Annotated in this window: 61 protein-coding genes, 11 tRNA genes and 4 pseudogenes (1 of these 76 only partly in view); 37 read left to right on the top strand and 39 right to left on the bottom strand. The window is 41.7% G+C overall.

From position 1 onward, the window contains the following. A pseudogene (locus QYT14_RS05200) lies at positions 1-842 on the top strand (site-specific integrase); its annotated part reaches 208 nt to the left of the window's first position; the annotation flags it as partial. Positions 843-1135: 293 nt separating this feature from the next. On the opposite strand, the gene QYT14_RS05195 reads toward QYT14_RS05200, so the two are convergent. The 12 genes and pseudogenes from QYT14_RS05195 to QYT14_RS05140 form a co-directional block, all read right to left on the bottom strand. Then, positions 1136-2053 (bottom strand): HNH endonuclease signature motif containing protein, encoded by a 918-nt coding sequence (locus QYT14_RS05195; RefSeq protein WP_057329346.1) that lies wholly within the window; start codon positions 2051-2053, stop codon positions 1136-1138. Beyond that, positions 2050-2751, bottom strand: a complete 702-nt coding sequence (locus QYT14_RS05190; protein WP_007481963.1) for an OmpA family protein — start codon at positions 2749-2751, stop codon at positions 2050-2052. The genes QYT14_RS05195 and QYT14_RS05190 overlap by 4 nt, the downstream gene beginning before the upstream one ends. A 2-nt stretch (positions 2752-2753) precedes the next feature. Further along, positions 2754-4343: a MotA/TolQ/ExbB proton channel family protein gene (locus QYT14_RS05185; protein WP_118220579.1), complete on the bottom strand. Its 1590-nt coding sequence runs from the start codon at positions 4341-4343 to the stop codon at positions 2754-2756. A gap of 447 nt (positions 4344-4790) precedes the next feature. Beyond that, positions 4791-5999 (bottom strand): site-specific integrase, encoded by a 1209-nt coding sequence (locus QYT14_RS05180; protein ID WP_288324353.1) that lies wholly within the window; start codon positions 5997-5999, stop codon positions 4791-4793. Position 6000: 1 nt separating this feature from the next. Further along, entirely contained in the window at positions 6001-6423 is a 423-nt protein-coding gene (mobA, locus tag QYT14_RS05175; protein WP_288324352.1) for a conjugal transfer protein MobA, read from the bottom strand. Between the two features lie 71 nt (positions 6424-6494). Beyond that, positions 6495-7811: a group II intron reverse transcriptase/maturase gene (ltrA, locus tag QYT14_RS05170; RefSeq protein ID WP_288324351.1), complete on the bottom strand. Its 1317-nt coding sequence runs from the start codon at positions 7809-7811 to the stop codon at positions 6495-6497. A 786-nt stretch (positions 7812-8597) separates the two neighbouring features. Continuing rightward, positions 8598-9065, bottom strand: coding sequence for a DUF3408 domain-containing protein (locus tag QYT14_RS05165; RefSeq protein WP_288324350.1), 468 nt, complete (start codon positions 9063-9065; stop codon positions 8598-8600). Between the two features lie 215 nt (positions 9066-9280). After that, a pseudogene (locus QYT14_RS05160) lies at positions 9281-9533 on the bottom strand (CorA family divalent cation transporter); the annotation flags it as partial. Beyond that, positions 9530-9813: pseudogene (locus QYT14_RS18845) on the bottom strand (hypothetical protein); the annotation flags it as partial. The pseudogenes QYT14_RS05160 and QYT14_RS18845, both read right to left, overlap by 4 nt. A gap of 743 nt (positions 9814-10556) precedes the next feature. Beyond that, on the bottom strand, positions 10557-11870 hold the full coding sequence (locus QYT14_RS05150; RefSeq protein ID WP_288324348.1) for a VWA domain-containing protein: 1314 nt from the start codon (positions 11868-11870) through the stop codon (positions 10557-10559). Beyond that, positions 11848-13464, bottom strand: a complete 1617-nt coding sequence (locus tag QYT14_RS05145) for an AAA family ATPase (RefSeq protein WP_288324347.1) — start codon at positions 13462-13464, stop codon at positions 11848-11850. The genes QYT14_RS05150 and QYT14_RS05145 overlap by 23 nt, the downstream gene beginning before the upstream one ends. 8 nt (positions 13465-13472) lie before the next feature. After that, the gene (locus QYT14_RS05140) at positions 13473-14273 is read right to left on the bottom strand and encodes a DUF6624 domain-containing protein (protein ID WP_288324346.1); all 801 of its coding nucleotides are present in this window, start codon (positions 14271-14273) and stop codon (positions 13473-13475) included. 122 nt (positions 14274-14395) lie between these two features. Between QYT14_RS05140 and QYT14_RS05135 the strand changes: the two genes are divergently transcribed. Further along, complete coding sequence (locus QYT14_RS05135) at positions 14396-14668, top strand: crosslink repair DNA glycosylase YcaQ family protein (RefSeq protein ID WP_288324345.1); 273 nt, start codon at positions 14396-14398, stop codon at positions 14666-14668. Positions 14669-14730: 62 nt separating this feature from the next. Continuing rightward, positions 14731-14928 (top strand): annotated as a pseudogene (locus tag QYT14_RS05130) (SAM-dependent methyltransferase); the annotation flags it as partial. A gap of 52 nt (positions 14929-14980) precedes the next feature. Here the strand turns inward: QYT14_RS05130 and QYT14_RS05125 are convergent. The 17 genes from QYT14_RS05125 to QYT14_RS05045 all read right to left on the bottom strand — a co-directional run bounded on the left by QYT14_RS05125 (position 14981) and on the right by QYT14_RS05045 (position 32135). Continuing rightward, positions 14981-15847, bottom strand: coding sequence for a F0F1 ATP synthase subunit gamma (locus tag QYT14_RS05125; RefSeq protein ID WP_288324344.1), 867 nt, complete (start codon positions 15845-15847; stop codon positions 14981-14983). 5 nt (positions 15848-15852) lie between these two features. After that, positions 15853-17442 (bottom strand): F0F1 ATP synthase subunit alpha, encoded by a 1590-nt coding sequence (gene atpA, locus QYT14_RS05120; RefSeq protein ID WP_237037896.1) that lies wholly within the window; start codon positions 17440-17442, stop codon positions 15853-15855. A gap of 19 nt (positions 17443-17461) precedes the next feature. Further along, on the bottom strand, positions 17462-18016 hold the full coding sequence (locus QYT14_RS05115) for a F0F1 ATP synthase subunit delta (protein ID WP_288324343.1): 555 nt from the start codon (positions 18014-18016) through the stop codon (positions 17462-17464). A 6-nt stretch (positions 18017-18022) separates the two neighbouring features. Further along, the gene (gene atpF / locus QYT14_RS05110) at positions 18023-18523 is read right to left on the bottom strand and encodes a F0F1 ATP synthase subunit B (protein WP_237037898.1); all 501 of its coding nucleotides are present in this window, start codon (positions 18521-18523) and stop codon (positions 18023-18025) included. 15 nt (positions 18524-18538) lie between these two features. Then, a complete protein-coding gene (gene atpE, locus QYT14_RS05105; protein ID WP_005937691.1) occupies positions 18539-18790 on the bottom strand; it encodes an ATP synthase F0 subunit C in 252 nt (83 codons plus the stop codon). Positions 18791-18817: 27 nt separating this feature from the next. Continuing rightward, on the bottom strand, positions 18818-19861 hold the full coding sequence (gene atpB / locus QYT14_RS05100; protein ID WP_237038408.1) for a F0F1 ATP synthase subunit A: 1044 nt from the start codon (positions 19859-19861) through the stop codon (positions 18818-18820). Positions 19862-19898: 37 nt separating this feature from the next. Then, on the bottom strand, positions 19899-20324 hold the full coding sequence (locus QYT14_RS05095) for a hypothetical protein (protein WP_237037899.1): 426 nt from the start codon (positions 20322-20324) through the stop codon (positions 19899-19901). Between the two features lie 19 nt (positions 20325-20343). Further along, positions 20344-20592 (bottom strand): F0F1 ATP synthase subunit epsilon, encoded by a 249-nt coding sequence (locus QYT14_RS05090; protein ID WP_237037900.1) that lies wholly within the window; start codon positions 20590-20592, stop codon positions 20344-20346. A gap of 6 nt (positions 20593-20598) precedes the next feature. Then, the gene (atpD, locus tag QYT14_RS05085; protein ID WP_237037901.1) at positions 20599-22134 is read right to left on the bottom strand and encodes a F0F1 ATP synthase subunit beta; all 1536 of its coding nucleotides are present in this window, start codon (positions 22132-22134) and stop codon (positions 20599-20601) included. Positions 22135-22513: 379 nt separating this feature from the next. Further along, the gene (locus QYT14_RS05080; protein WP_288324342.1) at positions 22514-24064 is read right to left on the bottom strand and encodes a M28 family peptidase; all 1551 of its coding nucleotides are present in this window, start codon (positions 24062-24064) and stop codon (positions 22514-22516) included. A 403-nt stretch (positions 24065-24467) separates the two neighbouring features. Then, positions 24468-24905, bottom strand: coding sequence for a PepSY-like domain-containing protein (locus tag QYT14_RS05075; RefSeq protein ID WP_237037902.1), 438 nt, complete (start codon positions 24903-24905; stop codon positions 24468-24470). Positions 24906-25063: 158 nt separating this feature from the next. Then, positions 25064-26650, bottom strand: coding sequence for an ATP-binding protein (locus QYT14_RS05070; protein WP_288324513.1), 1587 nt, complete (start codon positions 26648-26650; stop codon positions 25064-25066). Between the two features lie 88 nt (positions 26651-26738). Continuing rightward, positions 26739-28010 carry a HAMP domain-containing sensor histidine kinase gene (locus QYT14_RS05065; RefSeq protein WP_288324341.1) on the bottom strand — a complete coding sequence of 424 codons (1272 nt, stop codon included), beginning with the start codon at positions 28008-28010 and terminating at the stop codon, positions 26739-26741. Further along, positions 28010-28687, bottom strand: a complete 678-nt coding sequence (locus tag QYT14_RS05060) for a response regulator transcription factor (protein ID WP_237037904.1) — start codon at positions 28685-28687, stop codon at positions 28010-28012. Before QYT14_RS05060 ends, QYT14_RS05065 begins: the two co-directional genes overlap by 1 nt. 188 nt (positions 28688-28875) lie before the next feature. After that, on the bottom strand, positions 28876-29607 hold the full coding sequence (locus QYT14_RS05055) for a NigD-like protein (RefSeq protein WP_288324340.1): 732 nt from the start codon (positions 29605-29607) through the stop codon (positions 28876-28878). 475 nt (positions 29608-30082) lie between these two features. Further along, positions 30083-30685, bottom strand: a complete 603-nt coding sequence (yihA, locus tag QYT14_RS05050; RefSeq protein WP_237037906.1) for a ribosome biogenesis GTP-binding protein YihA/YsxC — start codon at positions 30683-30685, stop codon at positions 30083-30085. Continuing rightward, positions 30651-32135 carry a sodium:solute symporter gene (locus QYT14_RS05045; protein ID WP_288324339.1) on the bottom strand — a complete coding sequence of 495 codons (1485 nt, stop codon included), beginning with the start codon at positions 32133-32135 and terminating at the stop codon, positions 30651-30653. The genes yihA and QYT14_RS05045 overlap by 35 nt, the downstream gene beginning before the upstream one ends. A 78-nt stretch (positions 32136-32213) precedes the next feature. Here QYT14_RS05045 and recR point away from each other — a divergent pair, with 78 nt between their 5' ends. The 3 genes from recR to QYT14_RS05030 are packed head-to-tail and all read left to right on the top strand — an operon-like array spanning position 32214 to position 33842. Continuing rightward, positions 32214-32831, top strand: a complete 618-nt coding sequence (recR, locus tag QYT14_RS05040; protein ID WP_237037908.1) for a recombination mediator RecR — start codon at positions 32214-32216, stop codon at positions 32829-32831. Between the two features lie 22 nt (positions 32832-32853). Continuing rightward, on the top strand, positions 32854-33318 hold the full coding sequence (locus QYT14_RS05035; RefSeq protein ID WP_288324338.1) for a hypothetical protein: 465 nt from the start codon (positions 32854-32856) through the stop codon (positions 33316-33318). Then, the gene (locus QYT14_RS05030) at positions 33315-33842 is read left to right on the top strand and encodes a GNAT family protein (protein ID WP_237038411.1); all 528 of its coding nucleotides are present in this window, start codon (positions 33315-33317) and stop codon (positions 33840-33842) included. Before QYT14_RS05035 ends, QYT14_RS05030 begins: the two co-directional genes overlap by 4 nt. On the opposite strand, the gene QYT14_RS05025 is transcribed toward QYT14_RS05030, so the two are convergent. After that, entirely contained in the window at positions 33839-34429 is a 591-nt protein-coding gene (locus tag QYT14_RS05025) for a YqgE/AlgH family protein (protein WP_237037910.1), read from the bottom strand. The two genes, QYT14_RS05030 and QYT14_RS05025, sit on opposite strands and share 4 nt — an antisense overlap. Before the next feature lie 244 nt (positions 34430-34673). On the opposite strand from QYT14_RS05025, the gene QYT14_RS05020 reads away from it, so the two are divergent. The 4 genes from QYT14_RS05020 (at position 34674) to QYT14_RS05005 (ending at position 36304) form a co-directional block, all read left to right on the top strand. After that, a tRNA-Asp gene (locus QYT14_RS05020) sits at positions 34674-34747 on the top strand. A 26-nt stretch (positions 34748-34773) separates the two neighbouring features. Further along, positions 34774-34847, top strand: a tRNA-Asp gene (locus tag QYT14_RS05015). 26 nt (positions 34848-34873) lie between these two features. Next, positions 34874-34947 (top strand) — tRNA-Asp (locus tag QYT14_RS05010). 217 nt (positions 34948-35164) lie between these two features. Further along, entirely contained in the window at positions 35165-36304 is a 1140-nt protein-coding gene (locus tag QYT14_RS05005) for a site-specific integrase (protein WP_195257497.1), read from the top strand. 51 nt (positions 36305-36355) lie between these two features. Here the strand turns inward: QYT14_RS05005 and QYT14_RS05000 are convergent, their stop codons facing one another. The 7 genes from QYT14_RS05000 to QYT14_RS04970 all read right to left on the bottom strand — a co-directional run bounded on the left by QYT14_RS05000 (position 36356) and on the right by QYT14_RS04970 (position 41720). Then, positions 36356-37174 (bottom strand): site-specific integrase, encoded by an 819-nt coding sequence (locus QYT14_RS05000; protein ID WP_004326975.1) that lies wholly within the window; start codon positions 37172-37174, stop codon positions 36356-36358. A gap of 64 nt (positions 37175-37238) precedes the next feature. Further along, on the bottom strand, positions 37239-37667 hold the full coding sequence (locus QYT14_RS04995) for a hypothetical protein (RefSeq protein WP_289307025.1): 429 nt from the start codon (positions 37665-37667) through the stop codon (positions 37239-37241). Then, positions 37660-37842: a hypothetical protein gene (locus tag QYT14_RS04990; protein WP_007846556.1), complete on the bottom strand. Its 183-nt coding sequence runs from the start codon at positions 37840-37842 to the stop codon at positions 37660-37662. Before QYT14_RS04990 ends, QYT14_RS04995 begins: the two co-directional genes overlap by 8 nt. A gap of 39 nt (positions 37843-37881) precedes the next feature. Next, complete coding sequence (locus QYT14_RS04985) at positions 37882-39579, bottom strand: hypothetical protein (RefSeq protein WP_289307026.1); 1698 nt, start codon at positions 39577-39579, stop codon at positions 37882-37884. 650 nt (positions 39580-40229) lie between these two features. Beyond that, positions 40230-40442, bottom strand: a complete 213-nt coding sequence (locus tag QYT14_RS04980) for a hypothetical protein (RefSeq protein ID WP_100263447.1) — start codon at positions 40440-40442, stop codon at positions 40230-40232. A gap of 2 nt (positions 40443-40444) precedes the next feature. After that, the gene (locus QYT14_RS04975; protein WP_178678941.1) at positions 40445-41338 is read right to left on the bottom strand and encodes a hypothetical protein; all 894 of its coding nucleotides are present in this window, start codon (positions 41336-41338) and stop codon (positions 40445-40447) included. 142 nt (positions 41339-41480) lie between these two features. Then, positions 41481-41720, bottom strand: a complete 240-nt coding sequence (locus QYT14_RS04970) for a hypothetical protein (RefSeq protein WP_289307027.1) — start codon at positions 41718-41720, stop codon at positions 41481-41483. A gap of 372 nt (positions 41721-42092) precedes the next feature. On the opposite strand from QYT14_RS04970, the gene QYT14_RS04965 reads away from it, so the two are divergent. The 9 genes from QYT14_RS04965 (at position 42093) to QYT14_RS04925 (ending at position 47579) form a co-directional block, all read left to right on the top strand. Further along, positions 42093-42659 (top strand): hypothetical protein, encoded by a 567-nt coding sequence (locus QYT14_RS04965; RefSeq protein WP_032933887.1) that lies wholly within the window; start codon positions 42093-42095, stop codon positions 42657-42659. A 759-nt stretch (positions 42660-43418) separates the two neighbouring features. After that, entirely contained in the window at positions 43419-43682 is a 264-nt protein-coding gene (locus QYT14_RS04960; protein ID WP_005794441.1) for a hypothetical protein, read from the top strand. A 7-nt stretch (positions 43683-43689) separates the two neighbouring features. Beyond that, positions 43690-45327 (top strand): phage/plasmid primase, P4 family, encoded by a 1638-nt coding sequence (locus tag QYT14_RS04955; protein WP_007854258.1) that lies wholly within the window; start codon positions 43690-43692, stop codon positions 45325-45327. Position 45328: 1 nt separating this feature from the next. Then, positions 45329-45511, top strand: coding sequence for a hypothetical protein (locus QYT14_RS04950; RefSeq protein WP_005794436.1), 183 nt, complete (start codon positions 45329-45331; stop codon positions 45509-45511). Positions 45512-45513: 2 nt separating this feature from the next. Beyond that, positions 45514-45735, top strand: a complete 222-nt coding sequence (locus QYT14_RS04945) for a hypothetical protein (RefSeq protein WP_032535098.1) — start codon at positions 45514-45516, stop codon at positions 45733-45735. Positions 45736-45740: 5 nt separating this feature from the next. Continuing rightward, complete coding sequence (locus tag QYT14_RS04940) at positions 45741-46118, top strand: hypothetical protein (RefSeq protein ID WP_005794434.1); 378 nt, start codon at positions 45741-45743, stop codon at positions 46116-46118. After that, complete coding sequence (locus QYT14_RS04935; protein ID WP_130056652.1) at positions 46115-46522, top strand: hypothetical protein; 408 nt, start codon at positions 46115-46117, stop codon at positions 46520-46522. Before QYT14_RS04940 ends, QYT14_RS04935 begins: the two co-directional genes overlap by 4 nt. Next, positions 46506-47294 (top strand): hypothetical protein, encoded by a 789-nt coding sequence (locus QYT14_RS04930; protein WP_008775840.1) that lies wholly within the window; start codon positions 46506-46508, stop codon positions 47292-47294. The genes QYT14_RS04935 and QYT14_RS04930 overlap by 17 nt, the downstream gene beginning before the upstream one ends. A 30-nt stretch (positions 47295-47324) precedes the next feature. Continuing rightward, entirely contained in the window at positions 47325-47579 is a 255-nt protein-coding gene (locus tag QYT14_RS04925; protein WP_008775839.1) for a hypothetical protein, read from the top strand. Between the two features lie 200 nt (positions 47580-47779). On the opposite strand, the gene QYT14_RS04920 is transcribed toward QYT14_RS04925, so the two are convergent. Continuing rightward, on the bottom strand, positions 47780-49276 hold the full coding sequence (locus QYT14_RS04920; protein WP_130056653.1) for a phage portal protein: 1497 nt from the start codon (positions 49274-49276) through the stop codon (positions 47780-47782). Then, a complete protein-coding gene (locus QYT14_RS04915; protein WP_347280223.1) occupies positions 49273-50907 on the bottom strand; it encodes a terminase family protein in 1635 nt (544 codons plus the stop codon). The genes QYT14_RS04920 and QYT14_RS04915 overlap by 4 nt, the downstream gene beginning before the upstream one ends. A 348-nt stretch (positions 50908-51255) precedes the next feature. On the opposite strand from QYT14_RS04915, the gene QYT14_RS04910 reads away from it, so the two are divergent. The 18 genes from QYT14_RS04910 to QYT14_RS04825 all read left to right on the top strand — a co-directional run bounded on the left by QYT14_RS04910 (position 51256) and on the right by QYT14_RS04825 (position 57557). Beyond that, positions 51256-51328: transfer RNA gene (locus QYT14_RS04910), tRNA-Met, on the top strand. Positions 51329-51393: 65 nt separating this feature from the next. Then, a tRNA-Phe gene (locus QYT14_RS04905) sits at positions 51394-51466 on the top strand. Between the two features lie 79 nt (positions 51467-51545). Beyond that, a tRNA-Asn gene (locus tag QYT14_RS04900) sits at positions 51546-51618 on the top strand. A gap of 7 nt (positions 51619-51625) precedes the next feature. Continuing rightward, positions 51626-51698, top strand: a tRNA-Trp gene (locus QYT14_RS04895). Positions 51699-51703: 5 nt separating this feature from the next. Continuing rightward, positions 51704-51774: transfer RNA gene (locus QYT14_RS04890), tRNA-Gln, on the top strand. Between the two features lie 5 nt (positions 51775-51779). After that, a tRNA-Glu gene (locus QYT14_RS04885) sits at positions 51780-51851 on the top strand. A 73-nt stretch (positions 51852-51924) separates the two neighbouring features. Then, positions 51925-52009: transfer RNA gene (locus QYT14_RS04880), tRNA-Ser, on the top strand. Between the two features lie 6 nt (positions 52010-52015). Next, positions 52016-52097 (top strand) — tRNA-Tyr (locus QYT14_RS04875). A 93-nt stretch (positions 52098-52190) separates the two neighbouring features. Next, positions 52191-52814 (top strand): hypothetical protein, encoded by a 624-nt coding sequence (locus QYT14_RS04870; protein ID WP_130056654.1) that lies wholly within the window; start codon positions 52191-52193, stop codon positions 52812-52814. Positions 52815-52841: 27 nt separating this feature from the next. Continuing rightward, positions 52842-53249, top strand: a complete 408-nt coding sequence (locus tag QYT14_RS04865; RefSeq protein WP_004327383.1) for a hypothetical protein — start codon at positions 52842-52844, stop codon at positions 53247-53249. A gap of 37 nt (positions 53250-53286) precedes the next feature. Then, positions 53287-54480: a hypothetical protein gene (locus QYT14_RS04860; RefSeq protein WP_278704497.1), complete on the top strand. Its 1194-nt coding sequence runs from the start codon at positions 53287-53289 to the stop codon at positions 54478-54480. Between the two features lie 19 nt (positions 54481-54499). Next, entirely contained in the window at positions 54500-54874 is a 375-nt protein-coding gene (locus QYT14_RS04855; protein WP_005794411.1) for a hypothetical protein, read from the top strand. A gap of 2 nt (positions 54875-54876) precedes the next feature. Next, entirely contained in the window at positions 54877-55200 is a 324-nt protein-coding gene (locus QYT14_RS04850; RefSeq protein WP_004326777.1) for a hypothetical protein, read from the top strand. A gap of 3 nt (positions 55201-55203) precedes the next feature. After that, positions 55204-55734, top strand: coding sequence for a hypothetical protein (locus QYT14_RS04845; RefSeq protein ID WP_130056655.1), 531 nt, complete (start codon positions 55204-55206; stop codon positions 55732-55734). A gap of 23 nt (positions 55735-55757) precedes the next feature. Then, entirely contained in the window at positions 55758-56126 is a 369-nt protein-coding gene (locus QYT14_RS04840; RefSeq protein ID WP_224205391.1) for a hypothetical protein, read from the top strand. A gap of 23 nt (positions 56127-56149) precedes the next feature. Continuing rightward, entirely contained in the window at positions 56150-56713 is a 564-nt protein-coding gene (locus QYT14_RS04835) for a hypothetical protein (protein WP_004326773.1), read from the top strand. Positions 56714-56814: 101 nt separating this feature from the next. Next, entirely contained in the window at positions 56815-57273 is a 459-nt protein-coding gene (locus QYT14_RS04830) for a hypothetical protein (protein ID WP_286084439.1), read from the top strand. 62 nt (positions 57274-57335) lie between these two features. Then, complete coding sequence (locus QYT14_RS04825) at positions 57336-57557, top strand: hypothetical protein (RefSeq protein ID WP_032950964.1); 222 nt, start codon at positions 57336-57338, stop codon at positions 57555-57557. Positions 57558-57671: the final 114 nt, after the last annotated feature.

Raw genomic sequence — 57671 nt, 5'->3', positions numbered from 1 at the left:
ACAAGATGCGTGTGCGCATCAACAGGCACTATCAGGAAATCATGGAGCGTGACAACTTCGTCACGGCAGAGAAGGTCAAGAACGCTTTTCTCGGACTGGAGCACCGCTACCACACGCTGATGCAGGTGTTCCGCCAGCACAACGAGGACTATGAAAAACAGGTGGAGGCAGGCATGAAAGCCAAAGGCACGCTTGCCAAATACCGCACCGTTTACAGGCATCTGCAAGAGTTCCTCACCATCCGCTACCATGTGAAGGACATCGCCTTGAAGGAGCTTACCCCCGCTTTCATCTCCGACTTCGAGATGTTCCTGCGCACGGACAAGCACTGCTGCACCAACACCGTGTGGCTATATATCTGCCCGCTTCGGACGATGGTGTTCATCGCCATCAACAACGAGTGGCTGACACGCGACCCGTTCCGCGAATATGAAATCAAGAAGGAGGAAACAACACGCAGTTTCCTGACCAAAGAGGAAATCCGCCTGCTGATGGACGGGAAACTGAAAAACGCCAAACAGGAATTGTACCGTGACCTCTACCTGTTTTGCGCCTTCACTGGCTTGTCATTCGCGGATATGCGCAACCTCACGGAAGAGAATATCCGCACCTACTTTGACGATCACGAGTGGATAAACATCAACCGCCAGAAAACGGGCGTGGTGTCAAACATCCGCCTGCTTGACATCGCCAAGCGGATCATAGACAAGTATCGTGGGCTGTGCGAGGACGGCAGGATATTCCCTGTACCGCATTATATGACCTGTCTGTACGGCATCCGTGCCGTGGCTAAAAGATGCGGCATAACCAAGCATATCACTTGGCACCAATCAAGACATAGTAGATTTTCTTTCTTGCTAAAATTCAAGTACTTGCAAACTTTTGTGGCTTAATAGGTAACGATTTGGAAACCAGCGAAATTCTGTATTTCACCTCGTTTTGCAGTAATTCAAAAGAACGCTTTATCTATTGGCAAAGGTAACAAAATTTATTTGATTAACAGTTTGCATTTGTGAGTTATTTCTCTGCCAAATTATAAAAAATATATAGAATCAATTACCACCAGTAGTTTTCATAGATTTCATTAATCACTATAATTTTGACAAAGTACAGAAACGATAATTTAATCGTATACTCAAAAAGGCAGTTCATCATCTATTATTGTTGGCGGCTCTTGCCGATTACGCACCGCTTTCATAAGACGAGAAATTAGCGAATCAGATTCTTTCCCATGATACTTGCGCATATAATCTTCTATTAAAACCTTTTGAGCAGCAGAAGAAAAATTACGGCGATGGGTATCATCCACTTCCGAATGACATTTGATACATAGGCATTCAAGATTACCTTCTCGATTATCTGTTTTTACACCGTTCTTATGGTGTGTTTGCATATAAAAATGGTCGAAACCGTCCTCAACATGGGTTCCACAGCGTTCACAAGTAAAACTCTTTTTGGTGCGATAGTTGAGAGATATTTCTTCCCAATTTTTAACATAACCAAAAATATCTACATCGTACTCAGCAGGTTCTTCTACATCCCCTGCTTCTTTTAGAATTTCTACAAAATCGGTGGAATCATTCACTCGCATTGCTTCTTCATCCATCAACAAACGCTTGCAGTAACCACATAGTTCCATTCCCTCAACTTCCACTTCTTTATGAGCATTTCGAGAATACACTTTTATTGGTTCTGCATTGGCAAAACGGTAAGCTTCCCGTCCAAAGTTTTCGATAGCTGTGCATTTACAAACGTGAAACTTAGGTTGGCTGACATGTCCCTGCCATTCAAAATAAAAACGAGCCTTATACATAAAACCACGGCGTTTAACTCCTTCATCATCAATATAAAAAATTCCACCATCTTCAAAGAGAATGCGCTCACCGATGTCTTCAGGCAGTACATCAACTGTACCGACTGAACGCCAAGCACCAGCAGTTCCAATCTGTATTCCCATATCAGTAAGGCTTTTCTTAAAATTAGGAAAGTCACAAATCGGGTCAGTATTGAAGAACCAATCTTCCTCTGCGTCTATGTCAAAATCGAAGCTCATTTGGTATTCTCTTTTACAAAATTCTCAAGAATTTCATCACCGGAAGTAACTATTCGAAACTCCACACGTCGTGAAGAAGTACGGTCTATAGGTTTACCAGAACGAATAATAAAATCTCCATCTGCATCAAGAGCTTTTCCATAAGAAAGCCCATTGGCAGTAAACCAATATTCAAGTAATTGTTTCTGTTTATCCGAATACATTTCAAACTGTGACATAGAGCGAAAGTATTTAACCACCGCCAATGCTCTATCTTGGGAAAGCATGGCATTGGCTATATAGGGGTCTGGATGTCGACTTGGCATCGGTACATCATCTGTATGTCCCTCAATACGAATTTCTTGGATATTAGAACGTAAACTGTCATTTAACAGAATATTGAAATAGCGGGGTAAAAACTCTTCTAGAATTTCCTTGAAACGAGGTGTCAATTCTGATGACCCTGTAGCAAAAAGAACTGTCGGTTCTTTAAATTTCATAGTAAGGTCCTTGCCTATTGTCATTTGCCATTTGAGAGTGTCACCTTCAAACTCTTTAACAAGTTTATTGTGCAACTCATTCTTGGTTTCCACATAATCAGTAAGGACGGATTGATTCTTTTGTACACGGCTAATGTAGGCGATTGCAACAAAAAGAAAAATCACCATCAATCCTGTCATAAGGTCTGAAACTGACAACCATACATTCGTTTTAGCCATATCTATCTGCGTTTACCTATTTGTTCTACCATCTTAGTAATACAGTTATCAAGTTCGGCAAGAGTAGCACTTAGGCGACCATAGAATTGACGGTCAAGCGAAGTAAGCTGCGAATTGAGTGTTTGTGACCCCTTTGTTATGATACCAACTCCTTCTTCCATTTTATCTTTTGTGCCTTGCCAAAATTGTTCCCCATAATCACGTATTTTGTTAAGTTCTTCAAGTTTCGCAATGAGAAGTTGTACTCCATCCACGAAATTACGTTGTTTGCGTACCCATTCGTTAAGTTTTTGAGTAGATTCGTTAAACGATTCCATATTAGATTTGGAAAGATTGGCAGTTTCATGCAGTTCCTTGGTGACTTCAATGAACCTCTTGTCCTCAATAATAACTTGGTTAAGCGCATCAACAAGCTGGTGTAATTTACCACCTTCACTAACAAGAATAGACGTATCATCCTTTACGCGGGTAAGTGAAGAAGAAGTAGCCTCGAAATTATCAGACATATCTTTGTACTGACGAGTAAGCGAGGTTATCATTTCTTTATTCTCCTGTTGCCAAAGATTGAGTTTCTCCACTGATTTATTAAGCTGGTCAAAATTTTCTTGAATGAGTTTGTTAATAAGCGCGTTCATTTGTTTTTGAAATTCTTCGGTCACTTTTTTCATTACATCGACAAGAGCTTCGGTATTACTCTTCTTGAGGAGTTCGGTGAATTCATTGAATTTCCTTTCTAATAACTCATTTGTTTTGGTCATATTATCTTCTATCTCAATGACCTCGCCGTGTATTATTTCCTTTAGTTTTCCAACCTTTTCATTAATTTCGTCTTCTGTACCACTTATACCAGAGATTACATCAAGGATTTCTCCAAGATGATGCGTATACTCGCTAACTTCTTGTGTATATTTCAATACAGAATTAATAGACACAGTTTGTTCATTCGTGGCTTCTTCAAGGTTCCCAAATGAAACAAGCATAGAAGAGTTTACTTCCTTTATATCAGCAAGAGTGTTCTCTTGGCTACGTTGTAAAACAACCAACGAGTCAATGGCGGAGGTCATAGTTTTTTGTGTTTCCGACATCTTAGACATTACCTCACCAACTGTTCGGTAAAAAGCCTTGCGGTCAGCCTCTTGTTCTGTCAGTTGTTTCTGAATAGAGTGTATCGTTTCTGTATTGGCATCGCTCATCGCTTTTACCGCTTTGGTTATTTCACCAGCGGCTTGATTTATGTCGGAAACACCTCCGTCTTTTTCATCTTGTTTCCTACTAATAAAAGCAGATAGAATCATAGAACCAACCATACCTGCCAAAGATGTAAAGAAGGCTGTTTTCAAGCCATCAAGTAAATCAGGGATAGAGCGATCAAGGTCTGTGGTGTCGAAAGCCATCAAACCTTTGGTTATTCCCCAAAATGTACCCAATACACCAAGGGTGGAAACCAAAGAGGGAAAAAATTCCACCATCCGGCGATTAGCCACTAATTTCTCACTATTTCTATATCTAAATACAATAATGGAACAGAAAATAAAAACAATAAAAATGCTACATAAGCAAACCCATGTATCAATTGAAATGGACAAGTTCATAACGAAATCTTATTTGAGTTGAAAATTCAATGCTTTACAATTAAATATATAAGTAATGCCTGATTACATCATACATACTCATAGGTTCACCGAAAGTCGCATATAAGGTCTTATGTGACATTACATTTAACTTGTCTAAGTCTGGTGCGTTAAGTTCGTTTCTTTTCAATATGTCGAATAATCTCATTATTACAGATATTTTATTATTTCCTTATTCATCTCTTGCCAAGAGACGGTTACTAAGAATTATTTTGTTGAAACAGAGTGGTTTGTGAATTTTTAAAGTGGAATTTCGGTAAACATACAGTATTTTTTGCAAAACAAAAACTTGGCAATAGGTTAGATTTTCAGCGTTTTATGAGCTAAGAATCATTATTTTGCGTAACTTTGCATTATAATATCCGTCTCTTGGCAAGCGTTGGACTGATTCGCAAAACATTCACGGTTTTACAGCAAATCCAATATCTTCTTATTAGCTCTGTCCACCACAGAAGTATCCAGCGAAGCAAGATAAATCTGCGTGGTGTTCTCTGAATCATGCCCCATACCTTTGCTGATGACAGAGATAGGTACATTGCGGCTTTTGGCAATACTTGCCCATGAGTGCCGCCCGACATACATTGTCAAGGGTATCGACAAGTCCAACTGTTTTCCGATTTTCTTCAACAGATGGTTCACCCTATGCAGTTCGTTGGTGTATTGCTTCCGATAATCCTTGTTCCTTTTTGTGATGATAGGTAAAAGATATTCCGTTTCATTTATCGGGTATTTGTCAACAATCTCCTGCATACATCTTTCCCATTTGATGAAAAGTTGCTGCCCCGTCTTTCGTCTGCGGTAGGAAAGGATACCGTTCTGCAAATCCTTCTTTCTCAGATAAGCCATATCTATGAAAGACATTCCCCTTGTGTAGAAACAGAACAGGAACATGTCACGGGCAAAGTCAAGATTGGGCTTCAACGACAAGTCCAGCCCTTTGATGCGTTTAAGATCGTTAAGTGATATGGCTCGCTTCAAGGTTTTTTCCACTCCTGTATAAACAGATTTGAATGGATGCCGCTGCCCTGTCAGCCCGTCTTCCACCGCACGGTTATAGACCGCTTTCAGAACGCGCATATAGAACGATATTGTATTGGGTGAGTTGCCTCTGCCTTTCAAATAAGCCTCATATTCCGCAATCAAGTCAGCGCTAATCTGGTTAAACAAGACCTCCTTGTCATTCATAAAACCGTTGAAACTTCGGAATGCCGCCGTATAGGTTTCCGATGTGCGTATCTTACCCAAGCGTTTCAGCCTTGCTATCTGCTGACAGATGTAGGCATTGAACGATTGCTCCTGTCTGTTATCCTGAAAACGCATGACTATATCATCCGCCACAAATGTGCCGGATTGGGATAAGGCTTGTATAATCTTGTTCAACCTATCTTTGTCCCATATGATACGTGAACTTATCGAAAGCAAATGATTGTTCCGCTCTTGTTCATTTGGAACACGGTGCAGGATGACCGCTTCGGAATGGCAGTCCCATTCCGAAGCGAAAAGTTTATAGTCGGTATATATCTGCCTGACCACACGGTTGTGAATCACCTGATAGTAGAGTGTGCCCTCCTTGCCGCCTATGGTGGATGGGCGAAACTTGACCTTGACCGATGCCATATCAGTCCGATTTGGATTGGTAACACTTCTCTAACGCCCTTGAAAGTTCCACAATCTCCCGGCTCAGTTTCACAAGGTCGATGGTACACTTCTCCAGCTTGTAGAGCAACGCCATCGCCTTCTTCTCCGAGAAGTGGATGCGCAGTTCCTTGACAACCTGATTGTAGTTCGTGCCGATGGCACGGAACTGGGCATGGAAATCCGACAGCTTGGTGTAGTAGTCCACCAGCGTCTTGTCCACCTTCAGCACCTTGAACTTCTGCCCGAAGAAGTACGCCTTGAGAAAGACGGCTTTCGCGTACACGTTCGATTCCTCGTACATTGTCAGGAACCTGTTCCATTCCACATCATCGAAGCGCACCATCACGCAGTGCGTCTTCGGGTTCAACTTGGGATTTCTCCCGTACTTGCTCTTCTTTTTCATACTTCTTATTTTTTCAATTTTATGGCTTGTCCATTGTTTAATCTTTGATTAATCGAGTAGGAGAAACGGGATTATTTCCCGTTTCGACCTCTCACACCACCGTGCGTACCGTTCGGTACACGGCGGTTCATTAAACATGATGTTCTAACATAATAATATTCGGACATGGGTATAAAGCCAAGTCCTTTCAGATATTCACTCGTCATGATTGTACTCAACGCTGTGGAAGCGATACGTACAGCTCCTTTCCGAGTTTTGGCTACCGTCAGTGCAACCCATTCGGGTATATCAAACTGTTTCAGTTTCTTGATGCGTGTACGGATAAACTGCCATTGTTTCCAAATGTAGGTTCGCAATCGAATCCGTATCCATCCGTCCAACCTTGCAAGGAAGGTCTTGCATCCGGCTATACGGAAGTAGTTTATCCATCCCCGTGTAACCATGTTCAACTCTTCCAGCACCTGCTGTATGCTGATACCACGGTTGCGTTTGGTTATCGCACGAATCTTCTCTTTCAGACGTTCTTTCGGACGTTCAGATACACGTGGTATGCAACCGCCTTTCTTGTAACGGAAACCGAAGCCAAGCAGATGACATTGGTCGGGACGGCTGATTTTACATTTCTCACGGTTTACGCGTAAGAGGAGTTTATCCTCCAGAAATCGTGTAACGCTCTGCAATACCCTTTCCGCTGCACGCTGGCTTCCGACATAGATACTGCAATCATCCGCATACCGGACAAAGCTCAGTTTCCGTTTCTCCAGCTCTTTGTCCAGCTTGTCAAGCAGGATGTTGGAAAGTATGGGACTTAGCGGACTGCCTTGTGGAGTTCCCTCCGTGCGCAGGCTGACCAAACCACCCTCCATTATACCTGCTTGCAGGTATCGCCGGATAAGTTTCAGTAATGGCTTGTCCGTAATACGTTCACAGAGGATGGACATCAGTCTGTCGTGATTCACACAGTCAAAGAACTTTTCCAAATCCATCTCTACCACCTTACGCTTTCCGTTTTCAAAGTATTCCAGCGCACGTTCCACAGCTTGGTGGGCAGAGCGTCCCGGACGAAAACCGAAACTGCTCTCACTGAAGCTTCCGTCATACAGCAAGTTCAACCTTTGGGCTATTGCCTGTTGTATCAGGCGGTCGGTAACGGTAGGTATGCCCAGCATACGTTTACCCCCGTTCGGTTTCGGTATCTCCACCTTACGGACTGCACAGGGAATATACGTGCCATGCTGTATCTGCGACTTGATGGCAGACCAGTTCTTCCATAAGTGGGCATGGAGTTCATCCACACCCATACCGTCAATGCCTGCCGCTCCCTTGTTGGAAACGACCTGCCTGTAGGCGGCTCTCATGTTCTCGGCACTCAATATTTCTTCGAGCATACTGTTTCTGTTTATTTATTATGTTATACACTTGGTCATATTCTTCTATATATGCAAGAGAATGCTATGCACTTGTCTGTCGCCCTTTCTGTTTCCAACATACTCTTTCGACAGGAAGCCCCCTTTCGGGGTTGGCTGCTTTCGACGCATCCCTCTTAATACATAGTTGTCAGACCGTTTAATGTTCATCCCTTCACTCCGGCAGTCGGGAGCTACTATGGAATCTGCTGACTTCTTCCGGCAAATCTTGTTTCAACCACGCCTGTTACGAATACGTGTCCGGAAGACCTCCCCCGTTAAGAACAACAACTTTCATCTCATCCATCTGCCGGATTTACAACCGCAAGTTTCGGATAGCTATCGGACTTTGCCTTGACATGCAGACTGGTCCACTTGCGACTGCCTTATATCCGGTTTCTGTTCGTCAGACCGAGAATTTGCCTCCGGCTTCCTTCGGATTCCCCTCACGGTGGACACCCTCGCCCTTGGCTAACGATTCCCACTATCAAGGCTCGTTCGGGACTTACACCCTATAGTTGTTGCCCATGCAGGGCAAACATGAACCCCGAAATTATCCGACTGCGGAGGATAATTCTGCCCACGGCGGTGAAGGCATTTTCAGTTACTTAGAATTATTCGGGTAACTGAAAATATATCTTGCTGTGTCTTTGAGGACACAAAAATCCTCCGCCTGTCGGATTTGTCTCTGAGTGCAGTCATTCATCTTGGGTATCGGTTAAGCCGATGAAGTGTATTCACCAGCCTGACCGACTTTCTGTAATCCCATCAGAGTTTGCGCCACTGCTCGATGTCATTCCGATAGGTGTCGAGGTGCAGACGGACGAGATTCTCAATCAGCCCCGATGCGCTCATGCCCTTTCCTCCGAGGAAGCGGACAACCCTGTCAAGTTCGTCACGCACCGTCTCGCTGACGAACACGGGCTTGCGGTTGACAATCTTGGGAACTTGGAGGTAGGTGGTGCGGTACTCCTCCAACGACAGCCTGCGCTGCTTACTGCTGACACGCTTCTGCGGCATTGCCGTTTCCCCGACCGCCTCACTTGACGGTTCATCCGCCATAGCGGTCTCCGTTTCTTCCGTGACGGTCTTGCCGGGCTGTTCCGGCTCATCCGGCTCCAGACCGATACGCCTGTAGATGTCATTCATCGACTTGGGAACGTAGGATTCTCTGCGTCCCATCTTTTCCACGATTTCACGAGCCTGATGCTCTGTAATGCTTGGTTCTCTCTTCATTGTAAAAAAACAAATTGATTAAGTTATTAACTGTGGTCTTGGTAAGCACCTCGACCGATTATCGGAAGCAAAGTAAGGTGCTTTAATGCAGTCAGTCAAGCACTTGGATTCTCTTAGACAATTTTGTATGGTTTTGCTTTATGGCGGTTGACAAAGCGGTGCGGACTTCACCGTTTTGCCAGATGTGGATATCATCATCTTTACATCCCCTCTGCTCAATACCATTTTTTGCGTTTAAAGAAAAAGTAAATGATAGTGACCAATGCCAACATCAGTGCCCATGCAAAGATATAACCATATCTCCATCCCAGTTCAGGCATCCACTGGAAATTCATTCCCCAGATACCTGCCAAAAAAGTCAATGGAATAAAAATACATAATGGCATTCATACGCTGGTCATTGTTAGAAAGGTAAAGGTCTACCAAAGCTGAAATCATGTCGCGGCAACCATCTGATGATGATATTACAAGGCAAGAATCCTTTTTTCTATTTCCAAATCATCTTCATTCAGTTGAGGGGACGGTATCATGCAAGTACGGATACAGTCCCCCTCCCGACAAGTATAATCATAATATTTCTTTTGCAGTTCCGTCAAGTCTTCAAGTGCCACAAGCTCCCCTTTCAATTCCAGGAACTCCTCCATGTCCGTACTGATGGTTATTAAACAACCCGCCCCCGATGAATCGTGTTATAAGCACTCATGTGAGTCACCTGCACATACGTGTTATCTTCAGAAGACTTTAAAAGCTATATACCTCTACTGGTTATGTTGTTTTTTTGCCAATCAGCCGGCTGATTGATGCCATAAAAAGCACAATAAAGACCTAAAATCTTCTCGCATAAAAGTGGTAATTGTTTCTCGCCATACCAAAAGAGCAAAACTGTTGATTATCAAAGAATTAATATTTTATTTAGGACCACAGGACCAGGGCTCACCTATATGATATTCTGGTCCTAATAGAAACCATTTACAAACTGATAATCAAACCAATAAAGCAGACAAGCCTATTAAATGAAATTCAGCACTGTAATCAATGAGATTATAAGTCATTCAAGAGCATATTCACGAAGCAATAAACTCATTGCCAACAGATATTCTCCATGTAATAATAATTCGTAATTCATAAAATCAGCTTGTCCGTTTTATAAATTAATAACGTACTGATATACAACAATATATATATTCATATCAGTATAAAGTTGGGACCAGAATCTCATATAGGTGAGCCCTGGTCCTGTGGTCCTAAAAAAAGAAGAAACATAACTGATAATCAACTACTTAACAACAGTCCACATCACAAATCCGCAGTCCATTCTATAAAGACATAAAAACGGAAAATAAAACATGAAAAAGTACTTCCGAAAAACTCCACTGTCTTTTTGCAAAACTCCACTGTCTTTTCGCAAAAGCTCTAAGTCTTTTTTTAAAAGCTGAAAGAGTTTTTTCAAGAACCTTGGAATTTTAAAATGCAGCGTCCTTTTCGTCTCCGTCACATCTCCCAATATCTATCACAAAGATTCAGATATTCCATTTCGGGCTGATTGCCAAAAGAGAGTGCAAAAAAAGAAGTCTTCCGACGTTTTATCACCCTTATTTGTTCTTTTAAATCTTTAGATAGCGGAGGCATCTCAAAGTCTGAAATCAGGACAATATCCGACTCCCTGAAATCATTCCCATTAATGATATGCGCCGCTTCGCGAAGGGCAGGCTCGATATCCGTTCCCCCATCAAAAGATTTATTGAGGAACTCGGCCAGTTTGGGCATGTCACGCGACAACTCTTCGACCAACAGAGATACAGCCTCATCGGAAAAGTTGATGACATAGCATTTGCGATGAGTCTTTTCCGTCAACTGGGCAATGGCAAGGATAGCAGACTTGGACAGGATTTCCCGGTCGCCCTGCATAGAGCCGGACGTATCCACACAAATAATATAAGGCCCTTGTCCCGAAACTTTCTGCTTGTCATTCTTCACCGAATCTGTTTCTTTCGATTTATAATCAAACAGTTGCAACCGCTTCTCGGCATACCGCTCCATGAACACGGCACGCAGCGAATCGTCCGCCAGATAACAATATTCTATCGGCAACAGACTGTTCAGGTCATTGCCCAAAGTGACGCCCGTTATATCGCTGTGCGGAGAATGGCGAATCAACATCTTCTTATCCACTCCCGAAAGGGAATCATACTTCAGGGGTTCCCGATGCTTTCTCCCCAAAAGATGTGCCAGTTGCCGGATGGCAGGATTACGTTTCATCACTTGCTCAAAAGGAAGCATTTTGCGATACAAGTCCGGGTAGTTGTGAAGCAGCCACTCCATGCGCGACCCGAGCAGGTGATTGCCCGACTGCTGTCCATGTTTCTTTACCAACAGGTCGAAACTCTCGCAAAGGCTGTCAATATGCATATACTGATAGTCGTACTCCTTGCGGGTGAGCAACTGATGCCATTTATCCAGGAAAAACTCCTTTGTCTGCGCCGCTTCTCCCTTCAACAGAGAGCAACCTTCCATGCATGAGATGTAGTAATCAATATTGAGTTCGGAAAGCTCATAACGCTTCTTAAACGCACCACGCATCTGTCTCAGAAATTGCAGGAATGCCAGGTCCGGCAAGTACTCCGAGGAATAAAAAGCATCCCATTCGGGAGTGTAGCGCGAATAATATTCCTGTAGAGAGGGAGTCGTGCGACGATAGTAGGCAAGCACTTTTTCCTCCAGTTCGTGCCGGCGCACCACTCCGTTGCCGATATCTTCCTCGTAAGCTTTGAACGTCCTGTCCTTAAGCTCCTGTGAATAAATCATCTTCAGGTCTCTCAACCTTATATTCCTGGTTCTCTTTGCGGTACGCATCAGCCATTTCGTTCAATTCGTTCTTATATCTTTCTATATTGTTCTTTTGATGGGTAAGCATCCTCCGCATCAGGAGGCGTTGCTTTGCACTCAGGAAAAGATGGTTTTCGTAATACTCCGTTTCGGCAGCAAGCAACTCGTTCCAGTCTTTCTCCATTCTTCCCAAAGCTTCGGTCACCGAACGGTATTTCATCCCCAAGTCTTCCGGTTCCGGTTCGGGCGGCGGAGGCGGACAGTTTTCATAACACATCAGGTGATATTCATAATTATTTATATAAACGGAACGAGTCCCCCGCTTCAACGTATATATCTTGCTACGGGGAACTTTGGCATGAAGCACCGAATCATATTTTTTCAGAATGCAACAATTTGCCTTATATTTATCTTTATGCAGATAGAACAGCTTTCCTGTTTTGTCAAGATGCTGGTAGTCGGAAGCAAAAATCAACAAACGCTCTTTCATGCGGACACCCTCTATCTGATAATAATAAGTATCCACCACCTGAATACCGGGGTCGTTGAGTTCGCGCAGACTGTGTTCCGAAGACTGGCGGTCCTTTAGCTCTTCTATATCCTGTTCCAGACCTTTTATGTTGAGCAGATAACCCTCGGCACTCTTCTGTATGGCAGCAGCAACCATTTCCTCTATGGCTTCCATGTGCTCTGTTTCACTCCACAGACAATATGATAAAAGTGTACAGTCCGACAAGCGGATGGTATCCGATTCGTTCAGAAAGGCCGATGTCTTAAGCAACTTTACCATCTTCTTCCAGCGACGGTCGGACACATAGAGAGGAGCTGAAATGCCTCCATCGTTCTGCACTTGCAAGTTATATTGTTCGATACCGTCTTTCAGGGCATGAATCACTTCAAAAATGGAATAATGAATCTTTACGGCAGCTATTTCTTTTTCCCAATGGGCATATTCTTCATCGGCTATTTGGAGCCGTTCGTCTATCACCGGTTCCGTTTCGTCGGTAGACGAAATCATACGGTCGAACTCACCCATATCTTCTATTCCTCCCACCAGACAGCGAATAAGGAAACGGTCCCAAAGTGCTTCAAGCCCCTGCCCTTGTGCCGGAAGCTCATTGGATGCCGCAATCAGACCTTTCAGGGGAACACGGATGGAAAACTGTCCGTTGCGATAAATCTTTTCATTGATAATAGTCAGCAAAGCATTCTGAATGGCAGGCCCTGCCTTCCATATTTCATCCAGAAAGGCAATGGTAGCCGAAGGCAGATAGCCATCGACAATACGTTCGTAGGTATCCGAATCCTTCAGTTTGGAGATAGATACCGGTCCGAATATTTCATCGGGCGTACTAAAGCGGGACATGAGGTACTCAAAAGCAGAGGCATCCCGAAAAGCCAGTTTCAGACGGCGCGCCACCATACTCTTGGCGACCCCCGGAGGGCCGAGCAAGAAGATGCTCTCTCCTGCCACTGCCGACAGCAGGGAAAGTGCCACTACATGCTCCTTCTCGAAAACACGTTCGTTAAGTTGTTGTAACAGGGATTCTATGCGAGTCTTTAATTCGTTCATTTTACTTTCTACTTTAAAATTTCATTGTGCTGTTGCCGATTCTTTTCAAACCATTGCCGATAAGACTTTTCCATTTCGGGCAGTTTTTTCCGGTAATTTTCCAATGACCAGTCAAAGCCGGTATCTTCCATATATTCTTTCATCGGCTCCAAACCTATCTCTTTACGCAGAGTATCCACTTTATCCGGATTTTCAATGGGCACAGGAAACTGCTTTCCATTCATCCGCAATGTCTGAGTTCCATAAACCTGCTTCTCACCCCTGTTCATTTTTATCCTGTCAGTCAGAAAAGCATACTGCCATCCATCCGCATTTCCGTCTTCCATTGCTTTCTTCAAGATAGGAAGATACTTGGTCTGTATAATTAAATCATCCGTATGCTGAATGCACAGAAAAAGCGTTTCATTGGCATCTTCACCTAGTTCATCACTGCCCAACCATCCATAAATATCAACAATCTGTTGTACCCGCAACGCGTTCTTGGAATCAATCCTTTTCATCATCCGGTGTATCTCCACAGTACGTTTATCTCTATCACCGTATCTCTTTGACGCATCTATCAACAACAAGCGGATACCCTGATCTTCGTTCCGCATCTGTTTCAGCTCTTCTACCAAAGAAGAGACTTCAGAATTCATCTCCTTTTCCAATGCATCGGGCAATTGAATATAGGTAGCATTAAACGAAGCAGTATCTTGAATGGCAAGATAATGGTAACAACTGTCTTTCAAACTCTGCAAGGTTTGTGCATGGCCGATGGGAATGGCTGTTGCAAGAGCAAACCCCATGCATAATAACATCTTTCTCATGTGCTCTGTCTCTTTTTGCAGTCACAAAAGTAGTGCATTTTATTCAGATAAAAGATAAAATCCAGCTCTTATCTTGTTTCTCACACCGAATTGCCTATCTTTGAGCCCAACATTGACAAACCATGAAAACATTAAAAGATATTGCAACGACAAGGTTGCTGAACCAACATCTGCTTCGCCCGCTACTCACTACCCCACAAGAGGTAGTGTCGTGGATGGGAGCAATGCAGGCACAGGATCTCTCCATGTGCCGGTGGCCCGTTGGAGTAAGGATGCGGAAGCCCTCGGAGACCGGCGTTATTGAAGCACTCAACAAGGGCGACATCATCCGCTCACACTTGAACCGTTCCACCTGGCAACTGGTCAAGGAAAGAATTAAGCGTTACTTTTTTTGAAAATGATAAGCCGGATGCAGCGTGTTTGGAAAAGGCAAAAAAACAATACGAGAAATTTGTAAATAGACCTTGCAGGAGATTACTATGGCGAAATTGATTTCCAGATGCAATATAAGAATATCAAAGGGGACCGTTTTGACTGGCTCTATGTGGATTTTCAAACACTCAGTCTCTATGCTGCCGAGTATGGCTTTGAAGCAGAGCTGATAAAGGAAGGAAAACACTATGATTACCTGGCTTGTCGTCTGCGGATGAAATAAAACCGCGAATGTCCGAAATCAAATTCCGAATATTCGCAGTTTCCTCATTACATTATGCCATCGAGCCACCCACAATATCGAGTAACTCGTTAGTAATTGCCTGCTGACGGCTCTTGTTATACATTACCGTCAGTTCTTGCAACAACTCATTGGCATTGTCCGTCGCAATCTGCATGGCCATGGTTCGTGCCGCATGCTCGGCAGCATTTGAATCGAGCAACACAGTAAACATCTTCATGCGCAATACTTTGGGCAGCATATCCTGCATCAACTCTTCGGCAGAAGGCTCAAGAATATAATCAATCGTTTTTTCCTTTTCTTCCTTCTTTTCATTGTTTAAATCAATGGGAAGATAAGTCTCGCGAGTCAATATCTGCGAAGCAGTGGACTTGAAATGATTATAGAGCAGTTCCACCTTATCCATATCGCCATGCAGGAAGCGCTTCATCAAATCAGTAGCAAGGTCGGCCGCCTCCTGATAAGAAGGTTTGTCTGCCATGTGCTGGAAATCGCCTTCAATGCGAAACCCCAACTTCCTGATAGCATCCGCCACCTTCTTCCCTACCGGGAAAACCAGAATATTCTCCAATCCCAACGGCTTGTATTCCGCCAATAAATCGACCAAGTGCCTGATGACATTGGCATTGAAACCGCCGCATAGACTGGTATTGGAAGCAAACACCACAACGGCCACCCTTTTTACTTCACGTTTCACGATGAAAGGAGACGTCACCTCAGTACAGTTGCTCATAAAATCGGTCAGTATGTGGTGCAGCCTGCGTTCGTAAGGAAGCATGCTTTCTATGGCGGCCTGAGCCTTATGCAGTTTGGCTGAAGCCACCATTTTCATAGCCGAAGTAATCTTTCGGGTATTGTTTACCGAGGCTATTCTTCCTTTTACTTCTTTCAGTGATGCCATGATAATTAGTTTTCTTTATAAGATTGGGCTGTCTCGGCAGCCACTTTTTCTATGATTCCGGTTACTTCCTCATTGATGACACCGCTTGCCAGCACATCAATAACATCCTGCTGATGGTTGGCGCGCATCGTTTCCAGGAACGTATTCTGGAAATCAATCACTTTATTCAAAGGCACATCATGCAACAAGCTATGTACCCCACAATAAAGGATGGCAATCTGCTCGCCTACCGGCATCGGACTGTACTGGGGCTGAATCAATAACCGGTTGTTCTTACGTCCACGGTCGATGGCCATGGCGGTCACGGCATCCATATCACTACTGAACTTTGAGAATGCTTCCAGCTCACGATACTGTGCTTGGTCTATCTTCAACGTACCGGCTACTTTCTTCATACTCTTGATTTGTGCACTACCTCCTACACGGGATACAGAGATACCCACATTAATGGCAGGGCGGAATCCTTGGTTGAAGAGGTCGGTTTCGAGGAATATCTGACCATCGGTAATGGAAATTACATTGGTCGGGATGTAGGCCGAAACGTCGCCTGCCTGTGTCTCGATGATGGGAAGGGCTGTCAACGAACCGCCTCCTTTTACCTTTCCCTTCAGGCTTGCCGGAAGGTCGTTCATCTGTTCTGCCACCTCCTGCTGGTTGATGATCTTCGCAGCACGCTCCAACAAACGGGAGTGCAAATAGAAGATATCTCCCGGATAAGCCTCACGGCCCGAAGGACGGCGGAGAATCAACGATACTTCACGATAGGCAACGGCCTGCTTGGACAAGTCATCGTAAACGACTAACGCATCCCGGCCGGTGTCACGGAAATACTCGCCGATGGCAGCTCCCGCAAACGGAGCAAAATATTGTAAGGCGGCAGGGTCTGCAGCAGTAGCGGCAACTACGATTGTGTAGTCCAATGCTCCGCGCTCTTTCAACACGTTCACGATATTGGCAACAGTAGAACCTTTCTGTCCCACAGCTACATAAATACAGTAAACAGGTTTCCCTGCTTCATAATTCGCTTTCTGGTTCAAGATGGTGTCGATGGCAATGGCGGTCTTTCCCGTCTGACGGTCGCCGATAATCAATTCACGCTGTCCACGACCGATAGGAATCATGGCATCGACAGACTTCAAACCGGTTTGCAACGGCTGATTGACGGGCTGACGGAAAATCACTCCCGGAGCCTTGCGCTCCAAAGGCATTTCGCAAAGCTCACCGCCTATCTGTCCGCGTCCGTCAAGAGGTTCGCCCAACGGATCAATGACGCGTCCCAACATACTTTCGCCCACTTTGATAGAGGCGATACGTTTGGTGCGCTTTACAATCATACCTTCCTTAATCTGGTCGGTAGGCCCTAACAACACGGCACCCACATTGTCCTCTTCCAAATTCATCACAATGGCTTTGATACCATTCTCAAACTCCAGCAACTCATTCGCCTCGGCATTGAGCAGGCCGTAGATACGAACCACGCCATCGCTCACCTGAAGCACCGTACCCACTTCGTCAAACTGAAGTGAGGTATCGATATCCTTGAGCTGCCGAAGCAATACTTCGGATACTTCGCTGGGTCTTATATTTTCAGACATAGTCTTTACTTTTCTTTTTTTATACTATTCTTCTGTTCTTCTCAATAAACTGCTGCTTCACTCGGCGTATCTGGCTGGCAATGCCTGCATCCAGACGGTAAGTACCGATTTCGAAAATGAAACCACCCTCTAATGAGGTATCTACCTTTGTAGCAAATTCAGCAGTTCCTTTCGTGCGGCTGACTACTATCTTGCGGATGCGCTCCACTACTTCGGGAGCTACCGGATAAGCCGTGGTCAGCTTGCCTATGCTGATATTTTTCTGTTTCCTGTACAGGTCGATATACGAATTAACCATGAACTGGAGAAATTTTTCACGCTTTTCCTTCAACACCAGTCGCACAAAGCGTTCCAGTTCCTTTGTCACTTTCCCTCCGGCAGCTTCCACTATCAGCTTCAGCTTTACATCGGGCGCCAGCACAGGATTGTCCATAGCCTGCCGCAACTCGGGAACTTGCGCATAGCTGTCTTTCAGCAGCAACGCTTCCCGATAAACGGCATCTTCCACCTTCGCGTCATCGGCATACGCCAACAATGCTTTGGCATACCGCATAGAGACTACTCCTATATACATGGCAAATTAGTTTTTAGAAACAGTTAATTCGTCCAGCAGCCGGTCAATCATTTCCGTCTGCTTGTTCTCGTCGTCGAGGTTCTTACGCAACACTTTCTCGGCAATATCAACGGACAGAACCGCTACCTGACGGCGTATGTCGCGGATAGCATCTTCTTTTTCTGCCTGGATTTGGCGCTTCACCTCTTCCATCATTTTATCTCCTTCTATCCGTGCCTGTTCTTTGGCTTCCTTGATAATACGGTCTCGTGTCGCCGCTGCTTCGTTCAGTATGCGTGCCTGTTCCTCGTGAGCTTTAGCCATGATGGTTTCACCTTCAGCTTTCAGGTTAGCCAACTGTTCGTTTGCTTCTTTTGCCACCACCAACGAACGGTCAATGTACTCCTTACGCTCATTCACCATCTTGATAATGACGGGGAAGCCATACTTGGCAAGCACAAAGAACACGATGCCGAAGGAAAGCAACATCCAAAACAACAAACCACTATCGGGCACTAATAATGACATAACTTCTTTTTATTTTTATAATGCAAGGAAACAAACAACAATGGCAAACAAGGCTACACCTTCTACCAAAGCGGCGATGATAATCATATTCATACGAATATCACCTGAAACTTCCGGCTGACGTGCAATAGCCTCCATAGCCGAACCACCAATCTTACCAATACCCAAACCTGCACCGATTACCGCTAAACCTGCGCCCAGTGCTGCACCTACTTTACTCAAGCCGACTCCGGCTGCTGCTTGTAATAATACTGTTGATAGTAACATAACTTTTCTATTTTTTAATGATTTATTTTATGCTTTTTCTTTCTCTGTTTCTTCTACACGAGACAGTCCGATAAAGACTGCCGACAACATGGTGAACACATACGCCTGAATAAAGGCTACCAGCAGTTCCACAAAGTTCATAAAGATGCAGAACAGGACGGATACCACTGTCATTGTGCCGTTTATGGCAGGCCCCATGCTCACTGTAACGAATATCAGGCTGGTGAGCGCCAAGATAACCGAGTGACCTGCCATGATATTGGCAAACAAACGTATCATCAAGGCAAAAGGCTTTGTGAAGATACCGAACAACTCTACTACCGGCATCAACGGGACGGGACACTTCAACCATGTGGGCACATCCGGCCAAAGTATTTCTTTCCAATATGCCTTGTTTCCCCACACGTTGACAGCTATGAACGTACACAATGCCAATACCAGTGTAATGGCAATATTTCCCGTCACATTTGCCCCACCGGGAAAAATAGGAATCAATCCCATGAGGTTATTGATGAACACAAAGAAGAATGCCGTCAGCAGAAAGTGGGAATAACGCTTGTAATCTTTTCCCACACAACTCTTGATTACGTCATCTTCTATCATCATCACAAACATTTCCATGAAACCTACAAAACCTTTCGGCGCAGGAGAATCGGGCGTGCGCTTCTTATACCAACGGGCAGTGCCCAAAATGATAGCAACCAGCAACACACTATTTATCAGCAGAGCAAGTACTGTTTTTGTAATAGAGATATCGAACGGACGCACCTCCTGCCCGGCAGCATTCACCTCTACAATCTTTCCCTTATGGTCTCCATCAGTGGCTATGCGCAGTCCTTCGTGCTCACTGCCTTCGTGAGCGATACGGGAAGAAAGAAAGGTATGCCATCCCGTCTCCTTACTGTATACTATCACCGGAAGAGGAATCACAATGTCCTTGTCACCCCACTTAGTGATATGCCATTCGTAAGAATCCTGAATATGGCCGAACACGATGTCCTTCGCATCCACATTTTCCTGCTGCTGGCTCACATTGATATCTTCGGCCTTCACCGTACCGACACCCATCATCAGCAAACAGAAAACAATACCTATCAAATACCTTGCCTTATCCATTTTTTTCTTTTTTGTCTTTTAGTTTAATCTTCAAATTATTCTCGAACAAGAAGAAGAATATACTTTCATACAGCATGCTGAAAAGGTAAAACAAAAAGAAGGTCAATACGAAATCTTCCTTATGCACTTTGACGTGCAATACATAGAACAACAGGATTATCATCGAGAACACCATTTTCACAAACTTCATTCCCATATAGATGGAAAGCAATTTATGCGGCGTATACTTCCGACAGTAGTCGAACATAAAAATGTAATACCATCCGAAGATATAAAAATACAGAGGAATAAAGGGAAACCAGGCAAAATAATGCTCCGGCCAAAATAACTTGATTGCTCCTCCTACTACCAGTCCGGCGACCACTGTCATGATGGTCTTCCAGATTAAAAATCGCTTTTTCGTCAGTGTAAATCCCATAGTTTAGACTCTTTAAATGTTATTGTTCTACGCAAACTGATACTATATCCTGTTTCACCTCAACAAAACCACCCTTGATAGCGACTTCTTCCGGTTTCCCATCTTTCACATAAACGATTTTTCCCCCGGTCAGGGAAGAAATCAGAGCTGCGTGCAACGGCAGAAGAGTGAACGCACCCAACGTACCGGGAAACTCCGCACTCTCAACCTCTCCTTCAAAAACAACTCCTTCGGGAGTGGCGATTGTCATATTCAGAAACCGTTTCATAAAGCACTAATTCTTTTTATTGGCTGTTTCCAGCAATTTCTTACCTTTTTCTATTGCTTCTTCTATTGTTCCTACATTCAGGAATGCCTGTTCGGGCAAGTAATCCACCTCCCCATCCATAATCATATTGAATCCTTTGATGGTGTCTTCGATGGAAACCATCACACCCGGCACACCGGTAAACTGCTCGGCCACGGCAAAGGGCTGTGACAGGAAACGCTGTACACGACGTGCACGGTTTACGGTCTGGCGGTCTTCGTCCGAAAGTTCGTCCATACCCAGAATAGAGATGATATCCTGCAACTCTTTGTTGCGCTGAAGGATTTGTTTCACACGCTGTGCGGTGTCGTAATGTTCCTGTCCCACAACATTCGGGTCAAGAATACGCGAAGTGGATTCCAACGGGTCTACCGCAGGATAAATACCCAACTCGGTAATCTTACGGCTCAATACCGTTGTAGCATCCAAGTGGCTGAATGTAGTGGCAGGCGCCGGGTCTGTCAAGTCATCGGCAGGCACATATACCGCCTGTACGGAAGTGATAGAACCATTCTTAGTAGAAGTGATTCGCTCCTGCATCTGTCCCATTTCGGTAGCCAATGTCGGCTGATAACCCACGGCGGACGGCATACGTCCCAACAAGGCAGATACTTCTGAACCGGCTTGTGTGAAACGGAAAATATTATCGATAAAGAAAAGAATATCACGCGGGCCATTGGCATCCCCACCTTTACGGTCGCGGAACGACTCGGCAACGGTCAATCCGGAAAGGGCAATGGAAGAACGTGCACCGGGAGGTTCATTCATCTGTCCGTACACCAAGGTGGCCTGTGATTTCTCTACTTCATTGTAGTCTACTTTAGAGAGATCCCAATTTCCCTCTTCCATGCTTTTCTTAAACTCTTCGCCATAACGGATAACGCCTGATTCAATCATTTCGCGCAACAGGTCATTACCTTCACGAGTACGTTCACCTACTCCCGCAAACACGGAGAAACCGTTGTGCTTCTTGGCAATGTTGTTAATCAACTCCATGATAAGCACAGTCTTTCCTACACCGGCACCACCGAACAAACCGATTTTACCACCTTTTGAATAAGGTTCCAACAGGTCGATTACCTTGATTCCGGTAAACAACACTTCCTGTGTGGTAGACAAGTCTTCAAACTTGGGAGGTTCACGATGAATGGGGTATGCACCCTCTTTACTCAACGGCTTCATTCCGTCTACGGCATCGCCCACTACGTTCATCAAACGACCTTTAATCTGGTCGCCCACAGGCATGGTGATAGGATGTCCTGTCGGTATTACTTCCATGCCGCGTTGCAGTCCGTCCGTGCTATCCATAGCTACGGTACGCACAGTGTCCTCGCCAATGTGTTGCTGAACTTCGACAACCAGCGTTCTGCCGTCCGGTCGTTTAATGGTTAAAGCGTCGTGAATACTTGGAAGAAGAAGGTCGGTATCGATATCTTTGCCTTCGAAATACACATCGACCACCGGTCCGATTACTTGTGATATATGTCCAACGATTTGTGACATAAGCTTCTGTTTAGTTTTATTTTATAATTTATCTTTGCTATATAAACAATCTTTTCGCCGAATTGTTTAGGTCGGTTATGCACTAACGTGCGCAGCAAAGGTAGAAATTATCTTCAGCCATTATTCCTCAACTAACATTTTTTACACCTAAAAACGACATTTATCCATTAAAAGGGGAGAAAAAGAACAATTTTGTTAGAAAGAGAAGAGAGTGTGCCGAATTTCTCATACCTAAAAGTCACCCTCGCCACAGATAGTTGTAGCGAGGGCGATTTCGAAAAAAGGGGAGTTTCGACACATCTCCCCCGAAGCGATGTGTAAGCAGCAGCCTGACACATCCCCCCCCGGGGAGACTAAGAATTAAAAAGAAGTGTTAATATTATTCCTTATACATACCCTCTCTGGATAATTGCTTGTCCAGATTGGCTACTCCAAGTGCCACTACCGCAGTCACAACAGCCGTGTGTTCCTGGTATTCGGGGATATTCTTTGTATAAAGGTCGCGCTCGGTATGCCAGATTTCTCCGTAAGAAAAATTATATCCTTTGATATCATCTGTTATGAAACCATAAGTTGGGACACCTTCCACGGCGAATACACTGGCATCGGTACCTCCTGTTGAAGTCGGGCGTTTACGAGGTTTGGCAACTTTCACCTCAAACGGAAAATCCGGATTGATATTCTTCACCGGCTTACAAATTTCTACAAAGTCATCGTACATGGCTTGCGGAACAGAAATACCGACCGGAGGAGTAGGCCCGCCATCCCGGTTAAACAGATTCGCTATCTTTCCCAACTCTTTCCGATGTTGATGTGCATAAGCTTTTGCACCCAGTAAACCAAATTCTTCTCCGGCAAAAGCTACAAATAGAATAGTACGTTTGGGCTGCGCTCCCGAAAGGGCGATAAGTCGCGCTGCTTCCATCATGGGACCGATGCCCGTACCGCAATCAATGCCTCCCGTTGCCACATCAAAAGCGTCAAGATGTCCACTGATAATTACATATTCGTCCGGATATTTTGTTCCTTTTATGGAAGCTACCACATTGTGGTATTTCACAGGACCAAGCTTAAAATGATTACGGATATCAAACTCCAGCCAAAACTCCCGGCGTTCTTTTGCCATTTGCTCTATAACGGCATACTGATGCTCATCCAATTTGATATCACACACTTCAGGTAAATTATCAAAAGTAGTGTTCTTATCATTCACTAACGAACGATCATAGAGTGCACGTAAGGGCACGGAGGCAGACTGTATAAAACCGAGCACGCCAGCTTCACACATCTCTTTATAGAACAATCCCGGCATCCGACGCAAAGGAAGCATTTGATGATGTGTACCCTTTGCCCAATTTTCCTCCATCAATGAATCATTCTTCTGTGCTATTTTCAGATTTTCCGCCTTTACCACACTACGCAGCGAATCTGCTTTAGCAGAATGGTCGATGGGCCAGCCTGCATTCTTTCCTGATATTAATACCCACGCACCTTTCAACTGATGTTTCATGCGCTTCAATTCAGCTTCCGTTGCGGGCTCAATCAACACATGACCACGTTGCAACCCTTTGGTTCCCGAAGTATAAGAAGGAGTGACAAAATGCAAGTTCATCGGTTGGTCACCACCGATAAGCCGCCCGAACCACGGCCCGCGATTAAAGCCGACAGGCAGCTCGCCGGCTTCTTCCAAATGTGCTTCGATACCCCAACTTCTAAATTCGCGAAGCATCCATTCGGCGGCATTATCATAAGCATCAGAGCCAATGGGACGACCGCCAAAACGGTTAGTCAAAACATCCAGTTGATGCATTACACGATTATCGGTCGTTCCTATTTCTATAATTTTCTTGACGGCAGCAGGCTGGGCATATACATTTCCGGTATACAGGGAGGCCGCCAAAAGGGTGACGGCACAAAGTTTTTTCATCATAATAGTTTTGTTTTATTTGTAATTAATGACTGCAAATATAAAATCTTTTATGAAACCTTATCCCCTCGGGAGCTATAAATTTCTAATAACAACTTTATATTACGTTACAAAAAGACACGTCTGCATCACCACGCAGCCATAACTTTAAAAGAGAGTTCTATGAATTCATATAAAGAAATAACAGTTAAATGAATTCCTCCACAAGATACATTTCATTGGTCAGTGTTTGCAAGCAACCTGTAAAGAACTTCAGCAATGCCACATTCATGTTATCTTTTAAAACTATGCAAATATCCATGTTGTTCATTACAAGATGGTGTCAAGGAAGTTACTATATAGTTAAATTACACTTTTCCCTGTATGGAGACACAACATGTATGCTCAATACAGGGAAAAGCAATCATCAATTATCAATATCAATCACATTAAATTTTAAGTCGAACTTGATTTCCCACCCATTAGACAGCTTTATTTCATAATCCTTTTTGTCTTTTTCGATTTTCAAGACCTTAGCGTCAGGATAGTTGGTTGACACATACTTCTGAATTTGAGCAGGCATCACATTACCCGGAACGGAGCTGTATTTACAGTTCACTTCCGTCCATGCCCCCCGTTTATCAAACTCCAACTTATCACCGTTCGTAAAAATTACATCGTAACTTTTATCAAAGAGGTCAGTCTCCATTTTAGCCATAGCCACTTTAGCAGTCGGGAAATACTGTTTGATGAACGTTTGGGCCGGTTGCGGTAATTGGTTAACTTGTATAGGCTTGTCATCATCAGCCATTACTACAGTTTGCAACGTAAATAGACACACTAAAAATAAAAATACCTTTTTCATAATCTTGTTGTTTTATGAGTTATACATCATTGTCTTTTCTCTGATGCAAAGATTAGAAGAGATTCTGAAAAGAATTTGAAAAGGACATAGAAAAGTTCTTTTTTACAAACTTTTCATGAATCTCATCCGCATAAAACAAATAGATTAATCTTCTCCTCTTAAATTGTTGACGTAGAACAGTGTTCCTTTCCGGTCTCTTCCACTATCCATTTTTCTATATTCCGAGTTTTTATGCTAAAGTTCACGCCTATCTTAAACAGTTTACGGCTATCTGCTTCAAAAGGCCGGGCATAATGCTTATCGTTGATTTGCTGCATGGCTTCTTCAGCCGTACCATCCAATTTAAATTCCATGACATAAATATAGCTATCGGTTTGCAGCACCAGGTCAATACGGCCTTCACTTGTGTGATACTCCACTTTCACATAAAATCCCATTAATTTGAAAACGATAAAAAGGACATTCTGATAATGTAACTCCAGGTCACGAACCATCTCATAAGGAGTATCAGCACAAAAACCTTGCAGACGGCGGAAGAAAGAATCATAATCACCGGACTCAACTTCACGTACAAACTTTTGTATCTCAAACGGTGCCTCAACCTTAGTAGTCTTTGCATAAAAAGGAAGAAGAAAGCGCATAAAGCCTTCTTCCACTTCACGGTTTGGAAAACCTAAACGATAAATACCAAAACGGCGCTCATATCCTTTGATAGTAAGGTAACCACTTTGATAAATCACAGGAATCGGGTTGGTGGAAGAAGCATCGATACTATTGAGAACATCCGCATCTGTTTCAACATGAGCCATACGATGAAGGTCATAATGGTGCATTTGAAGCAGTTCTACCAAATAGGTGGGAGTCCCCGTTTCAAACCAATAGTTTCCGAACTTCATTTTAAAAAAAGTATTCAACAAACTGAATGGGTTATATATTCCAACAGAATCTTCCACAAAATGATATCCATCATAACACTCCCTTAATTCATTACAAACTTCATCATAAGTCATGTGTTGTTTATCGGCAAGGGCATACAATTCATCCTCAAAATCCCGATGGATTTCTTCCTCAGTTATGCCACACAATGCCGCATACCGCTCATCCATGGACACATCTATTAAATTATTCAAAGCACTGAATACACTTATTTTTCCAAATTTGGTAACCCCTGTGAGCATTCCAAATTTGATACAGGCATCTTTACTTTTCAGTGCGCCGTAGAATGCCTGCAGTGTTTCACGAAAACTTTTTTGGAGTGCTTCATTGCCAATGGCCTGCAACATAGGTTTATCATATTCATCAACGAGAATCACCACCCGTTGTCCGGTCTTCCGGTAAGCACGTTCGATAACTCCTTCAAAACGCATCGACAAAGACTTCTCTGCAGCACGAGTGCCATAAAGACTTTCCCAATCATCCAAAACTCCATTCAGTTTATTTTCCAAGCTCTCGGGAGTATCGTATTTTTGAGTATTAAGGTCAATATGCAAAATAGGATATGTTATCCAGTCTTTCTCCAACTGCTCCATGGCGAGCCCTTCAAAAAGCTCTTTTTTACCCTGAAAATAAGCCTCAAGGGTGGATATCAGTAAACTCTTTCCGAAACGGCGAGGACGGCTCAAAAAGTAATAACTGCCTGTTTTGACAAGTTGATAAACCAATGCCGTCTTATCAACGTAAAAATAGCCATCCTTACGAATTTTCTCAAAATTCTGAATACCAATAGGATAAAGTTTATTGTTCATCATGCGTTGCTTTTTGAATGATAATGTACAAAGATACTTATTTACTTGTTATCCTCAACATTTTATTCCGAATAAATGTTCCGTTTCATCATACTCTTACTTCGAAACAATGCTTCCCTTCCCGATAATAATAATGTAAATACATGCCTTGCATTTTACAAATAGAATCGGCTAGAGCAAGCCCCAAGCCGGTAGAACCTTCCTTCTTTTCTCCTTGATAGAAACGTTCAAAAATATGACGACTATCCAGTGCTGTCTCCACCCCCCGATTGCAGAATATGATGCTGTGTTCTGTAATGACAATCCGAATATGTCCACCCTCTATGTTATGCACAAAAGCATTTTTCAGCAGATTGGTAAATAACACCACAGCCAACATTTCATTCATAGTAACAGAAAACGTTCCTTCTTCTTCTACCTGTACTTCGATATGACGATAGGCATACACCTCTTTATAATCAGTCAGATATTGCTTAACCAAGTGATTAACCTCTACCTGAGAAGAGTCCGAAAACTGTCCATTCTCAATCTTGGAAAGTAGCAATAAAGTTTTATTCAATTTCGTGATATGTTCCAAGGTCTGATGAGTCTTCATCAGTTCCGTCAGTTGAATTTCAGAAAGAGCCTCATCCTCCATCAGCATTTCCAGACGATTGAGGCAAATGGAAAGGGGCGTTTGCATCTCATGAGAAGCGTTGCCAATAAATTGCTTTTGTTGCTCAAACAGCCTTTCGTTGCGCTCCGCATAACGAATAGCCGCTTCGTTCAACTTCTTAAACTCCGAAACATGAGTAGGATTCTGCAAAGGTTCATTCTTCGCTCCAATCTTATATTTATCCAACCAATGCAACAGCACATAAAGCGGACGCATATTACGATAAACCACCCACACGCTTATCACAATGATAATAAGCAACATAATGACATACAGAAATATAATCCACCCCGTAATGGCTTCTTTTAAGTCATCCTTTTCGATAGAAGGAGTTGCAACCGTCAATTCAAAGAAACGGTCTCCATCATCTTTGAAAAGTGTAGTCAAGATACGTGCCGGTTCGGTTTCCCCTTTTTCAGGAATATATACCATCGAGTCTTTATAAAGTATATCTTCACGGCTGTCGGCATATTCTTCTGTCACTTCCTTCAAGAAGTATTGATTATTGGAAGCTGTATTCTTGGACGGCAACTCCTCCCCTGCCAACGCACGGATAATTATAGTTTCCGAATAGTCCTCGAGTGCATCATCCACCTCGTCATTGACTTCATCCATGACGGTGATATAAAAAAAGACAGCCCACCCGGTCAAGATGACAGTCAGGGCAAGCGAAATGCGAATCAGTATGTAATATATCAACTTCATCAGCTCATAACCATTTTATAACCCAGTCCGTATACGGCTTTCAGCTCAGGAGTCGCCCCGGCTTCCTTCAAACGTTTTCTTAGGTTCTTTATCTGAGCATAGATAAAATCAAAGTTATCCACTTGGTCTATATGGTCTCCCCAAACAGATTCAGCCATCGTATTTTTGTCAACCAAACGTCCCGGGCGATTCATGAAGTAGACTAAAATGTCATACTCTTTACGACTCAACTCCAGCTCTTCACCACCCACCTTCACACAGTATTTATCAGGAAAGACTTCTATATTTCCATATTTTATGGTGATTTCACCGTTCTGCTGATTCCGTCGGATTACACTTTTGATACGTGCATTAAGTTCTGCCAAATGAAAAGGTTTCGGCAAATAATCATCCGCCCCCAGCTCTAATCCCAAAACCTTATCTTCCAAAGAATCTTTTGCCGAAATAATAATCACATTCTCACGTTTACGCATCTCTTTGAGCTGCTCAAGCAAATCCAATCCATTACCATCGGGCAACATGATATCCAGCAGGATACAATCATAATTATAATCCTCTATTTTTTGGATACCTGTCCGAAAATCAGGAGCCACCTCTACTATATAGCGTTCTTGCTCTAATGAACGTTGAACAATTTCACGCAAATTGACATCATCTTCAACTAATAATATCTTCATAATCCTTGATATTTATGACAGGCAAAGAAACAAGATAATTCTGAAATAATACTGAAATGGAGAAAAAAGATTCAGTTAGAGTGTGTAGACAGCTTAAAAAAAGTGTGCCAAGAGCTCGAAATATCCCTCGTATTCCAAAGTCATTTCGCTCTTGACACACGGTCACAAACTCTCTCTTTAAACCCTGATTATTTGATTTCCATTTTTGAAAAATCCATCTGCTTTGCTTCATTCGGAATCGGCTCATTCATTAGCTCGAAAGGAACTGTCACTTCACCGTTTACAGCCGAATTCAATTTTATCTTAATACCTTTCATCCCGGGAAGCGCCTCGATAGAATTGAGGTTAAATGAAACAGCTCCATTCCCGTAAAAGCCGGTCATATCATCGTATGTATTGTAGCGCAATTCCAGTGTAAGATAGCCTTCGGAATCCAGAGCAAGAGGAGCTGTATGCACCAAGCTGATGCGGTGCTTTTCCCGTGCAGGCAGATTCTGTATAAAAACAATATTCATATACCCGCCGCCTATCCACATATTCTTCTTCTCAATATAAATAGGGTCATTCCCAAATTCCGCATCGTTTTCTTCTGTAAGCTCCTCGATATCTTTAGTCAGGATGGAGCGAATCCCCTCTATCTTGACAGCACAATCATATCCTTGAAAATCATCATACAACGGATTGAATACGACAACGACACGTTCTCCATCTTCCGGCGACCAAGGAAAAGCCGATGCAGCAGGCCACATAGTCCCCCACGTATCACCTGTCAGTGAATAAGTGTGACTGTCTTTAGCTTCCACTGTAGCCCAATCAACAGCAATATCACCGATTGAATATCCATCACTATCGTCACATGACTGAAACATAAAAGAAGTAACAGCCAGCATGATTCCACAAAAATAAGTTAACTTTTTCATAATATCCTCGTTTTTTTATATTCTATCCTTTAAAGAAAGAGAATGAGGGATTACTGCATATTCGCTTTTGTTATTTAACGTATTTTCAGTAAAAAGTTACAGATGGGGGGCTTCCCGGAAGTAAGAATTCCTATCGTGCAATTTTACCTTCATTGACAAGTTCCGACAAGGCTCTAGCCAATGAAGGACGAGTTACCCCAAGTTTTCTGGTCCACATCAGTAGAAGACGACTTGAAAAGAATCGGACTTTCTGAGAAATAAAGCCAACCTATGTTTCCATTTGCCACGAGGATGTGTCGAAACGTGGATAATGCTGTCGTTTAGTTCGTAGGGGCGAGATTCGCTCGCCCGAAAACAGTTTACTTTGTGTCTTCGGGCAGGCAAACCCTGCCCCTACAGCTGACGATGGGATAGGCCGGTTTAGTTTTGATACACTCCTATGGTGAATGGAGACTATAGTTCAAATAGAAAAACCCTACCCCTTCATACTCTGATTAATACTTTCTATATAATCCAGTATTTCTTTGCGTCCCAGTTTCTTTTCGGAAGAAGACAAGAAATAAGGAGGCAGTTCTTCCCATTGTTCACTCAGTTTCTTCAGATATTTATTCACATTATCCTTCGCCTTTCCTCCCGTCAATTTATCTGCTTTAGTAAATATGATAGCAAAAGGAACTCCGTTTTCTCCCAACCATTCCATAAATTCCAAATCGATTTTCTGCGGTTCCAGACGACAGTCTATCAATACAAACAGATTTGTCATTTGCTCGCGTTCCAGAATATAATCTTCTATAATTTTCTGAATCTTATCTACCTGCCTCTTACCTCTTAAAGCAAATCCATAACCCGGTAAGTCCACCAAATACCATTCTTTATTCACCAAAAAGTGATTGATAAGCAACGTTTTTCCCGGAGTAGATGAAGTCATCGCCAGCTTGGGACGTTTGGTCAGCATATTTATCAAACTAGACTTGCCCACATTGGAACGGCCTATAAAAGCATATTCCGGCAAATTGTCCTGCGGACACTTATCTACTTTTGTATTACTTATTACAAATTCTGCACTGAGTATTTCCATATCTTTTTTTGTTTTTAATACTTAAACAAGTCAGCCCCATAAAAGTCAAAAAGCCATTGAACATTAACATCTCGTAGCCAAACTGATAACCGGTGTAACAAAACACCACCCTGTCGATAATATAACATACCAGCGGAGATGCTATCGCCACATAAGGCACAAAGCGGTCACGCGGTTGCAACTTGGTAAACAGTCCGAACACAAACAGTCCCAGCAACGGCCCGTAAGTATAGGAGGCTATAACATATATCGCATCTATTACACTCTTATTATTCACCGCCTTAAATAGCAGAATGAACCCGATAAAAACTACTGAAATGCAGAAATGAACTATCTTCCTGCGTTTTTCCGCTTCCGGTTCAGACAAATGACCGATACCCATAATATCGATGCAAAAGCTGGTGGTCAAAGCAGTCAATGCAGAATCAGCACTCGAAAAAGCCGCTGCAATAATCCCAATGGTAAAGAAAATCAGGACTGCATATCCCAAATGCCCCTCTGCTGCAAACAAGGGAAGAATATCGTCTCCTCCTGCCGGCAGCGCTATTCCCATCCGGTTTGCCAACAACAATAGCAAAACGCCCAATGACAAAAACAGGAGATTAACAGGCACAAAAGAAATGCCGTAGCAATACATATTCTTTTGCGCTTCACGCAAACTCTTGCATGACAGGTTCTTCTGCATCATATCCTGATCCAGTCCTGTCATGACAATCGTGATAAAGATGCCGCTAAAAAACTGTTTATAAAAGTTCTGCTTGGAGTGCCAATCATCGAAAACGAAGATACGGCTATGCCCATTGTCTTTAATAGCCTGTACCACTCCCGAAAAATCAAGATTGAGCTGCCCCGCCACATTATACAATATAAGCCCCAATGCCAGCAAAAGACATAGAGTTTGCAAACTGTCGGTCCATACAATCGTGCGTATACCACTTCTACGTGTATACAGCCAGATGAGTAGCACAATGCCTATCACCGTCACAGCAAATGGCACACCGAATGCCCCGAACACATAATGCTGAAGAATCAGACAAACCAAATAAAGACGCGCCGCCGCTCCTATTATCTTCGAAAGAAGAAAAAAAGAAGCGCCTGTCTTATAGGAATGTCTCCCAATCCTATCACCCAAATAAGAATAAATCGAGGTAAGATTTAGTTTATAATAAAGCGGCAACAATATATGGGCTATAATGAGATAACCGACAAAAAAGCCCATACAGGTCTGCATATAAGTCATATCAATGCCACGCACCATGCCCGGGACAGAGACAAAAGTAACTCCCGACAACGAAGCACCAATCATACCAAAAGAAACAATATACCAAGGAGAACGGCGGTTGCCACGGAAGAAAGCATCGTTATCGGAATCCTTGCCGGTGAGACGAGCCACAAGCAGTAACATTCCGAAATAAAGAAATATAGTCAGCAGAATATAAATTCCGTTCATGTTATTTTTTTGACTGCAAATGTACGCAAAATCACTTAAATTCCGTAAGTTTGCAGCCATTATATAGGAATTTAACCGATGAATCAACAATATCCTTCTATATTATTAGAAAAAGCAGTAGGAGAATTTGCCAAACTGCCGGGCGTGGGACGGAAAACGGCCATGCGCCTCGTCCTTCATCTTCTGCGGCAGGATACGGCTACTGTAGAAGCGTTTGGCAATGCCATCATTACCTTAAAACACGAGGTGAAATATTGCAAAGTCTGCCATAACATATCAGATACCGAGACATGCCGTATTTGTTCAAATCCGGTACGTGACGCCTCCACCATCTGTGTGGTTGAGACCATCCGTGACGTAATGGCTGTAGAGGCTACACAACAATACAAAGGACTGTATCATGTACTGGGCGGGGTAATCTCACCAATGGACGGCATAGGGCCTTCCGACTTACAAATAGAAAGTCTGGTGGAACGCGTCAAAAACACCGAAGTGAAAGAGGTGATTCTGGCACTTAGCTCCACCATGGAAGGAGACACAACCAACTTCTATATTTTCCGCAAATTAGCAGATACCAATGTCAAACTCAGCGTCATCGCACGTGGCATTTCCATTGGCGATGAGTTGGAATATACAGATGAGGTTACTTTGGGGCGTTCCATTGCAAACCGTACACTATTTACAGGAACAGTATAATTATTCAAATTAAAGAGACACAATGAAAGAAAGAATAAATAAAACAGTGAAATACCTTCAGGCAGAATATATCATGATGTGGATATTACCTGTAGTTTTAGTCATCCTCTACGAAACGGGCATAATGACGGAAGGAAATTATGCCGGAGATACCCGCATGGACTATATACTACAAACAATCGGTATCCTGCTGACTGTAGGATTAATCCCTTTATCACTTCGATTATTCAGTCTGTCGTTGGTAAAACGTGTCAAACAACTCTCACTACCCTATGCCCTGAGCAGCTATCGTCGCTGGAGTGAAATCAGATTAGGACTATTGGTAGTACCTGTATTGACAAACTTGTCGTTCTACTACCTCACACTCAATACCACCGGCCTTTTTTGTGCTGCCATGTCTCTCATAGCTTCCTTGTTCTGTGTTCCCACCCGCAAACGTGTATGGGATGAACTCGACTTATGGAAAGAGGAAAAGGAGGAAAAATAATGGCACAGAAATTAGAACAAAACGGTGTTAAGCTCCGTGCTCCCGAGCCGGAAGACCTGGACTGTATGTTCCGTTTCGAAAACATAGTGGATTTATGGGATATCAGTAATACCACAGGGCCTTATTCCCGTTTTCATTTAAAACAATACATTGAGCAAACACAAAATGATTTGTTTACAGACCGTCAACTCCGACTGATGATTGAAAATCGTGACAGACAGGTGGTAGGAATTGTAGATATTTGCAATTTCGACCCACTGCACAGTCGTGCGGAAGTAGGCATCGTCATAGACGAGACACAACGAAGAAAAGGAATAGGCAGACAGGCACTATTTCTCCTTGAAGACCACTGTTTTCATTACTTAGGCATCCATCAGCTGTTTGCGTATGTAGAGAGTGCAAACACCCCCTGCCGCAAACTATTTACCACTTGCGGCTATCAGGAATGTGCACTATTAAAAGACTGGATGCATACCGGCAAAGGCTATCGCGATGTGATAATGTTCCAAAAACTAAACTCCTAATTAAGCATCGGGAATTGAGGATAACGTGCCCAAACAGCATATTTACCTCCCAATTTAGTAAGCATAGTATGCCATAAATCGCAGGAATCCAAGTCCAACAATACCTCCTTGCTACTGTCCACTATCAGCCATGATTTCTCCTCTATCTCCTGCATCAGTTGACCTTTCTCCCATCCGACATATCCCAAAAAGAACCGGAATACACCTTCTACCTGTTTACCTTCACGAATATATTTCTCCACTTTTTTAAAATTACCATTCACATACAGTCCATTAGACAAAGGAATCGCCCCCTTCAATTTTTCCAACGTATGCAGGAAAAAAATAGTATCTCTACTAACCAACCCTCCTTTATATATAGGCACAGGTTGTGCAAATTCCAGTGAAGGCAACAAGTCATTCAACGATAAAGGGTTACGAAAATTTTTATTCACCATTAATCCCATACTACCTTGCTCATTATGATCCAGCAGCAACACTACCGACCGAGTCAATTCATGGTCTTGAAAAAAAGGAGATGAAATCAGTATATCTCCTCTCTTCGGCAATACCCTACTAGACTCTATCTGAAAAACACGCATATCCATAGTAAACTTTTTCTCTTTTTTAAAATTGTAATACTAATATACGGAATAAAATCCAATAAAGAAGTATCTCCTCACTCTTTTTTTTGAAAAAATATTTTTCTTAAAATGTAAATGATTCACTATCAGGCCTAATCGAAAAAAGTTCAGAAAAAAAACATCCAAACATTTGCAGGTTTCAAATTATTGCGTACCTTTGCACCCGCAATCGAGAGAGAAAGCATTGAAAGAAACAGATTGAGAAATTGGTGCGTTAGTTCAGTTGGTTAGAATACATGCCTGTCACGCATGGGGTCACGGGTTCGAGTCCCGTACGCACCGCTTCTTTTTCAGTTATAAAACATATTGGTGCGTTAGTTCAGTTGGTTAGAATACATGCCTGTCACGCATGGGGTCACGGGTTCGAGTCCCGTACGCACCGCAACTTTTTCAGTCATAAAATATATTGGTGCGTTAGTTCAGTTGGTTAGAATACATGCCTGTCACGCATGGGGTCACGGGTTCGAGTCCCGTACGCACCGCGAAAGGGAGTAACATTAGTTACTCCCTTTTTTGTTGTGTATCAGACAATTAAGGCATTGGAAGTAGATGGAGAATATATAAAAATTGGGTGCATATTTACCGGAAACTTACCAGTATTTCCCGATTTTTACCGATATTTTCACCTATAATGATACCGCCTTTGATACCATTTTTAAATTGTAGCGATAATCAGTAGATACCAAAACTCAAAAGAATATGAAATATCCGACAATGAGATTCGTCTTTGACCGTAAAAAGGTTGCGACAAAGACACACAAGGGACTCGTTCAAATTGAAGTTTTGAGCGAAGGTAAGAGAAAATGGATCGGAACCGGCGTTAAAGTCTATTCCGACCAATGGAATGATCGAAAGAAGATAATCAATTCGGTTGAAATGATTCAATTGAACCAGTGTCTTGATGAACAACTCCGGGTTATCCAAAATTGGATTAATGAACTTATCAGCAAAAAGGAAGTTTTTGATTTTGATAAGCTGGATAGATTTTTGAGATATACCAATAAATCAGAAAGTTTTGTTGACTTTGTAGAAAGAAGAATTGAAGAGCGTGGAGATATAACGGAAAGTACCAAAGCTTCCCATCGGACATTTGCGGCCTCATTACGTGAATTTGACAGAATAATATATTTTTCTGATCTCACAAAAGCCAATATCACATTGTATGATGATTGGTTACATGCTAAGGGCTATTCACAGCCGACAATATATAACTATCATAAACGTAACAAACGTTATATCCACGAGGCCATAAAGTTTGATTTGCTAAAAAATGATCCGTATAAGGGTGAGCGTTTTTCCCGTGGCAAACATGCCATCAGGAAATATTTGACTGCCGAAGAATTGAAGAAAGTGAAAGATGCTCAAATAGACTCGGAAACGATCTGTAGAGTCCGTGACCTTTTTATTTTTCAGGCATATACTGGAATATCCTATGCTGATCTTGCTAAATTCAATTTCAAACGTGACGTACAAAAACGCGGCAATAAGTATGTTATATTGGATATTCGTTTAAAGACAGAAGAAAACTATTTTATCGTATTACTGTCTCCTGCAATGGAAATATTGAAAAAATATGATTATGTGCTTCCGATTATCAGTAATCAACAATACAATTTGCGGCTTAAAATAGTTGCTGATTATGCAGGGCTTGATAGAAATTTGACCGTTCACATGAGCAGGCACACATTTGCGACAATGTGCCTGAACAATGGGGTTAAAATGGAAAATGTGAGTAAAATGCTCGGTCATACAAATGTACGCACCACACAACAATATGCTAAAGTTCTGAATGCCGAAGTGGAAAAAGACTTTGAGATGCTGGAACGGATTTTGTCATAGTATAAGAAAGCCACGCTAAAATAGTTCTACCGATATTTAGCGTGGCTTGTTTCATTTAAAATACTCCATAACTTGTGCCGATTGTTCACGGAGACCACAGCAAAGATAATTTTGAGTCATTTCCACGCTTGCATGTCCCATCATTTGGCTTATTGAGTATAAATCGGCACCGCGTAAATACAAATTGGTTGCAAAACTCCGGCGTGCCGTGTGGCTTGAAACAAATTCCCATTTTTCACCTTCCACTTCCTTTCCGGCCTTGAATACTTTAACCGCCTCTGTGATTCCGGCTTTCCGGCAAATATTACGGATATTATTGTTGAATGTCGGATCACTAACTTCTTCTTTAGGTAAATTTGTTAGTAGCTCTTTCACGATTGGCTTCAATGGCACCGTGGCATGAGTTTTAGTTTTTAGGCTGACATAAGAGATCATTCCACCCACTATATTACGGTTGTTCAACCGTGTATAGTCACTATGACGGCAACCGGTAAAGGCGCCTATTAAAAATTGTGTGCGTACCAATTGTTCGTTGGTATTCTTGGGAGCATAGGTGATAATTCGTTCAAGTTCTTCATCAGTAAGCCAAACATTAGTGCTTCTCACATTTTTTACTGAAAGGATTTTATTATAGTCTTTAGGTAGCTCAACCTCTTCATTATACAAGTTCAATACAGCTTTTAATTTGGCGGCATATTGGCGAACAGAGTTTGGTGCCAGCCGTTCTTCCATATAATCAACAAAAGTCTGCAATCGGACTTTTGAAAGATTCTCCCATGTTGCCGGGCAATCATTTGCCCGACTATACATGTTGAGTATAATTTCATATTTGGGGTATTTTGCCAAGAATGCTATACGTAAGTCTTTCATTTTTATTTCATTTCTTTATTCCAACCATCATAAATATCTTCCCAATTATCACCTAAGCCAACCCTTATGCCGAAAGCGTTGTAACATTGTTGTACCGCTTCTTTCGGTGGTAAGTATCTCCCGTCACCCTATAACGTTTCTCATTATCCCGGTACATTGCCCCTTTGCATAACCTTCTGCCTTTGGAGTCTATGAAGGGTTTAATATTGCAGAATGCTTCATAGCTTTGGCAGGCTGAAATATTTCCCGAAGTAACAGCTTTCCGATAGAAATTTTCACCATAGCCCTTACCGTTGGCGTTGACTCCAAACCAGTAACCACCGCTGAATTTTGAAAATATATTCTGAAAATCCTCTTTATTGAATTTCATTTGAGATATTATAGCCAACTTTACTGCTTCATACATGGCTATGTTGACTCGTAAATAAGAATCAGTCTTTTCATTGTTCCAAACAAATTCTATCAGTTCAAAAGCTTTTGATTTTTCATTCATACTTTTGGGTATTTTCCTTCTCCTTTCGGATCAGTTCATTAATAAATTTACTCATGTTTGGTTGCTCTCTGACAAAATCAACCAAATCAATATCCAGTCTAATAGCATAGACCTTACTTTTCGTAACCGGTTTGTTTCGGCGATAACTTCTTTTGGCTTGTTTATTCTCTTCCATAATGATTCATTGATATATGTAATAATTCGTTTGAAATGGCTATAATTTAGGTTTGTTTGCCTCTTTTGTTCCGTCTCTGATTCGATGATTACCTTTGGTGTGAAAACGTCTGAAATCGCCCCAAAATAGTTCATCTGCATTTGCCTTTGGTCGGATTGTTCCCCAAACATATCGCCGTAATAGTTCGGGTAACATCATGGAAACAAACAGTAACGCTATACATTGGTGATTCAATAGTTCGGGCACAACGATTCGGCTGATAGTTCGTTCATGTTTATGTATGAAGATAGGCACCGGGAAAACCAAAGGCCGATCAATATACAATAGTTCGGGTGTGTATGCGCGTACTGGTTCATCCTCTGTTATTGGTTCGGGTACATTTGCGTTTGTTTCTTCGCTTACTGGTTCGGTTAATAGTTCAGGCAAAGAAATGCCGGATAGTTCGGTTAACATTGTTAGCCTCTGTAATGCTTTGTTTATTTGATCCTGATAAAACCAACGGGAAATAAAATCTATCAGAGCTACCAAAGCAAAGACAAACGCCGGTGTTTTCGTTTGTGCATCCACATATAAGGCCGGTAAATGTGTTCCCGGTTCTCTTACCGGTTCTTTTTCCGGGATGATCGGAGCTTTGGCGCGATCTAAAGCCTTTATATTACATTTTAAGTTCGGGCAAATAGAATCATTTATAAATGCAGGCATAACCACACCTATACGCGCCGTCTTATCATCAAAGACCGCCGCCCGATCAGGTGCAACCAGCCACACGCCACCAGTCCAGCCGGAAAGCAAGGGGATAACGTTTGATGCAAAGAAACCTAACTTTATATCAATTAAAGCGGCTTTTTCCAATGTTGCACAAAGTTCTTTGTGTCCGTTACTGTCTGCATCATTATAAGATAAATAAACTTTATTATCTCCGGCAATAGTACGAAGTGAAAAACCGCTTTTTTTGTTTCGTTTGGCTATTTCTTTTACAAAACCGGCAACCGCTTTTAATTCGCTTTTCTGAATCTTTATAAATCCGTCTTTTGAAAGATGGGGGTACACAAGCCGGTAATTAGAGAAATATCCGGCAAAATCACAAACAAAGGTTTGTTTCTTGTCGTTGGTTATTTCTGTAATATTGCCGCCGTCCTGATTACAAACACAAACAGAACACCGGCCAACCATTTCTTTTAAATGTTTGGGATTGATAAATAATTTTAGACCGTCAGGTAAAAGCCCGGATGTTTCAATAATTACGGGGTATTCTTTTAATGTACGCCCGTCAGAAGCAACTAAAGCCGATTTGTAAGGATCAAGATAAATATAATTAAATGCCGGTCTTAAAGGATCTTTTGTTACTAATTTAGTGATATTTAGATGTTCCTTTATAATCCACATATCAAAGGAGCAAACAATATTTTCGCGCTCTTCTATTTTGGTAAACCTTGTTTTATTGGCTTGTTTGGTGCTTATCAGCTTTTCAAATTGCCAAACAAGATTAAAAACCTGATCCACTGGAAAGGAACATTTAAAGCTGTTTATTTGTACAGTCCTAAAATCCGTTATATTTAGTTTGGCATCAACGCAAAGATATTTTATATTTATCTCGTTCCCGTTGGCATCTTTCAGTTTTGCAAGCTCCGCGGCGGTATAGGTACCGGGAGCTATTTCTATTTCATTTGTAAAAACGTCGTTTGCTATTTTAACCAATTCGGCCAAAATGAGGCCGTTAAATTCTTTTTCATTCATAACATTAAATAGTTAGATATTTTACACCAAAGTAAAAGCCTAAAGCAAGGCAAAAAAGCAAGTAAATAGGAAGCAGCCAAAGACCGCCAAACACGCTAAAGCAGATTAATAAAACTACTATTAGCCAAATAATTACGCCCACCATGTTAGAAAGTAGGGTTTTCAAGCTCTTGCAAAAAATCTTCCTCCGTTATACTCTCACATATATTTGAGCCATCAACATAAACACTAAATCCGGTTGCGGTACGGAATACTTCTAATTTGTGCGTTTCTCCGTTTGGGGATTCTATTATATAAGTAGTCATAATATAAAAGTTTAAAGGAATGCCGGAAAACCGTCCGGCGCGGTGGAATATTTGTATTATTCGTTTATGTTATGCAAATTACAGTTCCAAACGTGTTTAGGAAATGAACCGTCTTTGTTAAGGCTAACAATAGATGTATTATCCCCGTTATCCTTAATTACATAAACTATAAGTTTTCTAAATCCATATAACCCAATATGATATAATATCTTTTTCTCCATAAATTTAAAATTTGTCTGATTGATCGTTTTTATTTATGAAGTCTTTTAATTTCTTGGGATCGGTGCCGGAGATAAACACCACGGCACCGAATAAAAGCAGCATAAAACAAAACATAGCTTATTATTAATAAAGTGTTGCACGTTGGTATAAACTTTGCGATATAATACCATCTTTACAAAGTCCGTCTTTATATTCTCCGAAAGCTATATTAAAATCCAGTTTAAAAGAATGTTTCTTTTTGTTGGCTTCTCTTTCAAATTCGCCTCCGAACTCTTTGCAGAACTCCCAAAAAGACCGGCGCAATTCTTTTTGATTGGTTATCGTGTATTTTGCCATGGCTATTTCATTTTAAAAGTTATGCCAGCAGGCAACAAAGAACGGTTAACACTGGAAACGAATTTATTAAAATCGTTCTCCGTTACTTTTGTTTCGTAGTCTTTCCAATTAAAAACAAGCTCGTTACTATGATCGTAATATATCACATTATTAACTGATAACCCAGCATCAAGAACGGCCAACATAACCCGCTTTTCATTTTCGGCCTTTTGTTGTTTCTTTTTGCAATCGTTAATTATTTCAGCGCGTTTTTTCTCGTATGCTTTGCGCTTTTCTTCGTCTTTTCGCGCTTGTACAGCTTCAGGGCGATAATAACCATCGTTTATTCTGTTAGTTATAGTTGTACGTTCTTCGTCCGTCAATTTCAAAGTAAAACGTTCGTTTTCCGGCTTATATGGGTTTTCCCATGTTTGCCCGGTTAATTCTTCCAGCTTTTTTAAAGCCTCGTTAGATTCTCTTTTCCAGCGTTCAACGATACCAAGCGTATAAAGAAGGTATTTAAAGTATTGTTTATCTTCTGCCTGATAAAGCAAATTATATTCCGTTTCCGTGATACGCAAATAGTTAATTGCAGTTTCTTTGCTGCTGTTCGTAATATGGTAAAAACCGTTTTCAACTGGGTACATTGGCGCGCCGTAATGATTAGACAAATGAAGATCAACGAACATTTTAAACTGTGGGAAACGCTTTAGTATTTCTTCATGGCAGCAACCACCAGCACACCAAACGAAACGCCCGTTTTTGCGTTGTTCGTAAATATCCGCCGTTATACTCCAATCGCATATATTATTTTTGCAATCATCAGCCAGTAATATTTTAACATTGATTTTAAAGGTTGTCCCGGCTTGAATATATCTTTTTGATACTGTGTAACAAAGTCTATTTGTAGTTGTCATAATACAAAATTTAAAGGGTGAAACTTGGTTTATCTTTGTTTTTCCCTTAACTTTGCATTTAACGTTGTGGAAGACGTTAGCCGATAAACGCAAAGTTTAAAGGGAGGCCGGGAAGAGTCGCCAAACTCGACCCGGTTTTTTATTAGTATGAAATCTTTTGAATACGATCAAAAGGAATTAACAACGCTATATGTTTATCCTGATAGTGAATCAGTTCAAAACTATTTGCCGTTGATAGTCTTATAATAGCGGCCTTTTTCGCTGTTTCTTGAAATACATCAAAATGAACCTTCAAACGGTTGCAACAGTTTGTGCCCTCCAGGGCTACATGTACGGCGTTTAACGTTACATTTTTGTTTTGTAAGTTTAGTAATACTTCCATGATCTTATATTTTAAATTAAACATTCAACCAAAGAAGAAGTAAAAACGGGAAAGTGTGGAAGACGTTAACCGTTTATCTCCTTTTCTGTATTACAAAGATACGAATAATATTTGTAATACAAAACAAAATGTACTTTTATTTTTAAGAAAATGCTCCGTTTTTACATTTATTAATATTGATATAATATATTGATAATCAACATATTAATAAATAATATAATGATAAATATAAAGTATTTAAGAAGTAAGGAAATATTTGTAATATGCAGCTTTAAATATACTTATTTGCTTTATTTATAGCCTTTGTTTAACTTTGTAGCAAGTTACAGAGCGCGAGACGCCAATATAATAACCCCTTTTATATCGTTTTATATGGTGTATAGTAAACGCGTGACAGATTTACAGCAAATTTACCAATTAACCCCGGATGATGTTTTCTTTTGTATGCTTGTAGCATCCGGCGCCAGTCGTGGCGAAGCATACGCAACTATATTTAGACCACGATCTACAAAGATAGAAACAGCGCAACGCGGAGCCGCCCAGCTTGCAAAGGATAAACCCGGCATTAATAAACTAATACGGTCTTTTGAAGATAACCGCGCGGCCTTCCTTCCTGACAATGACAGCCCCAAAAACAAGAAGAAAAAGAAAAACACAGAAACAGAAGAGGAAGAAAAAGCCGGGAATGTTGTACAATACCGAGATAAAGACGCGGTTTTGTCAGGTCTCGAACAAACTTTGCCTTATTTGAGGGGAAAAGATCGTGCAGATGTATTAATGAAAATAGCCGATTTACAACAGATGAAGAAGGACGAAAATACGGAAGAAGAGGAAACAGTACATTATTATCTGCCTTTGCAGTGTTATAGATGCAGCCTTTTTATAGCTGATCGAGCAAAGCGGAAAGCAGAAGAAGCGGAAAAGCCGGATAATATTTAATATTATAGGTATAATATAAAGAGAATCAAGGCAAAGCGCGGCTTTTCTCCTTCTTTGCTGGTCAACTGGATAATGAAAGCAGGGAGGGCACCCCCCCCCGGCTACCCAAGACACCAAGCGTGTTTCAATCCCGGTCAAGATTTTTATTTTTTTTCTTTTTTGGAGCCAATAATGGATGTTTTTAAGGCTTTTCCAATGATAAATTACAAAAGTGAATGTCCGATGTATAGTTTTACTTCTGAAAATGTATAGTATATGTATAGTTTACTTCATAACTATACATGTGTAAATCATTCATTATTAGGTCAATGGAAATTTAATGTATAGTATGTATAGTTTATATGTAAATTGCGTATGGGAAAAAAATATATATAATATGGTTTGCATAAAAAACTATACATACTATGCACTATTTTTCCATTGATTTGTATTTCAATATGTTATATATGTATAGTTGCCTTTAAAACCCTACATAAACCATACATATCAGAGAGAATGTTCCATCTGTATTTCCTATTGAAATAGAGTAGTTATCCTTTGTTTATCAATATTTTGCGATTATTGGTCTTCAATGATGCAACGAATAAAAACATGGCAAAAAGACTTCAAAAAAGCGTGTTTATTCTATATTTTAAGTAGAAAATAATAGTATTTATATGGTAATTATGTAGAAAATAAGCTATATTTGTGGCATAAAACACTTGAAAAATAGCATAAAAACAGTAGAAATGCTTTGTTTTCGGGTATAAAAACGGTGGTATGAATAAGTTTGAGTCTATATTGTTTGATTATGGGCGATACGTTTTTGTTTCTGTGTTCAGAAAAGCGCAGGAAGAGGAAAGATATGAAGATTGTGCGGTGATGCGAGATATTATGCAAAAATATCATATACCTTGTGACACATCTTTAGAGGACTGGCGTACTGATTTGTGGCGATTTGGATATTCAGGAGATGTTGCTATAAATAATCTGTCAGTATATATGGTTGAGGCCTTAACCCGTGCCGGGTATTCAAATTCATAGATTGTACATGGAGAAGGGAAAGTATAGGAAGTTGTTAAATGAGGTCTTCGGGCTTATGAAAGGCGAGAAACTGGATGCCGCCTTACAAGAGTCCAAAAGTGCAGCGCGTGTTGACGCTGTGCAGGACTTGATGCGTGCAGCCATTATACGATCTTCGATTTGTAAGTTCAATGGTACGCCTTACTATTTCAGTGGCCGGATATATGAAGAGATGGCATGGGATGATTTTGGCAATCTGATATATGACTTGATGCGTAAATGCAAAATGCCCAATGGTGATTATTCCCGTGTGGAGGGTGTACTGAAAGTCTGTAAGCGTGTGGTGGCAGGAAAAGCCTTGAAGCCTGATAATGCCATTGTGGTGTTCAATAACTGTGTGTTTGATATGAATGCTCGCCGTGCACATTCTTTCAACCGCCGTTGGGTACAGACTACATGTGTTCCCTATGACTACAAGCCGGAAGAGCATGTCTTTCTTTGGAGAATGTTCCTGGATGAAGTTTTGCCGGACAAAAACATGCAAAAAGTTTTGCAGGAGTTTCTTGGAAGTATTTTTGTTGACCGGCGTGTGGCGAAAATGGAAACTATGCTTGTTCTTCGTGGCTCCGGCTCCAATGGCAAAAGTGTAGTCTTTGAAACGATCATGGGCATACTTGGCCGGGAGAATGTCAGCAATTTCGGCATAGGTGCATTGATTACTGGAAATGAGAGAAAAAAAAATATCGCTTTCATTAATGGCAAGCGGTTGAACTACTGTTCTGAAATACAAGCGTTAGAGTTTGGTAAGGATAGTGACACGTTGAAGAGCCTTATCAGTGGTGAACCTACCGAAGCCCGGCCTATCTATGGCGATAACTTCACTGCTTACAATATTCCTCTGCTTATGGCAAATGCCAACCAAATGCCGTATTTGAAAGACTGGAGCTATGGAATGAGGCGGCGTATTTGCATTATTCCCTTTGAAGTGGAGATACCCAAAGCCCGGCAGAAAAAAGAACTGTCACGGGATTTGGAAGCCGAATACCCGGCTATATTCAATTGGATATTGGAAGGCCGTGACCGTTTTATCGCCAATGGTTATAAGTTGACAGACAGTAAGGAGCTTGAAAATGTCATGGATGAATATCAGTCGGAAAGTAGTACCGTAATGAAGTTCATGTATCAAATGAACTATCTGTGCCGCTATGAGGAAATTGCCGATATTGAACCCAAATGGATGTCTTCGGCCATTCTGTACCGGAAATATTGCAAATGGTGTAGGGACAATAATGCCAAAGAAGAGAATGTGACAGTATTCGGACGTATTCTTTCGGAAGCCGGTTATCGTAAAAAAAGAACCCCGAATGGTCAGGTGTATGGTTTGTATGGAACAGCCTTGACGGAAAAACTCTATTATGAGAAACGGGAAGACCTACGGGGTAACTATAAGCAAAGGATCGCTAAACCGGTTTATCAAGATGGCAAACGATACGCTTATACCCATGAAGGGCTTGCGGCCTGCTTGTCATTGAGCATTTATCAAGTCCAGCGTTTGTTCCGGGAGAAGAAACTGGAGGGGACGTACCACATGGAGAAGAGAACAACTGTTTTTGACTTGGACGCTGTGGAGAAGATTATCAAACAATTAAAAATAAGAACCAAATAGTATGATCGCACCGGATGAATTTGCAGAGGTTATTGAAAAAATAGATAACCTACGGGGAGCATTGGAAATCCCTATGCCAGCTGGATTTCATGTAAATCAAATGAAGCGTGAGCTTGAAGAAGTATCAGACAAATTAAAACGGATTTACGTTGAGGAAGAAGACGAAAATCCATGGGAGGAATAAGCATGGCAGTAAAATTTAGACACAAGGAAACGGGATTGTTCTTTTGCAGGGCAAAGGGATTATCCCCTTCAAGAAGAGATTATGACAAACTTGGAGAAGAAGGTATTTTTAGGAAAAGGCATTTGTCTAAGCGAGGAAGAATCTACGAAAGCGCAACTGAAAATCAGAAACGGGATTGGATTGGCAAGGAACATGCAGATGAATTTGAAATAGTAAAAGTATGAAAAATATGAATCACATAGAGTTAAGTGTTGAGCTGATGTCTATTCTTCGGGCCTTGAACTATTCATGTGAATTGAAGACAATAGAAGGTAAGAGCATTGTAATGGATATAGCAGTGCAAGGAGAATTGTCTGTCAGGCACCAAAAAATGATTGAAATGCTTCTTGGTGGATTTCTCTCTGAATTTTATTGGGTAAATGGGAAGCATCATATTTATATCAGAGAAGAGTGCAAAGGGCTTCTTCCTGATGATGATAGGTATAGTTGCTTGATTTATGAAATGAATAAAGTATCATCGGATGAAGAACGTATAAACTCTTACGGTAAGGAATACTTTTTTAATCTTGGAGATAGATTTGAACGTAAATTAAAAATAGGATTATGAGCAAAAAAACAAATGGTATTCAGGTAGGTAACTTTATTGTTACGAGGGATAATGGTAGTGAACATGACTGGATCAGCATTAAGGCAGTGTCAGGTTTTTGGAGTATGCGTTTTCGGGATGACAACGGAATGTTCTCCCGGATTCGGGAGTTAGCCAACAATAAGGAACTTCGCGAATATTTGGAAACATGGATCAAAGTCTGTTTCCTTATTAGTAACGCAACCCCCGATGTTAAGTTTATGGAAGAGTTTTTTAAAAGCTACTCTGATCTTACCGAACGGCTACGAGGCTTGCAGAAACCAGTATCACTGGAAGATGATGCCAAAATACTGGAAGAAGAAAGAAACATGAATAGCATAAAGGAAAGTATTAAGGAGGAACATAAAAATGAGGGTACCGACTGATAAGGAAATTGAAGAGGCCAAAGAATACCTCCGTCAACGTCTGGATGCGGAGCTATCCATGCGTACCAATCTTCAAATTGTAATGATCGAGGCGGCAAAGCAAATTATAGATATTTCATACCGGTACAAAATCAGCCCTGAACTATTCCGTTTTTCAGCAAACAGACAGTTGCAGGAGGAGGTGGATGCCATTATTTTATCCCTTCTTGAAATAATTGAAGACTATACTTATACTTTGGCAGTAGCGACACATGAGGATAATAAGGATGCAATCATAACATATATAACGCGAGAATCATACAGCAAAACCTTCACGCAACGCGCAAGAGAATATGTTGACCGGTTTTCAAAGGAGGTTGAAACGGCCATTGCCGCCGGACTACTACTGAACCTTTCCAAAGACAAACTACTTTCATCTATCAGGCAGTCGGTAAAAACGCCGTTGCTTAATGAGCATGTACAGAGAGCTATTTCAAAGGGTTATCCGGTTATTTCAAGACTCGGTGTTCAGGAGTCTTTTGGAGTAGGACGTACTGTAAGCTCTTGGACTGCACTGTCAGATTTGACGGAGTATGCTGTGGCAGAGGGTTGGATGAAGCATTGGGAATTACAGGCTAAAGCCAGTGGAGCCGTAGGGTTCTTTGTCATGCGTGGCAGCTCCTATCCTTGTAACATTTGTGACGATGAAGTCGGATTTCATGTGGAATGGGACAAATTACCACCGTATCACGGTCATTGTAAATGCTTTGCAGTTTCCGTATCAGCAATATAATTATTTAATAGGTTAAATATCAGAATTATTATGTTTGGAATATCATTAATCAGCACAAAGAAACTCAATCATCTTGCATCAGAATGCAGCAAACTGGCTATTGCCAATGTTGAACTTTCAAAACAAAATGCGACACAATCCAAAACTATTATGGAACTTACTGGAGAAGTCCGGGTGCTAAACTCTAAAATCCTTCTGAATGAAAGTATCAATGATGATCTGCAAAAGAAGCTTAACCGGAAATATCCTCGAAAGCCTTATAATAAAAAATTGTATCGAAAGTAGTGTCATATTCAATTCATTCATTACATTTGCAATGTAGAAGTTGACTTGTTATAACACAAGCTTATCAACCAAGTTGTTGAAAAAAAGTAAAGCCTCTGTCTATTTTATGTAGGCAGAGGCGGCTTTTTCCAATGTATAATTACATTGGATTCGGAGCGCGGAGTACGGGATTGCTTTCGCGCTCCGCGTTTTGGTACAGATCATTTTGCATTACCCTCTTTACTTTCATTTTTCTTGATTTTCAGTTGATATAGCAAGTCAGCTTGTTGCTGTTCCTTATATTCACGCATGATACGATCCCATTCATTGTTTTTCCCATAACCGGATTCTTCCGAGCCGGTTTCTTTTGATAAAATACCGGCACCGACTAATTGTACCAAGTTCGATACCAATTCGGCTGCATTTTGGTGGACGTATGGAACTGCCCACGAAAAAATTTTCAAATTGAGGAATTTGGTAAGTTGGCCTTTTTCTGTTCCATATCCGTGCAGGAACAGCCGTTTCATTTTGTCTATTGATTCGTCAAATTCCTTGCAGTCAATCATGGCTTTTTCCAAAGATGGTGAATAGATCAGCTTGATAGCAACACCCGGCAAATCTCCTGACTTTACTTCGGGAGGCATGACAACAAAACTCCCCATAAAAATCATTTTAAGTAATGTATTAATTTGAAGTTCAAATGATTGTGATGCTTCGGGACGATTCATAAAGCCTGCATCATCATCCTTCCCCATAGTGATAGCTTTTACCGCACCATACATATCTCCCTGAATCTCAACATCTTCACCTTTAAGTAACATGATCGGAAATGCGTATGCCATATTGTTTTGACACAAATGGGAAATAGCCAGTTCGTACTTGTCGATATTATCTTGTGAAAAGCTCCAGCAGGCACCGTGTTTGTCCCGATAATATACAACCGGACATTCGGCAAATCCATGATCGTGTTCTTCCACTAATGTATATCCTTCAATACCGAAATACTGTTTCAATTTGTTTATTGCTCCGACTATTCCCCTTTTATCCTGACGGTAACGGTACATTTTTTTATTGTCCCACACTTCTACCCAAGAAATGAGTTCCTTTCCCTCTTCGTCATAGTCACTGTATCGTCGGGCAAACAGTGTCATTTGACCGGTTATGGAGTCGTAGTGAGGATAAAGAGTGTCACCATCAAAATAGGAAAGATTCTTGGTGAATACCTTACCTTCATTCATATAGAATACGATTGCTGCATCTCCCGTTATTTTTACACTTTTGGCATATTCGTAAAATGCAATCTCCATATTCTTATCCAGCCATCCTTTTTGAAATTCGAGAAATATTTCCCGTGAACTTTCATCGACTTTGGTATCGGTCAGCTCATGATGAATGTCATTGCCACATAGATGTACAAGCTGTTGAATGGTGATTATCATCTGAAAGGGAAAAGAGGCACGGAACACTTTTTCTCGGAAGAACCGTTTCTTCTCTTCGTCATATTTCAGTCTATCCGGGTAAAACAATTCCGAATTGATCTTGTGCCCTGAAGGATAAAATTCACGGATAAAATCAGCCTGCGAAATGAGCTGCCATGTCAGCCTATCACTATTGTTTGTGAACGATGCGTTTCTTAAATCGCTCGTAATCCTGCCTTGCAAGTAACCTTCGGGAGTAACCCTTGCAAAAGGCTTTTTTGTAAGAATCTCTGCTATCATATTAATCCTAAACCTTTTATGTGTTTGCGTTTATGTTTAATTTCAAAAATCATTCGCATAAGCAATGCTTCTATGAAGTCGGGAGAATGGCCTACTAATTTTTTCATTATGATCTTCTTGATAATAGTCCAGCCCTTCTCTTCACTGTCTTCATCCTTTCGTATCGCTTTCCTTTCCTTGTCGAGAATCTGTCTAAGGGGAACTTTCTCAAACCCTTTGCCGGAGAACTTGCGTTCAAGAAGAGTCGGTTCAATGGAAATCTCCCGGTTGATAATTTTTTGTGCGAACAGATATGCCGCTTGTGATTTTAAATTCGCATAGATGTATTTGAATTTCTCCTCCACGGCTTCTTTGTTGTTGAATGGGATTGCATTCGGGAAAAAACCTTTGAATATTTGTCCGAGTCCGTTAAGGTCATAGGTGAAGCATTCTTCTCTTACATGCCATTCTTCCAGCATCGCTTTTACGGTATCGACTGTTTTCTTGCTGTCAAGTTTGCAAACAAATATGTCTCTTATATGCCATCCTTCCCACAGCCACATGACAAGACTGTCGCCACCCTCAAATGCCGCGTCACACGATACCCGGCGTATTCCATCACCTATCTGCATGGAATTGCGGTATAAAGCTTCCATGTGAGTCAGCTTTATTATATCATCTCCGGCAGCTTTGTATTTCCAGTTACCGTCAAGATCACGTGCGCGTTGTTCGTCTGACTGGTTGACAAGGTTTGCCAAATAGGTCGGATCGGAAGACATCAGCTTTACATTATCGGAAAGTTTTGCTTCAATAAAAGTAACCGACTTGATAAACAGTTCTTGTGGTGTGCCATATTGCTCATACTCCAGCTTCCAGTAGGCGTGTATAATGTCCTTGCATTGCTCATATACTTCCTCACGGGTATCTCCCCAATATATACCTGAAACATTGTCCCCGTCCATAAAACAATACCGGACTCTGCCATCACGTTCCGGGATTGGAAGACCATCTTCTCCGATCCACCAGTCAATGAATTTTGCAACCCAGCTGTCAGGATCAGGGTTACATGTTCCGATAAAGCGGTTACGGATATGAAAGGCGTTACGGTTACAAGTGATAAGGTATTTGAATTTGAGATATTCCATGTGGGTTATTTCATCCACACCTATATATGCGAACTGTTTACCTTGAAAACGCTTTTTGAAATCGTCAAGTGTGTCAGCATGATAGCTGAATTTTAAAAATCCACCTTTATAGAAATTCCAGCGCATGTCGTTTTTGGACTTGTTGTATTCCCCAAAATCATCATATAAGGTGGATGATGTTTCTACCATATCAGAGAGATCGTCTATCTCATGCCGGAGAAGCACAGAACGGAAGTTTTTATTTTTTATATCTTTCAATGTTTCCATAAGAAGAGTAAAAGTTTTACTTCCTCCACGGCATCCCCCACAGATGGTAATATCAGCCGGGGTGGAGAGCATGTTTTCCTGCCCTCCACCTTGTGCGATTATCTTATTCGGATTAGGAATTTTCCTATCCGCGTCCCTTAACATTTGGATATATTCATAATCAAGCACCAAACTGGCATTAACCGTTTTTATTCCACTATATTTCTCCATAAAAAGAAAACCGATCCTCACATTACACATGTGGAGACCGGCCTATAAGCTCTGATTCTAATATTGCAGTACAAAAATACGCATAAAGAGTATTATTTTCTACATTTTAATAGAAAATAATATCAAAAATGTTTTGAGAAAAGAAATCCAGTACATATATTTGCAACGAAAACATGGAGTATGATAAAAATTAGTGCGGATAAAGATGCAGATCAAAGGGAAATATACAACAAGATAGTTTTATGTCCGATATGCGGTCAGAAACTAACTGATATAAGCTATGTCAATGGTGTTGTTATATTGAGAGTGAAGTGTCGTAGATGCAAGAACTACATAAATGTGGATATTGTGGGTACAAAGTAGTTTTCAGGATAATATCGCGGAGTGGAGCAGCTGGTAGCTCGTTGGGATCATAGCCCAAAGGTCATTCGTTCGAGTCGAATCTCCGCAACAATAGTTGGAGTTGCCGCATTGTTTCTCCCTTCGATGTGGCGTATGGGGATAAAGGGAGAATATGGAAAGATGGCAGACGTGGTGTATGCGCCGGACTGAAAATCCGGTTAAGGTGATTCGATTTCATCTCTTTCCACAAAACCTATACGGTGTGGTTCAATTCCCACAGGTACGCTGAAATGGGGTATCGCAGGTTAGGTGAGTATAGGTATATTGTCCGGTTAGCTCAATTGGTAGAGCAATACACTGTTAATGTAAAGGTCGGTAGTTCGATTCTATCACCGGGCGCAATGAAGCGGAGATAGTTCAGTTGGAAGAACGTCAGATTCCAAACCTGATTGTCGGGGGTTCGAGTCCTTCTCTTCGCGCATATTGAGATATGGTGTAATGGCAACACAGCAGATTTTGGTTCTGCTATTCAAGGTTCAAATCCTTGTATCTCAACAAATGGCGTATTCGACTAACGGTTAGGTCGTCACCTTTTCACGGTGGAAACCAGAGTTCGATTCTCTAATACGCTACACAGAATGAATAACGTCCGAAATACAAGGGAAATGCGGTGGTTTCACCGAGACATCTTGTAGGTCGCATATTGGAAGTATGGGTGAGTGAACGATACCACCTCTTTGCTAAAGAGGCAAGCTGAAAGGCTTCGGAGGTTTGAATCCTTCTGCTTCCGCAAAACGGGTAGTTACCGAAGTGGCAAACGGGATAGACTGTAAATCTATTGGCTTTCGTCTTCATTGGTTCGAGTCCAATACTGCCCACTATTAAATGGAAAATAAGACCAAAGAGTCAGATTGATGCAAAAAGCATTGTCTGACTCTTTTTTTATTCAACATAAACACAAAATAAACACGATGGAACAAGAAAAAATCTTATCCACATTAAGCGAGAAACTTGGAGAAACCAGTTTTTCACCGCAGACATTACAGAAGTATGTAGAACTTAATCCCGTAGCCGAAGGTTCGGAGCCTGACGAGGCTTATTGGAACAAGGCTGTGAATTTTCTGAAAGGGATGCAAGGACAGTACAACCATGATGTCGCAACCAGAGTTGAGGACTTTAAGAAAAACTATAAGCCCCAACCGACTCCCCCGACACCTCCAACTCCACCGGTACCACCGAAAAACGATGATGAACTGGAGAAGAAACTGAAAGAACTGGAAGCACGTTTAGACGCGGAAGACAGCAAAAAGGTTCAAGCTGATTTGTTGAAGAAGGTTACGGCTGCAATGAAGGCCAAACAAGCGAATGATGATTATGTGTTGAGCAAGACCTTACAAGGGGTAACTTTCGATACCAAGAAAACTGTGGATGAACTGGTTACTGAATTTCTGCCGAAATATGATGCAGAATATAAGGCGTGCAGGGGTTATGGCACCGCCCCAAGAACTTCTGACGGTTCAGGTGGAACACAACACAATGCAGCCAGCAGATACTTTGAACGTAAAGGCAAGAAGGAAGGCTGGAAGAAGAATTGAAATTATTAACTCTAAAACAATAAATGTATGGGAACAATGGGTAACACGTTTGATGTGAACACCGTGAAATACGGACATGCCCGTAAAGTGTGGCGTGAAATCCGTCACCGTTATCCGGGCGGTGGTATGGTGAGCAACATTTCCGATTGGGTTGCGGTTGGCAAGATTCCTGCCGGTACAGCTGTGAAGTTTGATCTTTCAGGTAAGACATTCACCGCTTATACGGATGCACAGATCAAGGCGGCTGAATCAGATATTACCACTCTTGGCATTAATGGTTATTTGCAAGAAGATATTCTTGTAGCCAGTGGCAACACAAAGGCCAGTGGGACAGTAGTCTATGCCGGAGAGATTTATCAGTACATGTTTGACGAAGAAGTGGTCGCTATCCTGCAAAAGATTACTACACTTCCTCAAATTGTATGGGTGCAGTAAAAGAATTTGAAAACAACATTTAAAATACGACAATTGTATGAATACACTTCCTATTGATTTGTACAAGGTTATCGAGTATGGGCTTGGTGGGGACACTTGGCAAGAATTTATTGACCGTTACAAGGAGAAGTATGACCTACTTCAAATTGATGGTTTTGAATTTGAAGCAACCAAGTTGGATTATACTTTCTCCCAGCTTATTACGAGCCTCGGCGTGAAAACGCTGCCAGCTTACGTTGATCCGGAAAGTCCGGGTTATGAAGCTGCATTGGGAGAACTCGAAGGAAGGACGGGTAATATCCCGACTCAAAAGAAGTTCTACCGTTTGAACCGTGTGACTGTGAGACAACAATTGCAGCTGTTGCAACGGGTAGGCATGTCCGCATTGACGGAAGAGATGCAGAATGTGTTCTTGGGCTTGCTTGATGAAAGTGCTGACGGTCTTATCGGATCGTACTACAATGCGCTTACTCACCAGCGAATGAGAATTGTTTCCACGGGTAAGTTCACTATTGATACTGATAACAACCCACGTGGTTTGAAGGGTATCACTATTGACTTTAATATCCCTGAAAACCATTATCAAGCATTGGCCGGCACAAGCCGCTGGTGGACTAAGGATGAACATATTCCGGCAAATCAAGGCTCTGCCTCTGATCCGATTATGGATATAAAGAACAGAGTGAAAGAGATTCGCCGCAAATATCATTATTTGGGCAAGATCAGGATGGAGCTGGCGCAGGACTTATGGGATGATTTAATGACTCATACCGCGGTTCTTAAACGTATCGGCCATTCCCTCTATCCGACTGTGACGGATGATAGTACGGTTATTGCCAATGCACAGAATGAAGATGAAGACCGCCTGAAAGCCATTTTCAAGAAACTGGTTAAGGTGGATGAAATCGTGCCACGTGACAGCTATGCTTTTGTTGACAAGCCCGGTAAGGATGCGGACGGACAACCTGATCTTATCACTGAACAAGTGGAGAACTTCAAGGCCACCAATATTGCCTTTATACCAGTAGGTCAGATCGGTACTATTCAAGGTGTGGAGCCTTTGACTTTGGGATATGAGGCAAACAAGGTTGCTTCTTATGACGGTGGACGCTTGAAACTGACACAGAGAGCCAATCCTGAAACACATTCAATCTATATTGAAAGTGAAGCCGCCCAAATGTGTGTGCCGAGAATGCCACAGTATATGTTCATCTCTACTGTAACTGTGTAATTCTTAAATTCATGCAAGAATGAATGAGGAACTTTCTCATACGGAAGATATGACCATTGAGGACTTTTTGAGTGGCGCAACTGCTTATGAAATAGCGGACAACGCCCTCAAAAGGGTTCTTGTCAAGCGGAAAATCGCTTTTGGAACAATGGTAAGTGAACTGACCGAAAGGCAGCTTGATCTTGCCACTGCCGATATTTACATGTGGTGTGCAAGCACTCCAAGCAGTAAGAATGATACCGAAGACAGTGACGGGGGATGGAAGCATAAGGAAGGTGGTTGGCAGACCAGTGCATACGACAAGCGGCAACTCCGTGAAATGGCGAAAGAACTGTATGAGAAATGGGATGAAGAAGTTGTAAAGGGCACTAAAATCAGAATAGTCAATTTTTGAGTATGAAAGTAAATAATCCACGGCATCCGCACAAATGTACTGTTTACCGAATTATAGGTGAGGATTCTTTCAGTGATGGTGAGAAGGTGATCTTGTATGAAGGTATATGCCGAAAGGAAGGTAGTACAAATTTGCGGACATTCAAAACCGATAATGTGATAAAGAGCGATTATCTGTTGAGCCTTCCCGGAATTGTTGAAGGAATATTGGCCGGTGATCTGATAGATGTCACGGACAGACAAGGCACTTTCACTCAATGTATGGTTACTGATAGCTATGCCGGAAATTTGGGAACAACTGTGTATTTCAATCTTGCAAAAAATTAACGCATGGATAACCGGAGCAATGAAGTATTGTTTGATGAAGGAATAAGGAAGGCAAAGGAGCTTGTTTCAGGATATATCTTTGATGTCTTGACTAAATGCTGTGAAGAACTTATCCAAGATGCACTTGATAACAAGTCAGGCTTTCGGAATCTTACGGGTAATACAATAACCAGTTATGCGTGCGGATTATTCATGGACGGTAGATTTTCCTATTTCGTTTGTAGTGGAGATTCAATGAAACAACCGGTGAGAGTAAAACTGACTAAAGGTGAAACATTTGTAGGTGTCAGTTATGATAATCAGAACAGACGTTTTACTGGAACAATAGAAACTGATAAAGGTTATGGCGAAGCATCCTCCTTTGATTTCTTGAAAAGATATAAGTCGGAATCACGTAAAGGATTTGAGATAGTAATGTGCACGGGTACTGAATATTCAACCTATTTGGAGAATGTGTTAAATGCAGATGTTCTGACCGGAACATTTCAAAGGGCACAAAATACATTATTCAAGAACTTTAAACCAATGAAATGATGGGACGGACAGTTTATAGACGTATGGATATATTAAAACAAATCGCTGATGCAGTAACCGGCATTGGTGAAAAGGTTTTCATAACAGATCGTCCGGCTGCTGAACAAAAGGCGATGAAGGACTTTGTTGTTATTCGGTTGCCACAAACTATCCAAGATAAAGGAAGTACCTACCAAGACACTTACTGTCAGATAAACGTTTTTGCGCATGATCGCTCAAACGGTATTGAGAATACAGTCCGTTTGGATGAAATGCAAATGGAAGTGGTTTCAAAATTTCCAATAGTGACGGAATTGTTTTCAGCTGTAAGTCCACGATTGCTTCCCGGAGGAAATGACGGACTCGGTTTTCATTCCTTAATAATACAAGCGAAGCTAATAATAAACAAATGACACAAACTTAAAAAGATACGATTATGGCAGAGATTTCTATTACTACCAAACTGGAAGAGTTAAAGGTGCTCTTTAATCAGATGAAGGAGGTTTATTATGTGTCCAAAGTCAATAGTGACCTCGCAACTTTAGCGGCTTTTGATATGGAGCTGCCGGTACTCTCTGACGGAGTTACATTTGATACCGGAGCTGCCGATGTTTCCAAGATCAAGTTGACAACCGGAGCAACTTGGACTTCTATTGCTAATGCTGGAGATTCCGATATTCAGTTTCAAGTACCTTCCGTGGCAGGAAAGATCAATGACTTGTTACTGAACAAGAAAGCGGAAACGGTGACTATGACTGCTACCATTGATGGTGAGACTTATGAAGGTGAAGGTTACAATATCGAACCGAAGAAAGTAATCGGAGGACTCTTCATGCGTAGTGAAGACCGTCAAACAGCCTTGTTCTTACCGAATGTTGAGGGGTATAGCAACTTCGTCAGCGAGCAGGATAAGCCGGGGTACTTTAATGTATCTGTTTCTCCGTTGAATGATGCTAAGGGTGCCTCTATTTACATTTTACGTAAAAAAGTGTCCGAATAAAAAACTTAGGATATAACACTTTGCAAAATTCATATCAGCGAAAAGGTGGTGAGCTACTTGATACCGGCCACCACCTTTTTTCGTATAAAACATGATAAAATATGACAAAGAAGAATGACATAACACTTCCTACACCGGAGGATGAAAGGCTATTGAATGATGTGTTGGAAGACAGTGTGGACTATGTGGAAGTCCGAGGAAAGAAATATGGTATTTCATGGCTGAAAAGAGGGACTATACGCAAATTCACCAGTACCATGCAGAAATCGGGGAATGATGATAAGATCAGTTGCCAATGTGCAGCCGCTATCATTTTGAACGGATATTGGAAGATCAAGTTCTTCTATCCTTTCTTGTGGCGATGGTTCTTTTATATCAAACAATATGGAGATCATGAGCTGATGAAGGTTATAGCCGTCGGCAAAAAAAAAATTCCAGTGGAAGACTACTTGGCTGCTACCATATATCTGACCGCGATGAAGGACACGATGATGACAATGACAAAAGAGGAAGCAGAGCATATCCTTCACGAACCAGCTACGGACAAACGTGGGAAATAGGCAAGTCCTATCCGTGGCTGACAGAGCCTTTGAGAGTATTTGGGATTCCAATAAGCAAGCCCTTGTTTGGTATTTATTGGGTACTTACAAATGCACAAATTGAACTATTGGCAATGGATGTGTCTATTGTGGTTACAGATTGTGACAAGGACAACAAGGAAAAGAAGCACGATACGAAGAACTTCAAATCCCCTTCCGTAAGCGAAATAGAGGATGCTGCCAAACGCTGGAAAAATAAGTATGGCAATGGAGAAACAGCAATTAACATTAATGATTATAAGTAGCACAAACACAATAATATATGGCTGATCTCGGTAATTTATATTTTGATATACTGTTCCGTGATAAGACAGCGGAACAACGTAAAAAATTGAAAGCGGAAATCACCAAAGACTTGC

Source organism: uncultured Phocaeicola sp., from assembly GCF_948499155.1.
GTDB classification, from domain to species: Bacteria; Bacteroidota; Bacteroidia; order Bacteroidales; family Bacteroidaceae; genus Phocaeicola; species Phocaeicola faecalis.
The sequence above is the reverse complement of the archived record's forward strand: the minus strand, read 5'-3'. Positions and strand labels throughout refer to the sequence as shown.

Coding starts and splice junctions, on each gene's coding strand:
- QYT14_RS05150 (WP_288324348.1), bottom strand. CDS start 11,870: ATGATTTATTCACAGGAGCTTAAGGACAGGACGTTCAAAGCTTACGAG.
- QYT14_RS05185 (WP_118220579.1), bottom strand. CDS start 4,343: ATGAACTTGTCCATTTCAATTGATACATGGGTTTGCTTATGTAGCATT.
- QYT14_RS04855 (WP_005794411.1), top strand. CDS start 54,500: ATGAATGAGGAACTTTCTCATACGGAAGATATGACCATTGAGGACTTT.
- QYT14_RS05055 (WP_288324340.1), bottom strand. CDS start 29,607: ATGAAAAAGTTAACTTATTTTTGTGGAATCATGCTGGCTGTTACTTCT.
- QYT14_RS04970 (WP_289307027.1), bottom strand. CDS start 41,720: ATGGAAGTATTACTAAACTTACAAAACAAAAATGTAACGTTAAACGCC.
- QYT14_RS04930 (WP_008775840.1), top strand. CDS start 46,506: ATGAGGGTACCGACTGATAAGGAAATTGAAGAGGCCAAAGAATACCTC.
- QYT14_RS04915 (WP_347280223.1), bottom strand. CDS start 50,907: ATGTGTAATGTGAGGATCGGTTTTCTTTTTATGGAGAAATATAGTGGA.
- QYT14_RS04845 (WP_130056655.1), top strand. CDS start 55,204: ATGGATAACCGGAGCAATGAAGTATTGTTTGATGAAGGAATAAGGAAG.
- recR (WP_237037908.1), top strand. CDS start 32,214: ATGAATCAACAATATCCTTCTATATTATTAGAAAAAGCAGTAGGAGAA.
- QYT14_RS05075 (WP_237037902.1), bottom strand. CDS start 24,905: ATGAAAAAGGTATTTTTATTTTTAGTGTGTCTATTTACGTTGCAAACT.
- atpF (WP_237037898.1), bottom strand. CDS start 18,523: ATGTCATTATTAGTGCCCGATAGTGGTTTGTTGTTTTGGATGTTGCTT.
- QYT14_RS05180 (WP_288324353.1), bottom strand. CDS start 5,999: ATGGCATCGGTCAAGGTCAAGTTTCGCCCATCCACCATAGGCGGCAAG.
- QYT14_RS04870 (WP_130056654.1), top strand. CDS start 52,191: ATGGAACAAGAAAAAATCTTATCCACATTAAGCGAGAAACTTGGAGAA.
- QYT14_RS04835 (WP_004326773.1), top strand. CDS start 56,150: ATGGCAGAGATTTCTATTACTACCAAACTGGAAGAGTTAAAGGTGCTC.
- QYT14_RS04920 (WP_130056653.1), bottom strand. CDS start 49,276: ATGATAGCAGAGATTCTTACAAAAAAGCCTTTTGCAAGGGTTACTCCC.
- QYT14_RS05070 (WP_288324513.1), bottom strand. CDS start 26,650: ATGAACAATAAACTTTATCCTATTGGTATTCAGAATTTTGAGAAAATT.
- atpB (WP_237038408.1), bottom strand. CDS start 19,861: ATGATGGGTGTCGGTACGGTGAAGGCCGAAGATATCAATGTGAGCCAG.
- QYT14_RS04995 (WP_289307025.1), bottom strand. CDS start 37,667: ATGAATGAAAAATCAAAAGCTTTTGAACTGATAGAATTTGTTTGGAAC.
- QYT14_RS05090 (WP_237037900.1), bottom strand. CDS start 20,592: ATGAAACGGTTTCTGAATATGACAATCGCCACTCCCGAAGGAGTTGTT.
- atpA (WP_237037896.1), bottom strand. CDS start 17,442: ATGTCTGAAAATATAAGACCCAGCGAAGTATCCGAAGTATTGCTTCGG.
- QYT14_RS04990 (WP_007846556.1), bottom strand. CDS start 37,842: ATGGAAGAGAATAAACAAGCCAAAAGAAGTTATCGCCGAAACAAACCG.
- QYT14_RS05145 (WP_288324347.1), bottom strand. CDS start 13,464: ATGAACGAATTAAAGACTCGCATAGAATCCCTGTTACAACAACTTAAC.
- QYT14_RS05195 (WP_057329346.1), bottom strand. CDS start 2,053: ATGAGCTTCGATTTTGACATAGACGCAGAGGAAGATTGGTTCTTCAAT.
- QYT14_RS05005 (WP_195257497.1), top strand. CDS start 35,165: ATGAAATATCCGACAATGAGATTCGTCTTTGACCGTAAAAAGGTTGCG.
- QYT14_RS05190 (WP_007481963.1), bottom strand. CDS start 2,751: ATGGCTAAAACGAATGTATGGTTGTCAGTTTCAGACCTTATGACAGGA.
- QYT14_RS04955 (WP_007854258.1), top strand. CDS start 43,690: ATGGAGAAGGGAAAGTATAGGAAGTTGTTAAATGAGGTCTTCGGGCTT.
- QYT14_RS04850 (WP_004326777.1), top strand. CDS start 54,877: ATGAAAGTAAATAATCCACGGCATCCGCACAAATGTACTGTTTACCGA.
- QYT14_RS05135 (WP_288324345.1), top strand. CDS start 14,396: ATGAAAACATTAAAAGATATTGCAACGACAAGGTTGCTGAACCAACAT.
- QYT14_RS04840 (WP_224205391.1), top strand. CDS start 55,758: ATGGATATATTAAAACAAATCGCTGATGCAGTAACCGGCATTGGTGAA.
- mobA (WP_288324352.1), bottom strand. CDS start 6,423: ATGAAAAAGAAGAGCAAGTACGGGAGAAATCCCAAGTTGAACCCGAAG.
- QYT14_RS04925 (WP_008775839.1), top strand. CDS start 47,325: ATGTTTGGAATATCATTAATCAGCACAAAGAAACTCAATCATCTTGCA.
- QYT14_RS04965 (WP_032933887.1), top strand. CDS start 42,093: ATGGTGTATAGTAAACGCGTGACAGATTTACAGCAAATTTACCAATTA.
- QYT14_RS05140 (WP_288324346.1), bottom strand. CDS start 14,273: ATGAGAAAGATGTTATTATGCATGGGGTTTGCTCTTGCAACAGCCATT.
- atpD (WP_237037901.1), bottom strand. CDS start 22,134: ATGTCACAAATCGTTGGACATATATCACAAGTAATCGGACCGGTGGTC.
- QYT14_RS04980 (WP_100263447.1), bottom strand. CDS start 40,442: ATGGCAAAATACACGATAACCAATCAAAAAGAATTGCGCCGGTCTTTT.
- QYT14_RS04935 (WP_130056652.1), top strand. CDS start 46,115: ATGAGCAAAAAAACAAATGGTATTCAGGTAGGTAACTTTATTGTTACG.
- QYT14_RS04940 (WP_005794434.1), top strand. CDS start 45,741: ATGAATCACATAGAGTTAAGTGTTGAGCTGATGTCTATTCTTCGGGCC.
- QYT14_RS05060 (WP_237037904.1), bottom strand. CDS start 28,687: ATGAAGATATTATTAGTTGAAGATGATGTCAATTTGCGTGAAATTGTT.
- atpE (WP_005937691.1), bottom strand. CDS start 18,790: ATGTTACTATCAACAGTATTATTACAAGCAGCAGCCGGAGTCGGCTTG.
- ltrA (WP_288324351.1), bottom strand. CDS start 7,811: ATGCTCGAAGAAATATTGAGTGCCGAGAACATGAGAGCCGCCTACAGG.
- QYT14_RS05080 (WP_288324342.1), bottom strand. CDS start 24,064: ATGATGAAAAAACTTTGTGCCGTCACCCTTTTGGCGGCCTCCCTGTAT.
- QYT14_RS04985 (WP_289307026.1), bottom strand. CDS start 39,579: ATGAATGAAAAAGAATTTAACGGCCTCATTTTGGCCGAATTGGTTAAA.
- QYT14_RS05045 (WP_288324339.1), bottom strand. CDS start 32,135: ATGAACGGAATTTATATTCTGCTGACTATATTTCTTTATTTCGGAATG.
- QYT14_RS05095 (WP_237037899.1), bottom strand. CDS start 20,324: ATGGGATTTACACTGACGAAAAAGCGATTTTTAATCTGGAAGACCATC.
- QYT14_RS04950 (WP_005794436.1), top strand. CDS start 45,329: ATGATCGCACCGGATGAATTTGCAGAGGTTATTGAAAAAATAGATAAC.
- QYT14_RS04865 (WP_004327383.1), top strand. CDS start 52,842: ATGGGAACAATGGGTAACACGTTTGATGTGAACACCGTGAAATACGGA.
- QYT14_RS05035 (WP_288324338.1), top strand. CDS start 32,854: ATGAAAGAAAGAATAAATAAAACAGTGAAATACCTTCAGGCAGAATAT.
- QYT14_RS04830 (WP_286084439.1), top strand. CDS start 56,815: ATGACAAAGAAGAATGACATAACACTTCCTACACCGGAGGATGAAAGG.
- QYT14_RS04945 (WP_032535098.1), top strand. CDS start 45,514: ATGGCAGTAAAATTTAGACACAAGGAAACGGGATTGTTCTTTTGCAGG.
- QYT14_RS05025 (WP_237037910.1), bottom strand. CDS start 34,429: ATGGATATGCGTGTTTTTCAGATAGAGTCTAGTAGGGTATTGCCGAAG.
- QYT14_RS05000 (WP_004326975.1), bottom strand. CDS start 37,174: ATGAAAGACTTACGTATAGCATTCTTGGCAAAATACCCCAAATATGAA.
- QYT14_RS05125 (WP_288324344.1), bottom strand. CDS start 15,847: ATGGCATCACTGAAAGAAGTAAAAGGAAGAATAGCCTCGGTAAACAAT.
- yihA (WP_237037906.1), bottom strand. CDS start 30,685: ATGGAAATACTCAGTGCAGAATTTGTAATAAGTAATACAAAAGTAGAT.
- QYT14_RS04975 (WP_178678941.1), bottom strand. CDS start 41,338: ATGACAACTACAAATAGACTTTGTTACACAGTATCAAAAAGATATATT.
- QYT14_RS04960 (WP_005794441.1), top strand. CDS start 43,419: ATGAATAAGTTTGAGTCTATATTGTTTGATTATGGGCGATACGTTTTT.
- QYT14_RS04860 (WP_278704497.1), top strand. CDS start 53,287: ATGAATACACTTCCTATTGATTTGTACAAGGTTATCGAGTATGGGCTT.
- QYT14_RS05115 (WP_288324343.1), bottom strand. CDS start 18,016: ATGTATATAGGAGTAGTCTCTATGCGGTATGCCAAAGCATTGTTGGCG.
- QYT14_RS05165 (WP_288324350.1), bottom strand. CDS start 9,065: ATGAAGAGAGAACCAAGCATTACAGAGCATCAGGCTCGTGAAATCGTG.
- QYT14_RS05065 (WP_288324341.1), bottom strand. CDS start 28,010: ATGAAGTTGATATATTACATACTGATTCGCATTTCGCTTGCCCTGACT.